This window comes from Sphingomonas sp. GW821-FHT09B04 (genome assembly GCF_059418285.1).
The window spans coordinates 222,930-267,243 of record NZ_JBWKPO010000006.1 but is presented as its reverse complement, the minus strand read 5'-3'; the positions used below and the strand labels follow the sequence as shown (position 1 = coordinate 267,243).

At 64.3% G+C, this 44,314-nt stretch carries 43 protein-coding genes and 1 tRNA gene (1 of these 44 running past the window's edge); 16 read left to right on the top strand and 28 right to left on the bottom strand.

All coding sequences use genetic code 11. From position 1 onward, the window contains the following. From AC07NK_RS19310 to AC07NK_RS19300, 3 genes are all read right to left on the bottom strand, one after another. Nucleotides 1-254: acetyl-coenzyme A synthetase N-terminal domain-containing protein (locus AC07NK_RS19310; RefSeq protein ID WP_495172244.1), on the bottom strand; the 254-nt coding region annotated here is incomplete at its 3' end. Between the two features lie 44 nt (nt 255-298). Beyond that, entirely contained in the window at nt 299-1,588 is a 1,290-nt protein-coding gene (locus AC07NK_RS19305) for an alkaline phosphatase family protein (protein ID WP_495172243.1), read from the bottom strand. Between the two features lie 37 nt (nt 1,589-1,625). Next, nucleotides 1,626-4,853, bottom strand: a complete 3,228-nt coding sequence (locus tag AC07NK_RS19300; RefSeq protein WP_495172242.1) for a TonB-dependent receptor plug domain-containing protein — start codon at nt 4,851-4,853, stop codon at nt 1,626-1,628. 191 nt (nt 4,854-5,044) lie between these two features. On the opposite strand from AC07NK_RS19300, the gene AC07NK_RS19295 reads away from it, so the two are divergent. Then, a complete protein-coding gene (locus AC07NK_RS19295) occupies nt 5,045-5,929 on the top strand; it encodes a LysR substrate-binding domain-containing protein (RefSeq protein WP_495172241.1) in 885 nt (294 codons plus the stop codon). A 39-nt stretch (nt 5,930-5,968) separates the two neighbouring features. Here the strand turns inward: AC07NK_RS19295 and AC07NK_RS19290 are convergent, their stop codons facing one another. From AC07NK_RS19290 to AC07NK_RS19275, 4 genes are all read right to left on the bottom strand, one after another. Further along, nucleotides 5,969-7,273 (bottom strand): MFS transporter, encoded by a 1,305-nt coding sequence (locus AC07NK_RS19290; RefSeq protein ID WP_495172240.1) that lies wholly within the window; start codon nt 7,271-7,273, stop codon nt 5,969-5,971. 71 nt (nt 7,274-7,344) lie between these two features. Continuing rightward, nucleotides 7,345-8,799: a phosphonoacetaldehyde dehydrogenase gene (gene phnY / locus AC07NK_RS19285; RefSeq protein WP_495172239.1), complete on the bottom strand. Its 1,455-nt coding sequence runs from the start codon at nt 8,797-8,799 to the stop codon at nt 7,345-7,347. A 1-nt stretch (nt 8,800) separates the two neighbouring features. Beyond that, the gene (gene phnA / locus AC07NK_RS19280) at nt 8,801-10,045 is read right to left on the bottom strand and encodes a phosphonoacetate hydrolase (RefSeq protein WP_495172238.1); all 1,245 of its coding nucleotides are present in this window, start codon (nt 10,043-10,045) and stop codon (nt 8,801-8,803) included. A gap of 17 nt (nt 10,046-10,062) precedes the next feature. Continuing rightward, a complete protein-coding gene (locus AC07NK_RS19275) occupies nt 10,063-11,181 on the bottom strand; it encodes a phosphonoacetaldehyde reductase (RefSeq protein ID WP_495172237.1) in 1,119 nt (372 codons plus the stop codon). 90 nt (nt 11,182-11,271) lie between these two features. On the opposite strand from AC07NK_RS19275, the gene AC07NK_RS19270 reads away from it, so the two are divergent. Beyond that, the gene (locus AC07NK_RS19270) at nt 11,272-12,147 is read left to right on the top strand and encodes a LysR substrate-binding domain-containing protein (protein ID WP_495172236.1); all 876 of its coding nucleotides are present in this window, start codon (nt 11,272-11,274) and stop codon (nt 12,145-12,147) included. Nucleotides 12,148-12,610: 463 nt separating this feature from the next. Here the strand turns inward: AC07NK_RS19270 and AC07NK_RS19265 are convergent, their stop codons facing one another. From AC07NK_RS19265 to AC07NK_RS19255, 3 genes are all read right to left on the bottom strand, one after another. Continuing rightward, complete coding sequence (locus AC07NK_RS19265; protein ID WP_495172235.1) at nt 12,611-14,779, bottom strand: TonB-dependent receptor; 2,169 nt, start codon at nt 14,777-14,779, stop codon at nt 12,611-12,613. 189 nt (nt 14,780-14,968) lie between these two features. Then, complete coding sequence (locus tag AC07NK_RS19260) at nt 14,969-16,354, bottom strand: sensor histidine kinase (RefSeq protein ID WP_495172234.1); 1,386 nt, start codon at nt 16,352-16,354, stop codon at nt 14,969-14,971. Then, nucleotides 16,344-17,024, bottom strand: a complete 681-nt coding sequence (locus AC07NK_RS19255) for a response regulator transcription factor (protein WP_495172233.1) — start codon at nt 17,022-17,024, stop codon at nt 16,344-16,346. The genes AC07NK_RS19260 and AC07NK_RS19255 overlap by 11 nt, the downstream gene beginning before the upstream one ends. Before the next feature lie 248 nt (nt 17,025-17,272). On the opposite strand from AC07NK_RS19255, the gene AC07NK_RS19250 reads away from it, so the two are divergent. Then, the gene (locus AC07NK_RS19250; protein ID WP_495172232.1) at nt 17,273-19,441 is read left to right on the top strand and encodes a TonB-dependent receptor; all 2,169 of its coding nucleotides are present in this window, start codon (nt 17,273-17,275) and stop codon (nt 19,439-19,441) included. Between the two features lie 105 nt (nt 19,442-19,546). Here the strand turns inward: AC07NK_RS19250 and AC07NK_RS19245 are convergent, their stop codons facing one another. The 4 genes from AC07NK_RS19245 to AC07NK_RS19230 all read right to left on the bottom strand — a co-directional run bounded on the left by AC07NK_RS19245 (nt 19,547) and on the right by AC07NK_RS19230 (nt 23,977). After that, entirely contained in the window at nt 19,547-21,916 is a 2,370-nt protein-coding gene (locus AC07NK_RS19245; RefSeq protein WP_495172231.1) for a TonB-dependent siderophore receptor, read from the bottom strand. A 156-nt stretch (nt 21,917-22,072) separates the two neighbouring features. Further along, nucleotides 22,073-23,026 carry a FecR family protein gene (locus AC07NK_RS19240; RefSeq protein WP_495172230.1) on the bottom strand — a complete coding sequence of 318 codons (954 nt, stop codon included), beginning with the start codon at nt 23,024-23,026 and terminating at the stop codon, nt 22,073-22,075. Beyond that, nucleotides 23,019-23,507, bottom strand: coding sequence for a sigma-70 family RNA polymerase sigma factor (locus tag AC07NK_RS19235; RefSeq protein WP_495172254.1), 489 nt, complete (start codon nt 23,505-23,507; stop codon nt 23,019-23,021). The genes AC07NK_RS19240 and AC07NK_RS19235 overlap by 8 nt, the downstream gene beginning before the upstream one ends. A 393-nt stretch (nt 23,508-23,900) precedes the next feature. Then, nucleotides 23,901-23,977: transfer RNA gene (locus tag AC07NK_RS19230), tRNA-Arg, on the bottom strand. Nucleotides 23,978-24,054: 77 nt separating this feature from the next. Here AC07NK_RS19230 and AC07NK_RS19225 point away from each other — a divergent pair. Together AC07NK_RS19225 and AC07NK_RS19220 are read left to right on the top strand one after the other, a co-directional pair. Further along, nucleotides 24,055-24,822 carry a queuosine precursor transporter gene (locus AC07NK_RS19225; RefSeq protein WP_495172229.1) on the top strand — a complete coding sequence of 256 codons (768 nt, stop codon included), beginning with the start codon at nt 24,055-24,057 and terminating at the stop codon, nt 24,820-24,822. Next, nucleotides 24,823-25,152 (top strand): hypothetical protein, encoded by a 330-nt coding sequence (locus AC07NK_RS19220; RefSeq protein ID WP_495172228.1) that lies wholly within the window; start codon nt 24,823-24,825, stop codon nt 25,150-25,152. 192 nt (nt 25,153-25,344) lie between these two features. Here the strand turns inward: AC07NK_RS19220 and purQ are convergent, their stop codons facing one another. Together purQ and purS are read right to left on the bottom strand one after the other, a co-directional pair. Beyond that, nucleotides 25,345-26,010 carry a phosphoribosylformylglycinamidine synthase subunit PurQ gene (gene purQ, locus AC07NK_RS19215; protein WP_495172227.1) on the bottom strand — a complete coding sequence of 222 codons (666 nt, stop codon included), beginning with the start codon at nt 26,008-26,010 and terminating at the stop codon, nt 25,345-25,347. After that, complete coding sequence (purS, locus tag AC07NK_RS19210) at nt 26,007-26,252, bottom strand: phosphoribosylformylglycinamidine synthase subunit PurS (protein ID WP_495172226.1); 246 nt, start codon at nt 26,250-26,252, stop codon at nt 26,007-26,009. The genes purQ and purS overlap by 4 nt, the downstream gene beginning before the upstream one ends. 184 nt (nt 26,253-26,436) lie before the next feature. On the opposite strand from purS, the gene AC07NK_RS19205 reads away from it, so the two are divergent. Beyond that, a complete protein-coding gene (locus tag AC07NK_RS19205; protein ID WP_495172225.1) occupies nt 26,437-26,586 on the top strand; it encodes a hypothetical protein in 150 nt (49 codons plus the stop codon). A 25-nt stretch (nt 26,587-26,611) separates the two neighbouring features. On the opposite strand, the gene purC is transcribed toward AC07NK_RS19205, so the two are convergent. From purC to AC07NK_RS19190, 3 genes are all read right to left on the bottom strand, one after another. Next, nucleotides 26,612-27,391, bottom strand: coding sequence for a phosphoribosylaminoimidazolesuccinocarboxamide synthase (gene purC / locus AC07NK_RS19200; protein ID WP_495163673.1), 780 nt, complete (start codon nt 27,389-27,391; stop codon nt 26,612-26,614). A 107-nt stretch (nt 27,392-27,498) separates the two neighbouring features. Continuing rightward, the gene (locus tag AC07NK_RS19195; RefSeq protein WP_495172224.1) at nt 27,499-28,392 is read right to left on the bottom strand and encodes a hypothetical protein; all 894 of its coding nucleotides are present in this window, start codon (nt 28,390-28,392) and stop codon (nt 27,499-27,501) included. Between the two features lie 138 nt (nt 28,393-28,530). Beyond that, nucleotides 28,531-28,713, bottom strand: a complete 183-nt coding sequence (locus tag AC07NK_RS19190; RefSeq protein WP_495172223.1) for a hypothetical protein — start codon at nt 28,711-28,713, stop codon at nt 28,531-28,533. A gap of 113 nt (nt 28,714-28,826) precedes the next feature. On the opposite strand from AC07NK_RS19190, the gene AC07NK_RS19185 reads away from it, so the two are divergent. The 3 genes from AC07NK_RS19185 to AC07NK_RS19175 all read left to right on the top strand — a co-directional run bounded on the left by AC07NK_RS19185 (nt 28,827) and on the right by AC07NK_RS19175 (nt 33,848). Next, the gene (locus tag AC07NK_RS19185; protein ID WP_495172222.1) at nt 28,827-29,756 is read left to right on the top strand and encodes a LysR substrate-binding domain-containing protein; all 930 of its coding nucleotides are present in this window, start codon (nt 28,827-28,829) and stop codon (nt 29,754-29,756) included. Between the two features lie 41 nt (nt 29,757-29,797). Beyond that, entirely contained in the window at nt 29,798-32,044 is a 2,247-nt protein-coding gene (gene parC / locus AC07NK_RS19180; protein ID WP_495172221.1) for a DNA topoisomerase IV subunit A, read from the top strand. Between the two features lie 109 nt (nt 32,045-32,153). Continuing rightward, nucleotides 32,154-33,848: a putative bifunctional diguanylate cyclase/phosphodiesterase gene (locus AC07NK_RS19175; RefSeq protein WP_495172253.1), complete on the top strand. Its 1,695-nt coding sequence runs from the start codon at nt 32,154-32,156 to the stop codon at nt 33,846-33,848. Here AC07NK_RS19175 and AC07NK_RS19170 read toward each other — a convergent pair. Genes AC07NK_RS19170 through AC07NK_RS19155 form a run of 4 tightly spaced genes read right to left on the bottom strand, consistent with a single transcriptional unit; the run spans nt 33,794 to nt 36,684 of the window. Beyond that, nucleotides 33,794-34,996, bottom strand: coding sequence for a CCA tRNA nucleotidyltransferase (locus AC07NK_RS19170; RefSeq protein ID WP_495172220.1), 1,203 nt, complete (start codon nt 34,994-34,996; stop codon nt 33,794-33,796). The genes AC07NK_RS19175 and AC07NK_RS19170 overlap by 55 nt on opposite strands. Further along, nucleotides 34,996-35,598 carry a CoA pyrophosphatase gene (locus AC07NK_RS19165; protein ID WP_495172219.1) on the bottom strand — a complete coding sequence of 201 codons (603 nt, stop codon included), beginning with the start codon at nt 35,596-35,598 and terminating at the stop codon, nt 34,996-34,998. The genes AC07NK_RS19170 and AC07NK_RS19165 overlap by 1 nt, the downstream gene beginning before the upstream one ends. Then, a complete protein-coding gene (locus tag AC07NK_RS19160) occupies nt 35,595-36,158 on the bottom strand; it encodes a DUF1285 domain-containing protein (RefSeq protein ID WP_495172218.1) in 564 nt (187 codons plus the stop codon). Before AC07NK_RS19160 ends, AC07NK_RS19165 begins: the two co-directional genes overlap by 4 nt. 40 nt (nt 36,159-36,198) lie before the next feature. Beyond that, a complete protein-coding gene (locus AC07NK_RS19155) occupies nt 36,199-36,684 on the bottom strand; it encodes a GNAT family N-acetyltransferase (RefSeq protein WP_495172217.1) in 486 nt (161 codons plus the stop codon). A gap of 95 nt (nt 36,685-36,779) precedes the next feature. Here AC07NK_RS19155 and AC07NK_RS19150 point away from each other — a divergent pair, with 95 nt between their 5' ends. Continuing rightward, nucleotides 36,780-37,412: a glutathione S-transferase family protein gene (locus AC07NK_RS19150; RefSeq protein ID WP_495172216.1), complete on the top strand. Its 633-nt coding sequence runs from the start codon at nt 36,780-36,782 to the stop codon at nt 37,410-37,412. Between the two features lie 61 nt (nt 37,413-37,473). After that, nucleotides 37,474-37,845 carry a dihydroneopterin aldolase gene (locus AC07NK_RS19145; RefSeq protein ID WP_495172215.1) on the top strand — a complete coding sequence of 124 codons (372 nt, stop codon included), beginning with the start codon at nt 37,474-37,476 and terminating at the stop codon, nt 37,843-37,845. 127 nt (nt 37,846-37,972) lie between these two features. Here AC07NK_RS19145 and AC07NK_RS19140 read toward each other — a convergent pair whose 3' ends face one another. Then, nucleotides 37,973-38,371 (bottom strand): YbaY family lipoprotein, encoded by a 399-nt coding sequence (locus tag AC07NK_RS19140; protein ID WP_495172214.1) that lies wholly within the window; start codon nt 38,369-38,371, stop codon nt 37,973-37,975. A gap of 23 nt (nt 38,372-38,394) precedes the next feature. Beyond that, on the bottom strand, nt 38,395-39,186 hold the full coding sequence (locus AC07NK_RS19135) for a hypothetical protein (RefSeq protein ID WP_495172213.1): 792 nt from the start codon (nt 39,184-39,186) through the stop codon (nt 38,395-38,397). A gap of 281 nt (nt 39,187-39,467) precedes the next feature. On the opposite strand from AC07NK_RS19135, the gene AC07NK_RS19130 reads away from it, so the two are divergent. The 5 genes from AC07NK_RS19130 to AC07NK_RS19110 all read left to right on the top strand — a co-directional run bounded on the left by AC07NK_RS19130 (nt 39,468) and on the right by AC07NK_RS19110 (nt 42,574). Next, entirely contained in the window at nt 39,468-40,145 is a 678-nt protein-coding gene (locus AC07NK_RS19130) for a TonB family protein (RefSeq protein WP_495172212.1), read from the top strand. Between the two features lie 65 nt (nt 40,146-40,210). Beyond that, entirely contained in the window at nt 40,211-40,993 is a 783-nt protein-coding gene (locus AC07NK_RS19125; RefSeq protein ID WP_495172211.1) for a MotA/TolQ/ExbB proton channel family protein, read from the top strand. A gap of 91 nt (nt 40,994-41,084) precedes the next feature. Beyond that, nucleotides 41,085-41,561 carry an ExbD/TolR family protein gene (locus tag AC07NK_RS19120; RefSeq protein WP_495172210.1) on the top strand — a complete coding sequence of 159 codons (477 nt, stop codon included), beginning with the start codon at nt 41,085-41,087 and terminating at the stop codon, nt 41,559-41,561. Between the two features lie 18 nt (nt 41,562-41,579). Next, nucleotides 41,580-42,008, top strand: coding sequence for an ExbD/TolR family protein (locus AC07NK_RS19115; RefSeq protein WP_495172209.1), 429 nt, complete (start codon nt 41,580-41,582; stop codon nt 42,006-42,008). Nucleotides 42,009-42,208: 200 nt separating this feature from the next. Further along, a complete protein-coding gene (locus AC07NK_RS19110) occupies nt 42,209-42,574 on the top strand; it encodes a tetratricopeptide repeat protein (RefSeq protein WP_495172208.1) in 366 nt (121 codons plus the stop codon). Nucleotides 42,575-42,652: 78 nt separating this feature from the next. Here AC07NK_RS19110 and dcd read toward each other — a convergent pair whose 3' ends face one another. The 3 genes in view from dcd to AC07NK_RS19095 are tightly spaced (at most 38 nt apart) and all read right to left on the bottom strand, a layout consistent with a single transcriptional unit that may run on beyond the window. Further along, nucleotides 42,653-43,207, bottom strand: a complete 555-nt coding sequence (gene dcd / locus AC07NK_RS19105) for a dCTP deaminase (RefSeq protein WP_495172207.1) — start codon at nt 43,205-43,207, stop codon at nt 42,653-42,655. A gap of 38 nt (nt 43,208-43,245) precedes the next feature. Continuing rightward, nucleotides 43,246-43,698 carry a cytidine deaminase gene (locus tag AC07NK_RS19100; protein ID WP_495172206.1) on the bottom strand — a complete coding sequence of 151 codons (453 nt, stop codon included), beginning with the start codon at nt 43,696-43,698 and terminating at the stop codon, nt 43,246-43,248. After that, a protein-coding gene (locus AC07NK_RS19095) for a GH25 family lysozyme (protein WP_495172205.1) crosses the window boundary here: on the bottom strand, nt 43,695-44,314 show its 3' portion. Its footprint extends 22 nt past the window's final position; only the last 620 of its 642 coding nucleotides appear in the window; the start codon falls outside the window, past its right edge; the stop codon is at nt 43,695-43,697. Before AC07NK_RS19095 ends, AC07NK_RS19100 begins: the two co-directional genes overlap by 4 nt.

Here is a 44,314-nt window from a genome sequence, read left to right as displayed (position 1 = left end):
GCCAAATGCCGGTCGATGCAGTTGGCCGCGACATTGAGCTTGCCGTCCGCGAACCATTCGATCCGGAAATTCGCCTCATCGAACGACCAGTTCCCCGCCAGCTCCGGACGCTTCACCCACTCCAGGCGCTTCGCCTGATCCAGCCAGAAGGCATCAGATTGCGATAGCGATGCCGCGTAGATTTCGGTGCGGGCTGCTTCCCCGATGGACGCGGCTGCTTTCCACTCCGCCGCGACCGGATAGACTTCGGACACACATTTCTCCCCGCATCTTACCGCCAAGACTATGCTTGTCGTTCTCAGCGCACCGGCAGCGGCGGTGCCTTTGCCGCGGAGAGCGAAACCTTGAGTTCCCGCGCCAGCGTGGGCGCGATCTGGCGCATGTCGATCGTGCCGAGATTCTTGCCGGCCGCGACCCCGGGTCCGGTGATGAAGAAGGACGAGTGCATGTCGGGGCGCAGATCCCGCGTCGAGAAGGCACCGTGCGAGCCGCCCTTGGATTTCTTCACCAGCACGCCGGACATCGAATTGCCCATGCGGTAGCCGGGCTTGAACCCGACGATATAGGCGACGCCGGGCGGCAGGCCGCGGTTCGCATAATCCTCCCGCGCATAGATCCTCTCGATGCCGTTCGACGGATCGCCGGCGAGCTTCTGAAGATAGGCGAGGGCTTCGGCGCGGACCTGCCGGTCCTTCGGATTCTCGAACACGATCATCGCCGAACTGCCGACATACCAGGCAAAGGCCTTCCACGAGGTGACGCCGCGGTCCTCGCCTTCGCCGCTGAGCTTGATGAAGCCGGCATCGACCAGCCCGGCGTTGAGATTCACCTGATGCGTCACCGCGTCGAAGCCGTGATCGGAGACAATCGCGACGACGGAGCCGGGAAATGCCTTGCGATGCGCGGCCACGACGCGGCCGATCTGGGCATCGATCCGCTCGAGCGCAGCATTCCCCTCGGCACTGAACGGGCCATGTTCATGCTGGGCGTGGTCGCCCGCCACGAAATGGACCGTGAGGAGGTCGGGACGTTTCTGCTCAATCAGCGCGATCGCATCGTCGGCGATCTTCATGTCGTCCTCGTCATTGCCCTCGACCAGGTTGAAGTCGATGTCGTGCGCCTTCTTGGTCACAGGCCAGAAGATGCTGGCAGTCCGGAGCTTCGCCTTCTTCGCCGCGCCCCACAGCGTCGGCGCCTTGATCTCCGCATAGGCGCTATAGCCCTTGGGCAGCTTCGCCGTCGCCGCGAAGGGGCGGTTATTGTAGATGCCATGCTCGAGCGGCAGCACCCCCGTCACCAGCGTGGTGTGGTTGGGATTGGTGACGGTGGGATTCACGTTGATCACCTGCTGCGCATAGCTGCCGTCCTTGAGGAAGCCGCGCAGCACGGGGATGGCGAGTTGGTGCTTGTCCGCCTCCAGCACCGCGTCAGGGCGCATCCCGTCGATTGAGATCAGCAGCACCGGATGGCGTGCCTGCACCTCGGCGGCCTTTTGCGGCGCACCGGGACGCGCCGCCGCCGATCCGGCGGGGAGGGTGACGATCGCGGCGATCGCGATCGTAGCCTGCAGAATGCGCCGTCGCTTCATCACTGACTCCATTTGCTCTTCCGGATTGGGTGGCGGCCTAGAAGCGATGCTCGAGCTTAACCTTGAACTGGCGCCCGCGCGGGTTGACCGTGCCGGTGAAATAGCCCTCGTCCTCGTCCGCCACCGGGGGCCAGGTGTTGAAGACATTGTTGATGCCAAAGGTGAAGCGCGTTTTGCTGTCGGGCCCAAGTGCTGTGGTGACACGCAGATTATGCAGCACCGCCGGCTTCACGCGCATGTAATAGCGGTTGATGCCATTGTCGTTGAACACGGTGATGGTCTTGGGCTTGCCCAGCGCCTCGTAGATCGCCTGGGTGGTCGAGGCCGAGCTGTCGGCATAGGCGCCGAAATAGCTGGTGAACCAGTTGACCGACCAGCGGCCGCTGCGCCAGCCGAGCGACAAATTGCCCTTCCATTTCGGGCGGCGGTTCTTGCCGAGCTCGTCGGTGACGATACCGTCGTCGGCGAGTTCTTCGTCGCGCTTGAGATAGTTGGTCGCTTCGGCCTTGAGCGTGAACTGGCCGAGACCGAAATCGGGCAGGCGCCAGTTTAGCGCGAAGTCGATGCCGGCGAGCTTGCGCGAACCGAGGTTGATATAGTCGTTGATCAGGCTGGTGATCTCACCGACTGTCGCGCGCTTGGTGGCGTTGGTCGGCTGGGCGGCATTATAGGCGGCGAAGGCGGCGATATCGGCGGGGGTCGGCGCGCGGCGCGTGACGCGGCTGTTGCCGGCATAGGTCGCGGTGCCCGAACCGAGGTTGATCTGACCGATCGGCGTGCCCGAGGCGAGCGCCGCCTGGGTCGCAAGGTCGAGCAGCAGCTCGTCCGTCGCCAGCACTTCGGCATTGCCGAGCGCGGTGATCGCATCGCGCTGATAGAGGTTCCAGTAATCGACGGTCAGCGACAGGCCACGCACCCCCGGCACGTCGAAGACCAGCCCCGCGCCGAAATTCTTGGCCCGCTCCGGGTTGAGCCGGTCATTGCCCTGACGGAAGGTACGCCGCGGGGCGTTGTCGTCGGCCGCCGAGTTGGTGACGTCGAAGCGGTAGGGATCCTGCGTATAGTTCACGCGCAGCAGCGGGGTGGTGTTGGTCTGCGCGAGGTTCGGCGCGCGGAACGATTCATTGTACGACGCACGCAGCTTGAGCCATGGCGTGGGTCCCCACAGCACGCTGAACTTGGGCGTGGTGCTCGACCCGTGGATCGAGAACCGCTCGTGCCGGATCGCGGCGCTGAGTTCGAGCACCTTGAACAGGAAGAAGGAATTGTCGCGCGTAACCAGCGGCAGCGCGATTTCGGCATAGCCGGCCTGGATATTCTGCTTGGCGTGGATGTCCGAATTCGGGCTCATCGCGATGAAGTCGTTGTCGTTCTCACGCAGATACGGGAACTGGCTGCCCGAGCCCGGCGGGTTGAGGCCAGCATAGGGCGCCTTCCACGCATCATAGCGTTCCCAGCGTGCCTCGGCGCCCGCCGCTACCTGGATATTGCCGCCGCCGAAGGGGAGCTTCCACAGCTCGCCCGCGATCTTGGCGTCCCACACGATCAGCTGGGTCTTACCGTAGCGATTGTCGGTATCGTACATCGGATCGGTGACCGATGCGGGATTGAGATAGGGCTGGTCCGCGACGACGCGGTTGTTCACCACCTTGAAGGTTACGGGGAACGGGTTGTACGCGCTCGCGTCGGTGCGGTTGAGCGCCATGCGTAACAGCGATTCGCGATAGATGTTCGATTCGGTCTCGTGGCTATAGGCGCCCGAGATGAGCACGCCGCTTTCCCATGACCAGTTGCGGCCGAAATTGCCGCGTGCACCCGCGAGCGCGCGGTAGAAGCTCGAATTCACCTGGATGTAGCGCTGGCGGGTGCCCGGCGGGATCAGGCCCGAGACGATGGTGACATCGGCTGGCGTACCCACGATGCGCGATGTGCCGTCGGCGTTGGGTGCGCCCGTGGGATGATAGAAGCGCACGCCGAACGGGTTGTAGGGGTTCGAGGCGGGAACATAGAGTCCCGGCTCGTTAACGTTCTGCATGTTCGCTTCTTCGCGCTGGCTCTTCGCGCGCGAGCCCGAATAGATCACGTCGCCGAAGACGGTCAGGCTGTCGCTGAACTCATGCTCGATGAACCCGGCGAGGTTGAGGCGTTTGAGCGCGGGCACCAGGGTGCGATGCGGCAGGCGGTTGTCGTAATATTCGTCCTCGGCGCCGCCCAGCGTCCGCGATGGCGCGGTCTGCTTGAAGTTCACGGCGCCGTCGGCCCCGGGATAGAGGAAGAAGGTACCATCGGTCGCCACCGTCGCGACGCCGCCGGTCGGGGAGGTCGAGGTGGAGATGCCACGATTGCCGTCGGGACGGCCGCCGTTGAAGGTCAGGAAGTCCGACTGGATGAAGCCGCGGCGATACTGGCCGTAATGGGTGATCGTGCTGCCGTTATCGAGATCGTTGTCGCGCGAGAAATTGGCACCGGTCGCGGGATCGACGATCGCCTCGCCGTTCCACGGCGCGGGCAGATCGCGCGTGCGCCGCAGGTCGGATTGCGAGCCCCATTTACGGTCACCGAACAACAGCTTGTTGCGATCGAAATAGTCGGCGGAGACGCCGATCGAGGTATGGCCGAACTGGAAGGTCTTGGCCGCGGTGATGCGGAACTCGTCCGCCCCGCCATCGTCGGTGATCGCGCTTTCGATCGAAATCCGGCCGCGATCCTTGCCCGGATCGATGATGTTGTTGATCACGCCCGCGGCAGCATCGGAACCGTAGATCGCGGAGGCACCGTCGCGCAGCACCTCGACCCGCGAAATCAGCGAGGTGGGAACGACATTCGCGTTGGCCGAGAGTGAGGGAACACCCTGATCGGTCCCGGTGATCGGGTGCGGCGCCAGGCGGCGGCCGTTGATGAGCAGCAACGTGCTGCCCGCGCCGATGCCGCGAAGATCGGGGGAGGAAACGTCGCCGCGTGCGCCCTGGGATGCGATCGTGCCCTCGTTGATCTCGGGCGGGGCGGCGGACGGCAGGGTTTCGTAGAGATCGGCGCCGGTCGAGCCGCCGCGCAGGTCGATCTCCGACTGGTCGATGACGGTGACGGGCAGCGCGCCTTCCTGCGCCTGGCGCAGGTTAGAGCCGGTGACGATGACTTCCTTGGTATCCTCGTCCTGCGCAGGCGTCTCCGCGGGCTGCTCGACGGTCTGCGCACGTGCGCCAGCGGTCAGCGCCAGCACGGCCAGAATTGCGGTGCCGCAACGAATCGAATGACGAATAGCCATTTGTCCCCTCCTGTAATCTCGACAAATCCAGCCCGATAGGAACGTCGTTTCCCCGTCGCCCCGACGTGGGAAATGGCGGGCTCCAGCGTCCTGCTTCGTCGATGTTTCTAGGAAGCTAGCATGGCTCATTTATGTCGAAATAGACGTGCATTACCGATACATTGCACGAGAATTTCGATGGATAAGAGCCCATGACACTGACCCAGCTTCGCAGTTTCGTCGCCGTCGCCCGCTACAACGGTTTCACCGCCGCGGCGCGCGCGCTCAATATGAGCCAGACCACGATCACCTCGCAGATTCAGGCGCTGGAAGAGGAGCATGGCGTGCGCCTGTTCGAACGGCGCGGCCGTCGCATCGAGCTCACCGAAATCGGGCGCGAATTCCTCGACCTTGCTCGCCGCATGACGGGGCTGGAGGACGATGCGGCGATGATGCTGAAGGACAGCGTGCAGATGCGCAGCGGGTCGCTCAAGATCGGCGCGGTCAGCCCGTTCCACGTCATCGAGATGATCGAGACGTTCAACGCCAGCTATCCCGATGTGTTTCTGTCGATGGCGCTCGGCAACTCGGAGTCGGTGCTGCGCGAGCTCGCCGGCTATGGCTGCGATGTCGGGATCATGGCGCGCGATACCGATGACGACCGCTACCATGTCCAGCATTATGCGAGCTATCCCGTGATCGCCTTTGTCCGCCGCGACCATCGGCTGGCCGCGCTCAGGACGATCGAACTGACCAGGCTTGCCGAAGAGAAGCTGCTGCTGCGCGAGCGCGGGTCGACGACGCGCCGCGCGCTGGAGGACGGGTTCGCTACGATCGGCGCGGTGCCGCAGGTGGCGATGGAGATCGGCAGTCGCGAGGCGATCCGCGAGGCGGTGATCCGGGGGCTTGGCATCGGGACGGTGTCGGAGTCGGAGTATATTCCCGACGAGCAGCTCCACCCGCTGCCGATCGCGGGGTCGCCCGTGCTGACCCATATCTATGTCTGCTGCCTGCGCGAACGGCGGCGCAGCCGGATCATCGCGTCGTTCTTCGAGACGCTGCGCGCGACCAAGGCCGGGCGAGCGCCGCGGGCCTGAGCGGGCGAACCGGGCCGTGAGAACCCGGTCCGCCCTGGTTTACCGGCGAATGAACATCGCCACCGTCGCGCTGGCGGCGCTGGCCGCAGCGACGATCAGGAACACCAGCGACGTATCGTGGTGGGTATCCATGAACCCGCCGATCAGCGGCTCGCCCAGACCTGCGAAGAGATAGGCGAAGAAGTTCATGATCCCGACCGCGGTGCCCGAACGCTTGTTCCCGACCAGATCGGGGCAGAGCGCCCAGAAGGACGATTGCGGGCCATAGACGAAGAAGCCGCACAGGAAGAGCGTGGCGAGGCCGAGATACACCTGGCTCGTCGGGATGGTGTACATGAACAGCGACGTGATCGTCGCGAGCACCATGTAGAGAACGATCGCGAGATAGCGCTTCGACCCGAAGACATTGTCGGAGACCCAGCCATTGGTGGCCGCGCCGATCGCCATGCCAACGGGCAGCGCGACCGCGATCCATTGCGGATCGATGAAGCTGTTCGCGGGCGCGGCGTCGCCGCTGCCGCCGAGGAAATGCACGGGCACCCAGACAATCAGGCCATAGCGTGCAGCGTTCTGGAAGCCGATGGCGAGTCCGCCGAGCAGCAGCCGCCAGTTGGAGAGCACCGCCTTGTAGCGTTGCCATGAGCTCTCGTCGTCGGCGACGGCGGCGTCGGCCGCACTCTCGTCGCCATCGTCATGCGGCGAGCGGAAGCCGAGATCCTCGGGTCGCTCGCGCGCGATGAAGTAGAAGGAGATGCCGCCGACCAGCATCAGCAACACGGGCAGGCGGAAGATCCAGCGCCAGTCCAGCGCGAGCGTGTGGACGACGATGATCGAGGTGACGAACGACAGCACCGACGCCATGCCCGCGGCGAAGACGTAGAAGCCGAAGATCTTGCCGCGTTCATGTTTGCCGAACCAGTTGGACAGCAACCGGCTGCCCGGCGCCCAGCCCAAGGCCTGAAAATAGCCGTTGAGCCCCCACAGCGCGCCAAGGCTGACGACACCGGTGGCGAAGCTCGCCGCCCAATTGGCGATGCACGAGAGGATGGCACCGGCGCTCATCACACGGCGGCCGCCGAACTTGTCGCCGATATTGCCGTTGATCGCCTGTCCGATCGCATAGCACCACAGCAGCGCGGCGCTCACCCAGCCCAGCGTCTCCTTGGAAACGCCGAACTCGGCCTGGATGCCCGGGATGGCGAAGCCGAAGGTTTGCCGGCCGGTGTAGAAGAACAGGTAGCAGAACATCGCGGCAAGCAGCATCCGCCGCTGTGCGCTGCGGAAACCCGGCTGTTCACCGGACGAAACCTGGCCGGTCATGCCGCCCTGTTGAACATAGTTCATACGCATCCCTCCGGTGACATCGCCACGCCCGCACCAATATTATTATTTCATTACAATTATTTGGCTCCGGATCAGACGCTCCACGGCATCGACCAGGTGCGTACGTTGGTGAAGCCCTTCATGGCTTCGACCACGCCTTCCTTGTCGCCGAGCCCGGAGTCCTTGATCCCGCCGAACGGCGACATCTCGATGCGGTAACCGGGGACTTCCCAGATATTGACCGTGCCGACCTCAAGCTCCGCGACGAAGCGTTCGACATAGTCGAGACGGTTGGTGCAGACGCCCGATGACAGGCCATAGGCGGTCGAGTTCGAGATGCGGATGACTTCGGAGATGTCGTTCGGGCAGCGGATGATCGGGATCACCGGCCCGAACGTTTCCTCGAACACCAGTTCGCAATCCGCAGGCACATGATCGACCACGGTAGGGGCGAACAGCGCGCCCTTCCGCGCTTCGCCGTGCAGGACATCCGCCCCGCGCGCGACCGCATCGTTCACGCGGCTTTCGAACAGGATCGCCGAGCGTTCGTTGATGACGGTGCCGACATCGGTGGACGGGTCCATCGGATCGCCGCTCCGCAGCTTCTTCGCTTTCTCGACGACCAGCTTCGAGAAGTCGTCGGCGATCGCCTCGACCGCAAGGATGCGCTTGACCGCGGTGCAGCGCTGGCCGGAGTTCTTGGTGGCGCCGGCGACCGCCAGTTCGGCCGCCTTGTCGAGATCGGCGTCCTCCATCACGATCAGCGGATCGTTGCCGCCCAGCTCAAGCACCTTGCGCTTATAGCCTGCGGTGTGGGCGATGTGCTTGCCGACGCGGACCGATCCGGTGAAGGTTACCAGATCGGCATCGGGATCGGTGATCATCGCGTCGCCCATCGTCGACGGGTTGCCGGTGACGACCGACAGCATCTCGGGCGGGAGCCCCGCTTCGTACAGCACGTCCGCGAGCGCGAGCGCGGTGAGCGGGGTCAACTCGGTCGGCTTGAGCACGATGCGGTTGTTGGTCGCGATCGCCGGAGCGAGCTTGTGGCTGACCATGTTGAGCGGGTGGTTGAACGGTGTGATCGCCGACACCACGCCGAGCAGCGGCACGCGGGTGGTGAAGATCTTGCGCGCCTTGCCCATCGGCGAAATGTCGCAGGCATAGATCTCGCCATCGTCCTTGATCGTCAGCTGGGCCGCGAACGACCACACGTCATAGGCACGGCTCGCCTCGTACAGCCCGTCCTTCCAGCACAGGCCGGTTTCCGCGACGATCAGCCGGGCGAACTTCTCGCGCCGCTCACGCAGCAGTTCGGCGGTGCGCTGCAGGATCTGCTGGCGCTCATAGCGGGTGAGTGCGGGCTTGAACGCCCTGGCGGCCTGGAACGCCCCTCGGACATGCTCCGCGCGCGCCGCCGGAACGGTGCCGACCAGCGATCCGTCATAGGGATTGCGGACCTCGATCACCTCGTCGGTCTGGACGAGCTTGCCGGCAATGCGCATCGATTCGAGGCGGACCGGCTGGATATTCGCGTTGGCGTTCATGTCAGCGCACCAGATTGAGGGCGACGTCGAAGGCGTCGAAGTTGCGCAGGACGCGGCCGGGCTCGATGTCGGTCATGCGGTTCGAGATCAGCGGAACACACTGTTCGGTCAGGCCGCCATGGCTGCGCAGCGGCTCTGTCAGCCCTGAGAAATCGTGCCGCGCGGCGGTGGTGCCGAGCACCTTGTTCTTGCCGCAGAGGATGACGACGTCGCCGATCCGGTCGATCGGCAGCTCAAAGCGTTCGCTCGCTTCCGCGGCGTCGATCGCGACGGTGATGCCGTCGATCGCGTTCGCGGCGCCAATGACCGGCTGGACCTTGTCGGCATCGACATAGACCGTGGCGAACGAGCCGAGCGCGCCATGATGCGCGACATAGGGATCGGTGATCGGCAGGATCACGCGGGCGACCCCGGCGCCGAGCGCGGCATCCAGCACGTCCTGCAGATAGATCACATCGGGCTGCTGGTTGCTGTCGTGCTTGTCGTTCATGCCGTGATCCGCAGTGATCACGATGGTGCAGCCGCGCGCGTCGAGCTCACCGATATAGCGGTCGAACATCGCGTAGAAGGCATTCGCCGCGCTCGCCCCCGGTGCCGACTTGTGCTGCACATAGTCGGTGGTCGAAAGGTACATGAGGTCGGGACGGAAGGTGTCGACCAGCTTCACGCCCGCTGCGAAGATGAATTCGGACAGATCGGCGGAATAGACGCTGGGCAAGGGCAGGCCGACAAAGTCGAGCACGTCCTCGATCCCGTTATCGGCCTTGGTCGCCTGATCCGCCTTTTCCGAGGAGAAGGCGATCGCGGTGCCGCTGGCAAAGTCCAGCCCCTTGCCGAGCAGGGTGCGCAGCTTGTCCTTGGCGGTGACCACGGCGATCTTGAGGCCCGCCTGCTGGGCCGTGGCGAAGATGGTGGGGACGCGCAGGAACTTGGCGTCGTTCATCATTACTTCGACGCCCGCCTCGCGGTCGTAGAAGAAATTGCCCGAGATGCCGTGGACGGCGGGCGGCCGGCCGGTGACGATCGACAGATTGTTGGGGTTGGTGAAGGTCGGGACAACCGACAGCGCAGTCTTGTTGGTCCCGGTCTTGAGCACGCGCTCCAGGTTCGGGGCGAGGCCCGCCTCGATCGCACGCTCGATATAGCCCGGCTCCGAACCGTCGAGGCAGACGACGACAACGGGGCGATCGGGGCGCTTGTACGAACGGCCGTTGACCACGAGTTCGGTTGCAATGGGGGTGGACATGTTCACTTGGTTTCTCCTCAGGCCGCGCTGGTCAGAAAGGCATCGCGGGTGCCGATAAAATTGCGTCCTCGCTCGCCCGCGAGCGCATCGTCGATTGCGGCAAGCCAGTTTTCGCGGGTGACGCCGTAGTCGGTCGCGTCGGTCGAGATTCCGAGGCGGTTGAGCAGCGCTTCGAGCCGATCCGCCCCGGCAGCGAGATCGGCGCCGAAGATGCGCTTGAGCGCCCGGTCGCAGTCCTCGTTCTGGCCGATCACGGCGCGCATCACTGCCGGCAGGCTGAACGAGCAGGCGATGCCGTGGACGGTGCCGTGGTGCAGCGTGAGATAATAGGAGAGCGAGTGCGCGAGCGCGGTCTTGGTGTTCGAAAATGCGAGCCCTGCGAACAGGCTGGCCCGCGCCACCCGCGTGCGCAGCTCGAGATTGCCGAGGTCATCGAGCAGGCGCGGCAATGTGTCGAGCAACTCAGTCGCGGCGAACACGGCATGGTTGGCCGAGATCGGATTGGCGTTGACGTTCCAGATGCTTTCGAGCGCGTGCGACAGCGTGTCGAGGCCGGTCGCCAGCGTCAGGCCATGCGGGACGCCGAGCGAGGTCGCAGGATCAAGGATCGCGTGCTCGGGATAGAGGTCAGGGCGATTGAGCGAGTATTTCTTGCGCGCATCGGTGTCCCAGATCGTCGCCCAGCTCGTCACTTCACTGCCGGTGCCGAACGTGGTCGGCACTGCGATGATCGGCATCGCCTTCACCGCATCGGCGCCGGCGCGGCCTTCAAGGAAGTCCTGAACATTCGCGAAGTCGCCGTTTGAAACGGCCAGCGCCTTGGCCGAATCGATCACCGATCCGCCGCCGAACGCGACGATGACCTCGGGCGGCACGACCGCAGCGCCGAAGGTGCGGCAAGCGACGCGCAGGCCGTTGAAGCTGGGATTAGCCTCGACGTCGCGCACCACGACTGCGGGCTCGCCGACCTCGGCGGAGATCCGGGCGGTCATTTCGTCGAAATACGGATGGTCGTTGTAGGTGACGAGGCAATAGGCACGACCGGCGACCCTTTTGCGGATCGCTGACACCGCTTCCTCGCCCAGCGTTACCTCGACCGGATTCGCGTACTTCCACGATGTGGCCATCTCAGCCATCCCTCCCACTATTCTTGCGTGGGCGGATAGGAGAGCAAGACCATGACATTATCAAATTGATAGTTTGTTCAGTATCTATATAAAAAACCTATGAGGTATACCCAGCTCCGGTCCTTCCATGCCGTCGCCGAAGCCGAAAGCGTCACCGCCGCTGCGAGCCAGCTCAATGTCAGCCAGCCGACCCTGACCACGCAGATCCGGCAGCTCGAGGAAGAATATTCGATCGAACTGTTCGTGCGGACTGGCGGGCGGTTGCGCCTGACCGACGCGGGCCGCCAGCTCCAGCAGATCACGCGCCGGATGCTCGCAGACGAAGCCGATGCCCGGCACTTCCTGACGGAGAGCCGCGAGCTGCGCACCGGCCAGCTTCGGGTCGGCGCCGTCGGTCCGTTCCACGCGACTGAAATGCTCGTCGCCTTCCATGCGCGCTACCCGAAGATCGATATCGCGGTGTCGGTCGGCAACTCCAATGCCGTGCTGCGTAACCTGCTCGAGTTCCAGTCCGACGTCGCGGTGCTGGCCTTTGTCGAGAATGACGAGCGGCTATGGTTCTCGCAGTACAGCCAGGACGCGATCGTCGCATTCGGGCGGCGCGATCATCCGCTGTTCGAACCCAGCCGCACCAGCATCCGCATCGCCGAGCTACACGAACAGCCAATGGTGGCGCGCGAGCATGGCTCGAACACGCGCCGCGCCAGCGATGCCGCCATGGCGCAGGCAAATGTCCAGCCCAGGATCGTGATGGAGATCGGGAGCCGTGAGGCGGTGCGCGAGGCGGTTGCGAGCGGCGTGGGCTTCGGCTTCGTCTCAAGCGCCGAGTATATTGCGGATGAGCGCATTCGGAGCCTGCCCATCGTGGACGCGGAGATCTTCAACTATGCGCACATCGTATGCCGCCGCGATCGGCTGCAGTCCCGGCTGATCTCTGCGTTTCTCGACGTCACGCGTACGCTGCGCAGTGCGTGATCTGTTCACCGCAACGCCAGCTTCTCGCCGGGTGGCCCGTACATCGAAGGGGTGGCCGTGGTGCCAGGCGCGAAACATCAGCTCAAACCACCGGTGGAGTCGCGGGGTCAGCGAGGCGCTAGACCTGACCCAGCCTGGCCGTGGATGATCCACATCACCGATAGCGCGGCGATGATTGCGAGAACGGCTCTCATCACGGCGCCATGACGAGGCGAGAGCGGACGCGCTATCTCGGCGTCGCTCAAGTTATTGCCGAGGCCAGCGACGGCGTCGGCCAAAGCACAAGCCGAGTTTAAGGCACGCGCGGTGCGTGCCGCTGCGGATCGCGACCCCGTGATCGGGGATCCACATGGAGTTGAGTGCCGGATCGATCGACGCCCCTGGCAAACTAACTACCTGTCCATTGGCGGTTTACCCGCCGCCGGCTGACTGGACGGAGATTTTCGACGCGCGGCGGTAAGCGCTACCAGGCCCGTTTGTAACCGATGGTCAGCGTGGCGCCGTTGGCGGGGACGCGGCTCGTGTTGGTGCTGCTGCGCAGCAGCTGGCTGTAGACCGGCAGATACTGAGTGTTGAGGAGGTTCTCGACGCCCAGCGTAAACTGGTCCTTTCCGGTGACGTCGTAGCGCGCGATCAGATCCACGACCGTGTAGCTCTCGACCTTGCGCCGGCCAAAGCTCGCGACCCGGTTGAGGCGATAGTCGCGATCCCCGGAGAACAGACCCTGAAGGCGGATGTTCAACCGGTCGGTCGGCGCCACTTCCGCATAAGCGGTGACCTTGAGTGGCGGGATGCGATAGCCGGTCATATTCTGCCACCGGGTCGCGGCCGCCGCCTTCTCGCGGCCACGTAGATAGGTCACGCTGCCGCCGAACCGGACTGGGTCCTTCGCATTCCCGACATCGAGGGAGGCCTCGACGCCCGTGATACGCTCTGCCGTGCGGACCAGGATCAGCCCGTTGTTGAAGCTCTGCACGTCCCCCAGATCGGAGGTGCTGCGGAACAGCGCCACGGTGCCCTTTACCGTCCCGAAACTGCCGCGCCAGCCGATCTCATAGCTGTCGATCTTTACGGGCTGGAGGTCGGAATTGCCGATGTTGAATCCCGCGTTGGCGCCGCGCAGCTGCAGGCCGATGTCCGGAAGCTGGAAGCCTTGTGAGAAGGAGGCGTAGAAGGTCTGGCGATCGATCGGGGTCAGCGTCGCGCCCGCATTGAAGGTCCAGCCGTCGTAGCGGATCGTGCCGCCCTGAATCGCGATCGGGTTAGGCGCACGATATTGCGATAGCGGGGTAAAGGTATCGAACGATGCCTCGGCGCGGTCGTAGCGGACGCCGGCTTCGATCGTGAAGAGGGGCGAGAAGCGATGTTGCAGCTGGACGAACCCGCCCTGCGTGTCGGTGGTGAGTTCGGGCATGAAGATGAGCGTGCCGGTGCGCTTGAAGACGAGCCCGCCGCTCGCGTCATAGGCCGCGGGATCGAAGACATCGAGCGGCATGTCGCTGACTTCCCGGCCAAGGTCGCCGCCCCAGGTGATCGCGGTCCGTTCGCCGATCGGCGTTTCGATCGTCAGGCGCGCGCCATAGGTCCGGGTGTTCTGGAATACCTGATCGACGTTGCGACCGCGGTTGGCGATGCCGCGCGCGTCGAATGGCGTGAAGCGGACGAACAGGTCGCGATAATAGCCGAGCAGATCGACCTTGCTGCCGAACAGGTCGCTGTTGCGGTAGCCGAAGGTGGCGACAAGGCTGTGCACCTGATTCTGGTCGGCGAGTTCGAGTCCCTTGATCGGGCGCGCAAGCACGGTTCCCGCCGGCGCGCGGCCGGTCGCGGGATCGGCGGCATAGTCGCTGTTCTGGTCGGCGCGATAGTAGTTGACCGATCCGTGGACATAGCCATCGGACCCGAGCCGATGGCCCAGCTTGCCGCCGACATTCCAGACATTGCTGTCGATCAGGTCGCCCTGGCTCGGCTCGGGCGCACGGCGGTTGCCGCGACCGTCGAAGCCGGCCCCGATGCGCTCATAGCCGCCGCTCAGGGCAAAATCGAGCGAGCCGGCCGAACCCGACATGAACTGCTGCGCCCGCGCGCCCAAGCTCTGGTCGGTGAGGTTCGACAGCGACGTGACGGCCGACAGCGTCGTTTCGATCTTCAGCGGTCCGCCCGCGGGCCGGGTGTTGATCGAGATGAGGCCGCCGGTCGCGCCGCTGCCATAGATCGCGGTGCCGCCGCGCAGAACATCGACCCGCTCGATCATGTTCGGATTGACGCTGATGAGGTTGCGCGAGCTGTCGCGATTGGTGTTGTAGGGCACCCCGTCGACGAGGATGAGCGAACCGCGTCCCCGCAGCGTCTGCCCATAGTCGGTCATGGTGCGGCTGGAGTCGGCAAGGCCGGGAACGGCCTTGGCCAGGATCGTCGACAGCGTGTCCGATGCGGCGCGCGCCATTTCCAGTTCCTCACGATCGATCGTCGTGATCTGGTGGGTCGGCGGCGTGATGTCCGGGTTGGTGCGCTGCGCCGTCACGATGATCTCGCTGCTTTCCGCGTCCTGCGCCAGAGCGGGCGTTGCGAACGCGGCGGTAGCGGCCGACAGCGCCAGAAACGAAAGCGAGCGGCGGCGTGCGATGATCATCTAACTACCTTGAATCGGAACAAAGAGCGGGCGCCATAATCGTAACTGCGAGTGAATTGCAAGAAATGCGAGGCGCGCCTGTCGCACGGGCTTATCCTTGAGGACGGCACTTGAAGCTGCCCCTGTGCGAGTGGCCGAGGTGTCGTCTTGGGCCAAGGACAGGGCGGCTGTGCCGTTGCGCCAGGGTGCCTACACCGCGATGCGGAGCAGGCGGATATGGATGGCCATTCCCCGCGTCGAATCCATGATTTCGACGGTCCCCTGATGCGCAGCAACAATTGCGGCGACCATGCTGAGTCCCAGGCCGTGTCCCGGGGTCGAACGGCTCCGGTCGAGGCGCGCCAGAGGCTCGAAAACCCTCAGCCGCTCCGCAACGGGGATTCCGGGTCCGTTGTCGGTCAGATGGATATCCACCGTATCGCCACTGGACCTGACCGCGATATGGGCCTGCGTGCCCGCAGGCGTGTGAAAGCTCAGATTGTCGAGAAGATTTGCAACGACCCGTTGCAATAGCCGCTTTTCTCCAAGAACCGATGCCGCGTCATAGTCGGCGGTCAGCGAGATCCCGCGATCTTCGAGCGGTGGCTGATAGGTGGTCACCATTTCCTGCACCGCAGCCGCGAGATCGACCGCGGTAAAGCGCTTGCGCACGGCGCCACCACCGACTTCGGAAATCGCGAGCAGCCCGGTCAGCAGCTCGAGCAGTTCGTCGGATTCCTCCAGCGCGGCGCCCAGCAGTCGCTGCATGTTCGGGTCCGCCTCTCGCTGCGCCTCTTCGAGCCGTTGGCGCAGACGGTTGATCGGCGTGCGCAGGTCGTGCGCGATCCCCACCGACATGTGACGGAGATTATCGACAAGCCCGCTGATCCGGTCGAGCATGGCGTTGAGCGACATTGCGAGACGATCGAGTTCGCCGCGTCCCGTCTCCACCGGCATGCGATTAGACAGGTCTTCGGCCATGATCGTTTCCGCCGACATCCTGATGGCAGCCAGACGGCGCTGGATGATGCGTCCGAAGCCGAGTGCTACCGCGCCGACGACAAGGATGATCAGCCCGAAGTTGAGCAGGAACAGCTTGAGGATCTTCAAATCCATCTTGTCGACGATCGCGCGATCGGCGGCGACCACCAGTCGCCCGCCGCCCGGCACCGCACTGTTCATCGCCTGTGCGATGCCGGTGCTTCCATCGGGCTTTCGGAAATGCAGGAACTCGCTCCAGCCCGGCGGAGGGATGTCCGCCCGAAGCGCTCCGGCGCGACGCCGCCCCGAGGTGTCGGTCAGGATATAGCCCATCGACCGGTCGTCGCCGTCGATGCTGGCCAGATAGCCGATGTCGAACGCAACGCCGTCATCACGGGCGTTGATGGTGTGAACAAGCGCATCAAAGCCATGCGCGCGATTCTGCTCAAGCAAAGCGTGGGTTTCGACTTCGATCCGGTGATCGATCTGGCGCTCGATCTCGTGATGGACCACGCCATAGGTGGCAAGGCCAAGCAGCGCGGTGACGAAACCCGCACCGGCGGCGATCGAGAACGCGATGCCGCGAATCGAGCCCGGTATCCATTTAGCCGGCATTGCCGCCGATCATGTATCCCGAACCCCTGACCGTATGGATCGCGTCCCGATCGAACCCCTCGTTCAACTTCGTGCGCAGCCGGCTGATATGCGTCTCGACGATGTTGGTCTTGGGATCGAAGCCCAGATCCCATACGCGGTCGAGCAGCATCGTCCGGGTGACGACCCGATCGGCGTTGCGCAGCAGTTGTTCGAGAATGAGGAATTCGCGCGGCTGCAGATCGATGATGCGACCCGCGCGCCTGACGGTGCGTCGTAACAAATCCATTTCGATATCGCCGGCGCGCAACTGTGTGCCGGCTTCGCCAAGTGCGGGCCGGCGCGACAGCGCATTGATCCGCGCGATCAGTTCGACAAAGGCAAACGGTTTGACCAGATAATCGTCGGCGCCCGCCTCAAGGCCGACAACGCGGTCCTCGATCCCCGACATGGCGGTGAGGAGGATTGCCGGCGTCTGGCAATGGTCGCGCCGCGCCTGTTTCAGCACCGAGACGCCGTCGATCCCGGGAACCATGCGATCGAGGATCAGCACGTCGTAGCTGCTCGTGGCGATTTTCCCGATCGCATGCTCGCCGCAATCGACGGTCGTGACCTGGTGGCCGAGTTCCCGAAGTCCGCGTTCGATAAACGCGGCCGAGCTCGCGTCATCTTCAAGAAGCAGCAGCTTCACCGGCAGACGATCGCGCAGTGGAAAGGGCAACCGGCTCCGCAGACGCGGCTTCGGCGAAGATTGCAGCTTCTATACATTTTCCCAATGTTCCAGATACTGCGTGGACACCATCCGGCCTCCGACTATTTGCGGCGCTTATGCGAGCCATTATCATTCGCACCTAGCCGAGTTTTCAGGGGTTTTCCATGTCTATTGCCGTTCATCGCCGTGCGCTGCGCATTGCCGTCCTTTCATCGGTTGCGACAATGATGGTTTCTCCCGCAGTCGCATCCGCGGAAGACGCCGCCAACGGACAGGAGACGAGCGCCGCGGACCGTCGGGAGATCGTCGTCACCGGCGTGCGCGAAGCCGAGACCGGCTACAAGGTCAGCAACAGCAGCTCGGGGATGCGCACCGACACACCGCTGGTCGACACGCCCCAGTCGGTCAGCGTCATCACGGCCAAGCAGATCGAGGATCAGGCCGCCAACAGCATCGGCGATGCGGTGCGCTACACGCCGGGCATCTACTCGGCGCAGGGCGAGGGTAATCGCGAGACGCTGGTGATCCGCGGCATGACGACGACCGGCGACTTCTTCGTCGACGGCATTCGCGACGACGTCCAGACCTATCGCGATCTCTACAACATCCAGCGCCTTGAGGTGTTTCGCGGCCCCAACGCGATGGCGTTCGGCCGCGGCGGCACCGGTGGCCTGATCAACCGCGTCACCAAGGTCGCCGACTGGACGCCGGTACGCGAGGTGCGGCTCGAGGCCGGGATGTACGATCATTATCGCGGCCAGATCGATCTCGGCGGAGCGCTGAACGATGCGGTCGCGCTGCGTCTGACCGGCGTCTACCAGAATAGCGGCAGCTATCGCGATGGGGTCGAGTATGAGCGCTGGGGTATCAACCCGACCGTGTCGTTCCGCATCGGCGCGAACACCGTGATCCAGGCCGGGTACGAGCATTTTCAGGACGACCGCATCGCCGATCGCGGCGTGACGTCGCGGGTGCGCCCGGCCGGCTTCACCGGCGCCGTCGAGTTTGTCGATACGCCGCGCAGCCGCTTCTTCGGCGATCCCGAGAACAGCCCCACCTGGACCAACACCGACGCCGCCAATCTCTACATCACGCATGATTTCGGCGGTGGCGTGACGCTGCGCAACCGCACGCGCTATGCCGATTATGACAAATTCTACCAGAACGTCTTCCCGGGCGCCCTGAATGCCTCCCCGTCGGTCAATCCCGCCGGGCTTCCGGCCGGCACCTATGCCGCCGGCACGATCGTCCAGATCTCCGCCTACAACCAGGCGACGAAGCGCGAGAATTTCGTCAACCAGACCGATCTCAACGCCGAGTTCAGCACCGGCGGGATCGGCCATACGCTGCTGATCGGCGCGGAATTCGGACGCCAGAACACCGACAATGTTCGCCTGGAAGGCTTCTTCCCGGTGGCGGGCAATGCGAACGGCGTCAGCGCGATCTTCGCGCCGCTGTCGAACCCGCGCATCAGCCGCAACGACATCCGCTGGGCACCGAACGCGACCAGCGCCAGCAACACCAGCTCGCTCGATATCGCCGCCGGCTATATCCAGGACCAGATCGAGCTGTCGCCGGCGTTCCAGGTCGTGCTTGGCCTGCGTTTCGAGAATCTGGTGACCAACGTCACCAATCGGCGCACCGGGGCCAAATTCCGCACGGTCGACAATCTGTGGTCGCCGCGCGCCGGCCTCATCTACAAGCCTGTCGAGAATGCCAGCATCTATGCCAGCTTCTCGCGCTCCTATCTGCCGCGCGGTGGCGATCAGCTGGCGGGCCTGACGATCGACAACCAGTCGCTCGATCCCGAGCGCTACCAGAATTACGAGCTGGGTGTGAAATGGGACATCAATCCCAATTTCAGCATCGGCGCGGCGATCTATCAGCTCGACCGTGACAATGTGATCGTCCTGATCAATCCCAATGACCTCGCTGCGGGCACCGAACTGGGCGGCGGCCAGCGCTCGCGCGGCTTCGAGCTTCAGGCGATGGGCAACATTACCCCGCAGCTCAGCGTCGTCGGTTCCTACACCTATCAGGAAGCGGAATTCACGCGCGCGATCTCGGCGACCGTCAAGGACGGCGCCCGGATTCCCAATGCACCACGGCACAGTGCCTCGCTGTGGACGCGCTACGACGTCACGCCGCAACTGGGTCTTGCGCTGGGCGGCGTCTATCAGGGCCGGCGCTTCGCTGCGCAGGACAATCTGGTCGCGATGCCAAGCTATTTCCGTGCCGATGCGGCGGCCTATTACCGGATCAGCGAGACCATCGACCTTCAGGTGAATATCGAGAATCTGACCAACGAGAAGTATTTCGTCTTCGCGCACAGCAATACCAACGGCACGCCCAGCGCGCCGACCACGGTGCGCGGTGCGGTCAGCTTCCGGTTCTGAAACCTGCGCGAGTAATTTCCAAAAGCCCCGCCAGGCCATCCGACTTAACGGGCGGCCTGGCGACCTTTGCGGGTCGATTGGCTGATCGCCACGCCTCCCGACTATTCAGAACTTCGCCTCGAGGGACAGTCGCGCCGTCCGCGGGCTGCCGCGGGTCAGGAAGCCGCGTGACGTTGATTGCCAGTAGGAGTTGGCCGTCACATTCTCCACATTCGCACGCAGGATGTAGCGGTTTCCGCCAAGGTTGAGGCCATAGCGCAAGCCAAGATCGAAGCGATTCCAACCATCGATCGGCCGCAAATTCTCGGCATCGTAGAACTGCTTGCTCGTATGGATGAAGGTCGCGTTCAGCGCGAACCCCGGAAGCATTGCGGGCTCGTATTCGCCGAACAGGTTGACCTGCCATTCCGGGATGCCGATCGGGCGCTTGCCGTCGGTCAGGCCACCGGCAGTGCCCTGCTGTTCCGCCGCGGAGTACAGGATGCCGCCGAGCAGGCTCAGCCCGGCAAGCGGCTTGCCGGACATGTTTAACTCGATGCCCTTGTTGATGGCATCGCCGTTGAGAACATAGAGGTTGGTCGAGGGCTGGACATAGCCGAACGGCTGATTGATCCGGAAGAAGGCTAGGCTGGCGCTCATCGAATTCGCCAGCTCGACCTTGGAACCGAACTCATATTGCGTGCTGACGAAGGGCGCGAACACCGTGCCCGTGTTGGCCGATCCGGGCGGTGCGAACAATCCGGGTGTCAGGCCCTGCGAGAAGCTTCCGTAGAGCGACCAGAATGATTTCGGCTTCACCACGAGCCCGGCGGCATAGGTGGTCTTCGATTCATCATAGTCGGTCAGCGGCTTGCCGGTGGCCCGATCGAAGTTGGTCATTTTGACATTCTGGTGCCGGACACCAAGCGTGAGCCGGACGTGATCGTCGAGCGCCGAGATCGTGTCCGCGATGGCAATGCCGCGCAGTTTTCGATCGTTCGAATGGCGCAAGTCATCGAATTGCGCCGCCACCGCGTCGGTGAACATTGCGGCCGGCCGGGGGATATGGACGGGTTTGTAGATATTGTTCGCAAGCGTCGGTGGCGTCTGGAACGGAAGATTGCCGAACGTCTTGATGTACAGGGTCGTGGCCGCCGCCACGAAGCTGTGGCTGAAAGGCCCCGTCTGGAACTTGGATCGCAGTGCGATCTCTCCGGTCTCATCGATCGAGCGACTTCCGAACAGGCTGAACCGCGACGTGAAATTCCCCGTCGCGGACGTCAGTGTGCCGAGCGTGTAGCGATAATATTCGTCAAAATCGAGATAGCCGTAGCGCGCCGACACGGTGGTTCCGGGCAGGAACTCATAGCTTGCACCGAGAATGAAGCTCTTGGTTTGCGAGTTCGTCCGCGTCCAGGGCTGGCCATAGTTGACCGTCGATTTGGGAGCGTCCGGGATCTGGAATCCGGCGGCGGCCGTCAGGTGATGGTCCTGCCCCTTGATCAATTCGGACGTGTAGAGGAAGTCGGCGGTCAGGCGGACGCCGCCTGCTTTATAGTCCAGAGCCAGGCTCGCGACGTCCGCGCGCCGGTTGGTGAAATTTAGCGCAAGATCGCCGGCATAATGCGCGGCGTTCAGGCGGGCACCGACCTGTTGTTCGTCGCCGAACCGGGCCCCCAGATCGACATTCCCGCCGACATGCCCCTCGGACATATAGAGCGCGGTCGCATCGAGGGTTCGCCGGGCCTGGGCGCGCTTGGGAATGAGGTTGATCATGCCGCCGATATTGCCGAACGGCGCCACGCCGTTGATCAGCGCGTTCGGGCCTCTGAAGACCTCGACCTTGGCATAGGGTTCGATCGGATTTCGCCGACCCGGTACCATGCCATAGAGGCCGTCGACCGCGACCTCCGAGGCAAAGAGGGGGAAGCCGCGAAGTACATATTGTTCGCTTTCGCTGCTCGCCGACAAATTGCTTCTGATCGAAGGGTCGAGTGCGAACACGTCGGTCACCGTGCGCGCCTGAAGCGCATCGAACGCGTCTTCGGTATAGGAGGTCATCGAGAACGGCGTGTCGAGAACCGCCTGCTCGCCGAACAATCCGCTCTTGGCATAGGGAGAGGTGAAGCCGGTGACGACGACGTCTTCGACGACCGGATCGCTATCCGGGCGAGGAGCCGGGCTGATCGTGGAAACGGTGGGCGGCACGTCGCGGCGGGCCATGCGCTTGCGTTCCACCGGTTTGGCCTTCGACACGCGTACGATGAAGCCGCCCGCGCCATCGGGATGGGCCTCCAGGCCGGTGTTTCTCAGCAATCGCGACAAGGCTTGTGAGACGTTGCGCGCATCGCGCACGCCGGACGTCATTTTGCCTCGAACCGACGCCGGGTCGTAGGAGATCGTCAAACGAGCGGCGCGACCAAGCTGGTTGAGCGCGGACCCGAGCGGCCCGGCCGGAATGTCATAGGATCGTGCCGGGCTGCTTGCCTGCGCCATGGCTGGAGACGGCATCGCTGTGCAGAGCGTCAGGGCAAACGCCGCTCCGACCTTGCCAGCCACTATTCTGTTACGCACGGAAAACCCCCTTCTGAAACTGCCTTCATTGAGGGGACGAGCGAGATCGCGATCGGGACAGTGCCCGTGCCGAAATAATCAGCGGCGGCGCATAACCGGTGCTGTAGGGTTGCTGTTGTCGAGGACCAGCGGCAACAGCGCAGTCAGATTGACTGTGGCCTTATCGGGATCGCGCAACGGAAAGATCCCTGACACGCGCAGATCGGCAAGGGTCCGACGATCGAAGACGACCGGTGTCGTTCGCCAGCGGTTCAGTTCGTCCAGCACTTCGACAAGCGGACGATCGTCGGCCGACAACCAGCCGTCCGCCCAGACACCTATATCTGCAATGGGAATGTCGGAAAGCCGCTCCACACCATGTGCTGTCAGACGGGCACTCTGTCCTGGCGAGAGCGTCATGCACGTTGCGGCCTCGCCGTCCTCCGGGCAGATGCGCACACGGGATTCGGAAACTGCAACAAGGGTCGAGGCGGTTTCCCTGCGCACGGTGAATGCCGTCCCGAGTGCGGTTATGGTGCCATCGCGGGTTCGCACGGTGAAGCCCGGGTTCGTCCGTTTGGCAACCGTGGCGAGAACCTCCCCCTTCAGAAGCGTGACCAGGCGGCGGTCGGCATCGATGTTCACCGCGCTGTCCGTCGAGAGCGTCAATCGGCTGCCGTCGGCAAGCTCCACCGCACGCGCTTCTCCAGGCGCGGTGGCTTGATCGGCAAGCATGAGTTGCACGGCCGGCAGACGCGATCCCGCCCACCCGGCGCCCAGCAGCGCCAGTACCATCAGGAACGGCGCGCCGGATCGCCTGCGTCGAAGCAAAAACCGTCGCAACGTTTCGCGCTCGACCTCGGGAGCGCTCTCCAGTCGCTCCCGGACACCGCCCATTCGATCCAGTGCCAAAGCATGCGCCGGATCCGCCGAACGCCAGACCTCAAAGTCGGCACGGTCCTGATCGGAAGCGTCCCCCGACTCCAGGTGCGCGAGCCACTCCGCTGCCTCCTGGACCACCAAAGCGCCAGGCTCGTTCTTGGCGCTATGCAATGTTCGGCCGGGCTCCATAGGCCGCGGCGTAGCAACGGGCATAGCCCTTCGCGATATACTGCTTGACCATACTCTTCGACACGCCGAGTCGGGCCGCGATCTGGGCATGCGATACGCCTTCCAGGCGGGCGAGCAGAAAGGCACGCCGAGCGCGTTCGGGAAGGGTGTCCAGCTCCCGCATCACGATATCCAGTTCGCCGATCGCTGCCGCGATGCGTTCCGGGCAGGGCATCGAGGCACCAGCCATCAGTGCCGCATGGGCTTCGAGGAACGTCCGCTCGACCTCCAGCCGCCGTGCCTGATCGATCAGTAATCTGCGAGCAACCGCGGCGAGGTAGGGCCGTACATTGCGTGGCGCTGCAGTGTCGCGTTTCTCGACCAGGCGACAGAACGTATCCTGCGCGATGTCCGCCGCCCTTTCGGAGCAGCGGGTGTATCTTCGCAACCATCGTTGCAGCCAATCACTGTGCCCGCTGTACAGGCGATCAAGCTCGAGGGCGGAGGAGCCAGATATGGTCGGAACTCCCCACTGAAAGGCCAGGATCGAAGAACCGCCTATTAGCTGCCGGGAGGCCTAATGCAAATCATTTGCAACATTGCCGCTGGCGGCGAAAGATCACCACCGCCCGAAGGCCAAGAATCTGCCCGGCGAGGCCATCGGAACTGGGCCGCGCGCGTGTGCGCCGATCGCGCAGCTCGCCCTCGACAGCTGGAGCAAGGCGGGCGACGCCACGAACCTGCGCGTGGCCGACGGAGCGCAGATGGCATCCGCTTTCCTGCGCGAACCCTTTGCTTGCTTGCATGGAGCCTGCCGTCCGCGCGTTGGAAATATCTACATATTTCCAATTTATTTCAATGCGCTAGGTGAATTTCATGGCGCGCCCGGCAGGATTCGAACCTGCGGCCCCAAGCTTAGAAGGCTCGTGCTCTATCCAACTGAGCTACGGGCGCGCGCTGGCTACGCGTTAGCGCGGATTGCGCGGGCGGGGAACCGCCATATAGTCCTGCGTACAGCAAAGGGGCGGGCGATGAGCGACGAGGTGGCACCGGTACGGATCAACGCGGGCCAGGTCGCGGGCGGGCATTTCCGCTATTATGATTATGTCATGGCGGCGTTCGTCGCGATCCTGCTCCTCTCCAACGTTCTGGGTGCGGGGAAAGTCGCGCAGGTCTGGCTGCCGGCCATCGGGATCTACCCGTTTGTGGAAGCGGGATGGTGGCCGTTCGGCGCCGGCATCCTGTTCTTCCCGCTCTCCTATGTCATCGGCGATGTGCTGACCGAGGTCTATGGCTACGCCCGCGCACGGCGTGTGATCTGGGCGGGGTTCGTCGCGACTGCCTTCATGGCGTTCATGGCCTGGGTGGTGGTCGCGTTGCCGCCGGCGCCCGACTGGACCAACCAGCCGGCGTACGACACGATCTTCGGTCAGGTGCCGCGCATCGTCCTCGCATCGATGATCGCTTTCTGGGCGGGCGAGTTCGTCAATTCCTTCGTCCTCGCCAAGATGAAGCTGTGGACCCGGGGCAAGCATCTCTGGTCGCGCACGATCGGCTCGACCTTTGCGGGGCAGGGGGTGGACAGCCTGATTTTCTACCCGCTCGCCTTTTGGGGCGCTGAAGGCTGGACCAACGATCTTGTGCTTCAGGTGCTCGTGACTCAATGGGTGCTCAAGGTGAGCTGGGAAGTGTTGCTCACGCCGGTCACCTATGCCGTGGTCGGCTTTCTCAAACGGCGCGAGGGCGTGGACGTCTATGACGAAGGTACCGATTTCACGCCGTTCCGTGCCCGCGTCTGAATGAAGGACAGCGTCTTTCAGGCGGCCAAGCTGTGGCTGATCGATTTCACGGGCCTCGCCAAGGATGCGCTCCACATCCATGTCGGGCTGATCGTCTTCTTTGCCGTGGCGCTCGTTTTGCGCTGGCCGCTGCGCAGCTGGAAGCCCTGGGCTGCAGCGCTTATCGCGGCGCTGGCGGGGGAAGCGTGGGACCTGTGGGACACGCTCGCTGAGGGGCGCCACATCGTTCTTTCCGCCAACTGGCAGGATCTGTGGAACACGATGCTGTGGCCGACCGCGATCCTCCTGCTTGCACGCACGACGCGGCTGTTCGGCGGCGGACGGCGCTAGGCTCTGCCTTGTCCGGGAACGCAGCCACGGGCGGTTGCAATGTTGGAATTCGTCTGCTGCTGTTCCGCTGCCGGAACACCGGCCGCTCCTTGAACCCGTAGATCAAGCCGTCGCGCGCGTAGCAGTGTGACTTTCGGGACTTTCCGTCGTCCTCGCGCACGCGTGGCAGTGTGACCTTTGGGACTTTCGGGGTCAGGCGACCGCTTCGAGCAGTCCCTCGAACAGCCGCCGTCCGTCGATGCCGCCATGCGCGGCTTCGATCTTGCGCTCGGGGTGCGGCATCATGCCCAGCACGTTGCCGCCCGCATTGACGACGCCCGCGATCTGGCGCGCGCTGCCGTTGACGTCGCCGGCATAGCGGAACGCGACGCGCCCCTCGCCCTCAAGCCGGTCGAGCGTCTCGCTGTCGGCGAAGTAGTTGCCGTCGTGATGCGCAACAGGGATCGAGAGCGTTTCGCCCGCGGCATAGCGGCTGGTGAAGATCGTCTGGCTGTTGTCCACGGTCAGGTCGACGTCGCGGCACACGAAGTTGAGGCCTTCGTTGCGCATCAGCGCGCCGGGCAGCAGCCCGGTCTCGGTCAGCACCTGAAAGCCGTTGCAGACCCCGATCACCGGCATGCCGCGCTCGGCCGCCGCGACCACTGCGCGCACCACCGGCGACCGCGCCGCAATCGCGCCGCAGCGCAGATAGTCGCCGTACGAGAAGCCGCCGGGCAGCGCGATCAGGCCAAGGCCATCGGGCAGTTCGCTCTCGCCATGCCACACCATGTGCGGCTTGGTTCCGGTCACGCTCTCCAGCGCCACCGCGAGGTCGCGGTCGCAGTTGGAGCCCGGAAAGACGATGACCGCGGTCTTCATTGCCCAGAAACTCCAGGGCGCTCGACCCGGTAGTTTTCGATCACGGTGTTGGCGAGCAGCTTGGTGCACATCGCGTCGATGTCCGCGTCGCTGGTGCTGTCCGCGACCTCGATCTCGATCAGCTTGCCGACGCGGACTTCGCCCACGCCCGAAAAGCCGAGCGAGCCGAGCGCGTGCTCGATCGCCTTGCCCTGCGGGTCCAGCACGCCGTTCTTGAGGGTGACGACGATGCGCAGCTTCATGGATTTTGCCTCCGGGGATTTGCCGCGCCCTATGGGCCGGGTGGCGCGCAGGTTCAAGCCCGGTGTTCGGCCGGTGCCGCAATCCGGCAGAAGCGCAAGGCTTCATCGGTCATTTACCCGGACGTGGAACACTCGGCATTGCCGAGTCGCCGCCGCGGGGCCGTGACCGGGGGGAGTGCGTGTGATGGGGTTTCTTTCGATCGCCCTGTTCGTGGTGCTGATGGCCTTCGGCCGCGACTATTTCGGCTGGACCGATCCCCACGGGATGACGACGATGGCACTGATTTGTGCCTTCGTCTTTGGAGTCATCGCGGGGTTGAAGGCGAGGGGCTGACGCTCTGGCCGCTAGCGGCCAGAGCTTACTTCCCCCGCTTCTTGCGGTGGCTTTCGAGGTCCAGCACCGCCGAATCGGCGCCTTCGGGCAGCAGACCCAGCCGACGCGCCACTTCCTGATAGGCTTCGACTTCCCCGCCCAGATCACGCCGGAACCGGTCCTTGTCGAGCTTCTCGCCGCTGGCCATGTCCCACAGACGGCAGCCATCGGGGCTGATCTCGTCGGCCAGGATGATTCGGCTGTAGTCGTTGTCGAAGATCCGGCCGAATTCGAGCTTGAAGTCGACCAGACGGATGCCGATCCCGGCGAACAGGCCCGACATGAAGTCGTTCACCCGGATCGCCATGTCGGCCATGTCGTGCAGCTCTTCCTGGCTCGCCCAGCCAAAGCACAGGATGTGCTCGTCGGTGACCATCGGGTCGCCCAGCGCGTCGTCCTTGAAATAATATTCGACGATGGTCCGCGGAAGCTGCGTGCCTTCCTCGATCCCCAGCTTCTTCGACAGCGATCCGGCAACGACGTTGCGCACCACGACCTCGATCGGGACGATCTCGACCTGACGGATCAGCTGCTCGCGCATGTTGAGGCGGCGAATGAAGTGAGTCGGGATGCCGATATTGCCGAGCAGCGTGAAGATATGCTCGCTGATACGGTTGTTCAGCACGCCCTTGCCGCTGATCGTGCCCTTTTTCTGGGCGTTGAACGCGGTGGCGTCATCCTTGAAATACTGGATCAGCGTGCCGGGTTCGGGGCCCTCATAGAGGATCTTGGCCTTGCCCTCGTAGATCTGGCGGCGGCGTGCCATCGGTGCTGCGGTCCTTCAGAAACACGGTGCCCCGGCGGCGCTTGGGTTCGCGCGGACGCCGGGGCTGGAAGCGCCGAGCCTATATCGAAACCCGGCTCGGCGCGCAATCAATCGCTCGCTGCGGTTTCGGCAGGCTTCAGACGACGCAGCCGGGGCCGGAGCCGCCGCCAGAGCAGCAGCCCGATCAGGAGCACCAGAGCGGGTGGTCCCAGCACCGCGATCGCGCCGAGAACGAAGGCCAGTGTCGCCTGCGCGGAAGCGGCGAGCAGGTCGAGTGAACTGGTGAGCGGTGCGCCCGCGTCAAAGCCGCGAACGGCTCTGCCTGAGCGGTAGGCGAAGGTCATCGGCGTGTTGGCGAGCGATTCGCGTTGCTCGCTGCTGCTGGTCTGCACCGCCTCGATCCGCTGGGCGATCTCGGCGCGCTGACGTTGCAGCTCGGCGCGTTCGCTGGCGGGCAGATTCGTGCGCGCCAGTTCACGATCGAGTCGGGCAAGCTCCTCCTGCGCTCGGGCGCGGTCTGCAGCGAGTCGGGTGGTCTCGGCCCCGGCATCGGTGCCGGTGATCTCAGCGTCGATCAGCGTGCCTTCGGCCTTTTGGATTGCCGCGATGCCTTCCTTCCCGAATGCACGGGCCAGGGTGGGGTCGAGCTTGAAGGTCAGCATCGCCTCGACCCGGCTTTCACCGAGCAGCTGGTAGCGCAGGCCGGTGATGCGGCAGCGCGCGATGCCCAGCTTCTCACACGCGGCAGCATGTTCCTCTTGCGCTGCGGAAATCCGCGCTGCCGGGAGCGAGAAGGCGTAGTGGTAGTTGAACGCGACGCCGGGTGCCGCGGTGACGGCGACTCCGGCCGGTGCTTCAAGGAGGGCGTCGGCCGCCGTTTCCTGCGCCGGCTCGCCCCGCGTCTGTTGCGCCGTCGATCCGCGGTCACCCTGCGGCGCCGGACCGCAGCCCGAAATCGCGAGTGCCAGAACCAGTAATGCCGAACCCGATGTCCATCGCATGCCGTTGCTCCTCTCCGGTGATGCTCAATTCATCGCTCACAGTGCACGACTCATCGCGCAGTGATAGAACATCACATTAGAGGGTGTTCGGCAATGCCTCTTTTTCGCCACATTTGATCGATGATCAAGGCCTATGGATTAGCCGATGCAATAGGTTCGCTTGCGCGCCTCTTCGCTCTGGTCGGGCGGTACGGCCCGGCTCGCCGCCCGGTGAAGTACACGCGCCAATGCCTTGCCGATGCGGCGGAAGCCACGGTCAATCCCGTCGCTCACCACCTGATGGTTCTCCGCCCAGAAGCGGTCGTTATAGGGTTCGTGCATTGTCTTGCTCCCAATGTTCGATAGCTCGCTGTTGCAGTTGAAATGGCGAATTCCGTTCCGGAGGACCAACAAAAGGATCGACGCAATACATCATCAAGGATTATAGATTGGCGATGCGCCAGCTTCCGCCACTCGCCGCTGTCCGTGTTTTTGAGGCTGCCGCCCGGCGCGGCAATTTCACCCGCGCCGCTGAGGAATTGGGGATGACCCAGGCCGCAGTGAGTAACCAGGTGAAACTGCTGGAGCAGCGGCTTGGGATCGCGCTGTTTCGCAAGAATGGCCGCGGCGTTGTCCTGACCCCAATGGGGGAGCGCATCGCGCCCCAGGTAAGTACGGCGTTGGACGGTCTGGCCGAAGCGTTCGCGGTGGCACGTGCCGAGGACGAGGCGGTGATGACGATTTCTGCGCCGGGTACCTTCTCGACCAATTGGCTGGCGAGGCGGTTGGGCAGCTTTCAGGTCGCGCGGCCCGAGCTCGCCGTGCGCGTGCTCGTCACCGATGCGATCATCGATCTCGCCACCAGCGATGCCGATGTCGCGATCCGCGGTGCGCACGGACCCTGGCCGGGGCTGGTCTCACATTTCCTGATGCGCATGCCATTCACGGTGATGGCGAGCCCGGACTTTCTCGCGGCGCATCCGCCGATCCGCACGCCTGCTGATCTGCTCGGCCTGCCGCGTGTGTCGCCCGACGACAATTGGTGGGAGCTGTGGTTCGAATCGGTGTTCGGCGATGCGGTGGTCGCGTCGCAGCCGGGTATCGACTTCCAGTCGCAGGTGCATATCGGCAACGCCGCCGTTGCCGGGCATGGCCTTGCGATGCTTTCCCCGCCGATGTGGTTGTCGACGATCGCCGAGGGGCGGCTGGTGCAGGTGCTCCCGCAAATGGTCTATTACAGGAACAGCTTCTGGCTGGTCTATCCTGAGGCCAAGCGCAACCTTCCCAAGATTCGAGCTTTCCGCGACTGGCTGCTTGCCGACGTACGGGCGTCGCTGGGCGACGACCCGTACGGTGCGTTGGTGCCGCCGCCCGGGGATATGTGACGCCCCTCGCAAGGGCGGAATAGCCCTGCTATCGCCCCTTGATGTCTACCGACCTTTCCGACCCGTTTGACCAGATCGTCGATGCCCCGTTCGATAGCGCGCTGAGCGAACGTTACCTCGTCTACGCCATGTCGACGATCACCGCACGCTCGCTCCCCGACGTGCGCGACGGCCTGAAGCCGGTGCACCGTCGCCTGCTCTGGGCGATGCGGCTGCTGCGGCTCGATCCGAGCCAGGGCTACAAGAAATGCGCGCGCGTCGTCGGCGACGTGATCGGCAAATACCATCCACATGGCGACCAGTCGGTCTATGACGCGATGGTCCGCCTCGCACAGACCTTCGCGCTGCGTTACCCGCTGGTCGACGGGCAGGGCAATTTCGGCAACATCGACGGCGATAACGCTGCCGCCTATCGTTACACCGAAGCCCGGCTGACTCAGGTCGCGATCGACCTGATGGACGGGCTCGACGAGGACGCGGTCGAGTTCAAGCCGACCTATAATGGCGAGGAGAATGAGCCCGAGTTGTTCCCGGGCCTGTTCCCCAATCTGCTCGCCAATGGCGCCGCCGGTATCGCGGTGGGCATGGCGACGAGCATCCCGCCGCACAACGCGGCCGAGCTGATCGACGCGGCGATCCTGCTGATCGGCCAACCGGACGCTGAGGATGCACAGATCCTCGAACTGGTGAAGGGACCGGACTTTCCGACTGGCGGTATCGTCATCGACAGCCCGGCGGCGATTGCCGAGGCCTATACAACGGGTCGCGGCGGCTTCCGCGTCCGCGCCAAATGGGCGCTGGAGGATCAGGGCCGTGGTACTTGGCAGATCGTTGTCACTGAGATCCCCTATGGGGTGCAGAAGGGCAAGCTGATCGAGCAGATTGCGAGCCTGATCAACGACAAGAAGCTGCCGATTCTCGCCGATGTTCGCGACGAATCCGATGCGGAGATCCGCATCGTCCTCGAACCGCGCGCACGCACGGTGGATCCCGACACGCTGATCGAGAGCCTGTTCCGCCTCTCCGACCTCGAGACGCGGGTGCCGCTCAACCTCAACGTGCTCGACCATACGCGCACACCACGGGTGATGAGCCTCAAGCAGGCGCTGTCGGCTTGGGTCGATCACCAGTTCATCGTGCTGCGCCGCCGGTCCGAGCATCGGCTCGCAAAGATCGCGGACCGGATGGAGCTGCTCGGCGGCTATATCATCGCTTATCTCAACCTCGACCGGGTGATCCAGATCATCCGCACCGAGGACGAGCCCAAGCCGGTGATGATGGCCGAGTTCGAGCTGACCGACCGTCAGGCCGAGGCGATCCTCAACATGCGCCTGCGCGCGTTGCGCAAGCTTGAGGAAATGGAGCTGCGCAAGGAGCGTGAGGCGCTGGCCAAGGAGCAGGCCGAGCTAGAGGCATTGCTCTCAAGCGACGCGCGCCAACGTACGCGGATGAAGCGCGACCTCGGCAAGATGCGCGACCGCTACGGCCCCGAGACTGCACTCGGCGCTCGCCGCACCCTGGTAGCCGAAGCGGCACCGGCGCGCGAGATCCCGCTCGAGGCGATGATCGAGCGCGAGCCGATCACCGTCATCCTCTCTCAGCGCGGCTGGATCCGGGCGATGAAGGGGCATGCTGAGCTGGTCAGTGCCGACACGGCCAAGTTCAAGGAAGGCGACGGCCCCTTCATCGCCTTCCATGCGCAGACGACGGACAAGCTGCTGCTCGCGGCCGAGAATGGCCGTTTTTACACGCTGGCGGCGGACAAGCTGCCCGGCGGCCGCGGTTTTGGCGAACCGGTGCGGCTGTTGATCGATCTCGACGGCGGAACCGGCATCGTCAGCCTGTCGCCCGCCAGCGCGTCGGCCAGGCTGATGGTTGCGGCGAGCGATGGGCGCGGTTTCCTGGTCAAGGCCGAGGACGTGATCGCCGAAACGCGCAAGGGCAAGCAGGTGGTCACGCCGCGTGCCGGCGCGGTGCTCAAGCTGGTCAAGCCGGTGAAGCCAGAAGACGATTACGTCGCGGCGATCGGTGACAACCGCAAGCTGGTGGTGTTCCCGATGAGCGAGCTGGCCGAACTGGCGCGAGGGCAGGGGGTTCAGCTTCAGCGCTATCGCGACGGCGGGCTGAGTGATGCGATCACTTTCCGTTTTGCAGACGGCTTGAGCTGGCGGATGGGCGGCGAGCAGGGACGCACGCGCAGCGAAACCGACCTTGCGCCCTGGCGGGCTGCACGTGGTGCAGCCGGCCGAATGCCGCCAAACGGCTTTCCGCGCGATAACCGCTTCTGAATCGGTGCTTTTGACCGCGGCCCTTTAGCGGCTCTTAACCAAATTGCGGTAGCGCTGCACAGTGATGCTGCTGTCCCGCCGAAGCAAGGACAAGTCCGTTCGTCCCTCCATGCCGGTTGAGGGTGATGATCTACGCCTGCTCGGCCCAAGCGGTGCGGCGCAGATTCTCAACATGCTCCCCGTTCCAGCCGCGGTGGTTGAATGGAAGGAAGGGAGCTTCGCGTTCGAGACGGTCAACCGTCCCTTCCGCCTCGCAGGCCTCGGTACGATCGCCGATCAATCGCCGCTGATTCAACTGCTGGGCGGTCGCATCGCTGCTTTCATCGATTCGGACGCGACCGAGCTGGAGTTGAACTGGGAACTCGGCGATGCGGTGGATTGTCGCCGCTTTCGGGTAAAGCTCGCGCGGCGCGCTTCGCAAAAGTCCGGCGGGCGCTGTCTGGTGACGCTGATCGACCAGACCTCCGAACTGCGTACCGAACGCAGCCTTCGCCGGGAGATGCTGAGCGACAGCCTGACCGGCCTGCCCAACCGCGCCGGCTTTGCCGAGCGGCTCGAGGAGGATATCGAGCGCGGCGGCATGAGCGAATTTGCGGTGCTGATCATCAACCTCGACCGGTTCAGTCGCGTCAACGCCTGCATGGGTGGGCTATCGGGCGATGAATTGCTGATTTCGGTCGCGCGGCGGGTGAAAGGCGCCTTGCGCGCGCATGACGTGCTGGCGCGCACCGGTGGCGATGAGTTCGCGATCCAGCTCGCGCTGGACGAGGGAACGAGCGATGCATTCCATGTCGCCAAGCGCATCCAGAATGCGCTCACCACGCCATTCCGCCTCTCCGATTTCGAGATCCGCGTCGATTGTTCGATCGGTATCGCAGTGGGTGACGAAACCGTTGTCGATGCCGAAGAACTGATCCGCCACGCCCAGTTCGCGATGAAGCGCGCGAAGAAGAGCGGTCGCACCGAAATCTATCAGACGCTCGCTCTTGACCTTGCGCGGCAGCAGTTCAGCATCGAGACCGAGCTTCGCCGCGCGATCGACAATGGCGGCCTGTCGCTGAGCTTTCAGCCGATCTGTGATCTCGCCACCGGGCGCATCACCTCATTCGAGGCGCTGGCGCGCTGGACCACCGAGAGCGGCAAGGTAATACCGCCTAACGACTTCATCCCGGTCGCCGAGGAATCGGGCCTGATCGTCCCGCTCGGCCGTTGGGCGATGCATGAGGCTGCGCGAACCGTCGCGCAATGGGATGCCACGGCGGGCTGCGATTGCGGAGTCAATGTCGCGGTCAACCTGTCGGCGATCCAGCTCCAGCGCGACCAGATCGCGCCAATGGTCGAGGCCGCGCTTGCCGCCAACGGTGTAGATGGCCGCCGGATCACACTCGAACTGACCGAGAGCGCGCTGGTCACCGACCCCGACCATATCGCCCGCACTATGCATGCGCTAAAGGCGCTCGGCACGACGCTGGCGATGGACGATTTCGGCACCGGCTATTCGAACCTCGCCTATCTCCAGAAACTGCCGATCGACGTGCTCAAGATCGACCGTAGTTTCGTAACCGGGATGCTTGCCGACCGCGACAAGATCGCGATCGTGCGCGCCATTCTCAGCCTCGCACAGGCGCTGGGGATGCGTACCACGGCTGAGGGCGTAGAGACGAACGAACTTGCCCAGACGCTTGCGGCGCTCGGCTGTACCTATGGCCAGGGTTATCTCTATGCACGCCCGCTGGTGGCCGCGGATGCCTATGCGTTGCTGTCGCGCGATAGCAGTTCCGCGACCACCGAATCGGCGATCTGACCGGCTCGGCTGTCGTCGGGGAACCCCTCGGCGATCCAGCGATCTTCGATCCGGCGGAGTGCTTTCGCTACATCCGGACCCTTCGACAATCCGCGCCCGATCAGCGATCCGCCGCTGAGCGGCAGGCGCGGCGGCGTCCATGCCATTGCAGCCATTGCACCCGCCACATCGCCTGCCACCAACAGCCTGTCGAGCGCGCGTTCGGGTCCGATCCGGTAGGCAAGCGCAAGCGGCCCTTCCACGAAGTCCGGCCGGATTGCACTGGTCAGGGCCTGACGCTCCGCTTTGGAGAGCTTGAGCCGCGCGCCTACAGCTTCATTGGCTGCGACGTCGGTCGGGAGTATTGCAGCGAGGCGGCGGATTGGATCGGCTGCAAGACCTGCCGCGGCCTCATTCCCGGCGAGCGCCGTCAACCGCTCGACACCGGCCATATCGATCTCAGGTACCACCGGGATCAGAATGCCGCGCTCGATCATCAGTTGCAGCACGCGTACCGCGTCCGGCGCGACGATCAGCTTGAGCAGTTCGTCGCGGATCCGCTCGCGCGACAACGCCATCATGTCGTTGGCGCGCGCGGTGCAGGCGTCGAGCGCCGCTTCGTCGGGCGTATCCCCGAACCGGGCGAGGAAGCGGAAGAAGCGCAGGATGCGCAGATGATCCTCCGCGATGCGCTGGAGCGGGTCGCCGATGAAGCGGATCTGCCGCGCCTCCAAATCGGCGAGGCCCCCGAAATAGTCGAAAATCTGACCGCTTTGCGGGTCGGCGTAGAGTGCGTTGATCGTAAAATCGCGCCGCGCGGCATCCTCGCGCCAGTCGTCCGTAAAGGCGACAGTCGCCCGGCGGCCGTCGGTGGAGACGTCGCGGCGCAACGTCGTTACCTCGATCACGGCGCCGCTGCTCACCGCGGTGATCGTGCCGTGCGCGATGCCGGTCGGGACTGCCTTGATCCCCGCATCCTCGAGCAGCGCGACGACCTGCTCGGGTGCATGCGGTGTGGCAACGTCCACGTCGGTGACGGGCAAGCCAAGCAGCGTGTCGCGCACCGCACCGCCAACGAAACGCGCGTTTCCGGAACCAAGCGCCGCCGCGAGTCGATCGACGCCCGGCTGGCGGCGCCACGCCGCATCGGGAAGAGTCATCTTGTCCATCACCTTGCCCATCTCAGGCGCCGCGACAGATTGACGAGCATCGCCGCGGTCGCCCCCCAGATGCGATAACCCTGCCATGCGATCTCATAATAATGCCGGTCCCGCCCCTGCCATTCGACGCTCGTCTCGACATGGTTCGCAGGGTCGAGAACGAAGTCCAGCGGAACCTCGAACACCGCGGCGACCTCGGCGGGCTGGAGCGTGAAGACGAGATCCGGCGTGATCACCCCGACCACCGGCTGTACCTCGAACCCTGTAATGGTGCGATAGCGATCCGCTTCGCCGACCAGCTCGACCACATCCGGGGAAAGCCCGATCTCCTCGTGCGCCTCGCGCAGCGCTGCGGCGATGGCATTGGCGTCGCTGGGGTCGATGCGTCCGCCGGGAAATGCGATCTGCCCGGCATGGCGGCGCAGCGAATCGGTGCGTTGGGTCAGGATCACACCTGGCGAGGGCCGGTCAGTGACGGCGACGAGCACTGCGGCAGGGGTCGGCACGCCGTCGCTATCGGCGGTTACGTCGCGCAGATCGCCTGAGAGCAGCACCGGGGCGTGTTCATGCTCGGCGGCGAGCGCGGCACGCAGGCGGTCGGCGAGCGTCATCTCGGCTCAATCGGGAAAAACACGTCGCGGCTCCAGATGCCGGGGGGGCTGGAGCCATTGTCGAGCGCAAGTGCGGCGATCTCGTAGTAGAGCGAGCGAGCGATCAGCGCCTCCAGTCCCGCGCGGACATGGAGGTAGGGGTGAGGGCCGTCCTCCTGCTCTTCGAACCTGATCGCATGATCGGGACCCGCGGGGATCAGGTCGCCGGTATTGAGCCGGAACGCGATCTCGGCTTCTGGCCCTTCGCCTTCGACCTTCATCTCGACCGCGACGAAGGGCGCGTCCTCGACATCGATGTCGAGCTTCTCGACCGGGGTAACCAGCACGTGCCGTCCGTCCGGCTCGCGGCGCAGGATGGACGAGAACAGACGCACCATCGCTGCCCGACCGATCGGCGACCCCTGATGGAACCAGGTGCCGTCGCGCGCGATCCGCATATCGCTATGTCCGCAATGGTCGGGATTCCAGCTCGCGACCGGCGGAAGCTTCTGTTCATCCGCCAGCCGGGCGATCTCCGCGAGGGAGAGGCTGGCGAGATCGGGTTGGGCGGGCATCGGCATTGCCTAGCCGTTAGGCGCTTTTGCGTGTGGGGGTAAAGGGTCAGCGCGGTCCGACGATCCCGGCGCGGTCGGGCGCGCGGTCCCGCGCGAGCAGGCGGCGCTGCTCGAACGGGCCGGGAAGGCGCCACTGGCCGGTCGCGGCCGCGTCAAACCCGAACTGGGCATAATATTCTGGGTCGCCGATCAGCATCAGCGGTTCGCCGGCTGCCTGAGCGACCTCGATCGCCCGCCACATCAGCGCGCGGCCGATGCCGATATTCTGGCGCGCGGGCGAGACTGCGACCGGGCCGACCATCACCATCGGCACGCGGGTGCCGTCGTCGCAGGCGAGCGCAACCGGCCAGCACTGGATGCTGCCGACCAGCGTGCCGTCCTCGACCGCGGCGAAGCTGAGGCCGGGAATCACGCCCATGCCTTCACGCACACGATACGCGGTACGGCCATGTCGATCCGTGCCGAACGCCGCATCGAGCAGCAGTTCGACTCCCGGTGCGGGGACATCGGCAAGCGGTACCAGGTTGAACAATCGCGTCTCCAGCCCGTCGGGGGTGGACGCCGCGGGCGGGCGCCTTTAGCCGCCATTGCCGAAGGACTCAAAGCGATTCCGGAGGGAGGTCCGCGATGAAGCTCTATGACGCGCCCTGGGCGCCCAGCCCGCGCCGCGTGCGCATCTTTCTGGCCGAGAAGGGGATCGACGTCCCGCGCGAGGCGATCGACCTGCGCAGCGGCGAGCATCTGGCCGACGCCTATCTCCGCATCAACGCGCGTGGGGCAGTCCCGGCGCTCGAACTCGACGATGGCGAAGTGCTGTGCGAATCGGCGGCGATCTGCCGCTATTTCGAAGCGCTGCACCCGCAGCCGCCACTGTTCGGCACCACCCCGATCGAGATCGGCCGCATTGAAAGCTGGACCCGGCGGATCGAGGGGGACGGCTATGCCGCCTGCGTCTACGTGCTACGCAACACCGCGCCGGCGTTCAAGGATCGCGCGATCCCCGATGCGGGCCTGAGCGTGGCGCAGATCCCCGAGCTTGCCGCGCGTGGCGCGCAGATGTGGGAGGGCTTCACCGAGGCGCTCGACCAGCGGCTGGGTGCGAGCGCATGGATCGCGGGCCCGAACTACAGCTTTGCCGACATCACCGCGCTGGTGACAATCGATTTCGCGCGGGTGGCGAAGCTGGCCGTACCCGAACGGCTGGTGCATCTCGGCCGCTGGCATGCGGAGGCGTCGGCGCGGCCGAGCGCGTCGGCCTAGAGGCTTTTCGCAGCCGCGGGTTCTGCTATGGGCGCGGCATCCTTCCGGAAGGCATGGTTTCTTGCACGATCTTCTTCAGCTTCAGGTCCGCGACTTCGAGGTTCAGGTTCTCACCGGCATCTACTCCGAGGAGACTCACCTGCCGCAGCCGCTGCGCATCTCGATCACCGTCGATATGGTGCCGCCCGCGCATTTCGCGTCCGATACGCCGCTCAGCGCGTCGAAAAGCTATATCGACCTCAAGCACGCCGCGTCGGCAGCCTTGCCGGAAGGTGTGCATTTCACGCTGATCGAAGGCGTGGCCGATCACATCGCCGACACGCTGTTCACCGGCGACGAGCGCATCCGGCGCGTTCAGGTCGAGATCGTCAAGCTCGCCATCGCCGAGGCGGACGAGAAGATCGGAATCACACTGGTCCGCCACCGGCGCTGACATTTTTGTTTAGGGCGGTACCGGCCCGCTCCGCCACCCGGTCACCCACGCCAGTATATCTTGATGGGTGGCCGGGTGGGGGAGCGGGCCGGCACCGCAGCGTCGTCAGGCGCTCAACAACCTCAGCTCAGCGGCGGGCCTGCACCAGCCACAGTTCGATGTTCTGCCCCGGAGGCGGCAGCTGGTTGCGCGTGTCGGTGATCCAGACGAGCTGGCCACGTTTGTCGAGGATGCGCGCCGAAACCGCATAAGTCCGTCCCGGCTGAATCCGCGCGCGATCATAGCTCACCGCAAAGGAGATCGGTACCTGCTGGCCCGCGGTATTGATCTGGTTCTGCGCGATCGTGACCGAAGGGGCGTCCATAAGCGACACGTCGCTGATCGTCACGATCAGCCGCGAATCGGGCGGCAGCGCTATCCGTTCACGATAGGTCGCGGTGCCGGTCAGCATCGTTTCGTTGGAATCCGACATCGGGACGCAGGCCGCCAGACCGGCCATCAGGGGGATGATCGACAATGCTCGCATGGCGCTTCTCCTTTCCGCCTGCCTCAGCGGCGACAGGCGCCGAGTTGCTGTAGCACGAATGCGTAGTCCTCGCGCGCGGTTGCGGCATTCGCCGGCTCCTCGCTTTCAGTACTCGCCCGGGGCAATGCGCGCGGCAGTCCGCAGGCGAGGCGATACCACAGCAACGTGTCGCGTGGCGGCGGCGCTGCGGCGTCATCGACCACCTCGCCCAGCGCGACGGCCCAGCGGCGCTGCTCGCCCGGACGGCGCAGGATCGATAGCGAGATCGGTGCACCGGTGGCAGTCTGGACGAAAATCTGAGTCTCGCCCTCGCCCGGCAGCGTGCCGGGAACGTGGAAGGCATTGCCAAGGCCGCTGATCGCGGGTGGCGCGTCGGGCGCCACGACCTCCTGGACGACGCGGCGCACTAACGCGTCGAGGTCCGGCGACCAGTCGCGTTGTGAATCGAGCGTGGTGAGCTGAACCATTGCCGCCTGCCCCGTAACGGGACGTGCGAACAGCAGGACACGCCGTTTGTTGAGTTTAGGTGCCTTTCCACGCGCGTCGAGCGGGACGTCGACGACATAGCCGACCCGCAGTGGCATCGCGCCGGGCGCGCGAATCAGTGCCAGCACATCGGCCTCGACATAGTAGCGCATCCGCCCCGGAGCGACGTTCGCGGCTTCCGGTCCCTTGATTCGCGCCGCGCTGCGCACCTGTGCATCGAGCAGGACAGGCGAGTCCAGGGTGAGGTCGGCGACCTCTGCATAGGACGGGAGGACCGTTGCGGGCTGCGCAACGCTCCGTGTCGTCTGTGCTTCAGCAGACGTTAACAATTGCGGCGAAGCCGCGGCAATTGCGGCGGAAAGCGAAATTAAGCAGGTTCGAAACATGGCAGGGAGGGTAGGCGATTGTGGTAGCGCCATACAGAAATATTTCTGCCACGTGCGGATTATACGTTTATTGCGTCCGACAAAGCGTTTGCGTCACGCAAATCGCCGCGATAGGACTCGCGCCTCTGCCAGTGGTCATACAACGACCGCGGGTCGAGCCACGCCGATAAAGATGCCAAAGTGCCGGGCAACGGCGCGGCCGAATGAAGGAGTTAAGTTGCTGAATGGCCTACGCAGATCGTGATGTAGGAGGCAGCCGTGTCGTCGCGAGCGTGATCGTGGCGATCATTCTGGCGGCATTGGGTTACGTGTTCGTAACCGGCCTCGCTTACAAATATATCAAGGAAAAAGCGGAGAAGATGGACGTCTTCGACATCGAAGAGCCACCGCCCCCGCCCGAGGAGGTTCCGCCTCCGCCTCCGCCGCCAGACACACCGGTTCCGCCGCCGCCGACTACGGTCGTCGTGCCGCCTGCCGTGGTTGCGGTGCCCAGCGTGGCGCCGAATATCACGACGACTACGGTGATCCCGCCCAGCCAGCCGCCGACGCCGCCTGCGCCTCCCGCGCCGCCTGCGCCGCCTGCGCCGCCTCCCCCGCCGGTGATCAGCAAAGCTGCTGCCGCCAAGGGCGATCCGTCGCGCTGGGTCACCAACGACGATTACCCGCCGTCCGCGCTGCGCGCAGGTGAACAGGGATCGGTCGGCATCTCGTTCAACGTGAACGCACAGGGCCGAATCGAGGGCTGTTCGGTCAGCTCGTCGTCGGGCTCGTCCACACTGGATCAGGCGACCTGTCGTCTGGTTGAGCGACGCGGCCGTTATTCGCCCGCGCTTGACGCGGCCGGAAACGCCATTGGCGGTGGGCGCAAGTCGCTTCGCTTCCGGTGGCAGATCCAAGAGTAGTTGAACGTGAATCCGGTCGGCCGCCCCCGCGCTGACCATACTTCTTGCAAGGGAAAGAACTGAACATGCTGACCACCATCCTCGCCGCTGGAGCCGCCGCCGGAGCCGCCGCTGCTCCGCCGCCCACCAACTTCGACATCCTGCACGCGATGAACGAAGGCGGCGTGATCGCCTGGGGCACCGCCACCATTCTGACCGTGATGCTCTTCTTCTCGCTCTACATCTTGTTCACCAAGGTGTTCGAGCAGCAGAAGATCCTCAACCAGTACAAGCGCGTCCGCGCCGGCTTCTGGAACAGCAACAGCCTGCGCGAAGGCGCGGCGAAGCTGGAGAAGGACTCGGCCTATCGCCAGCTGGTCGATGACGCACTGACCGCGCAGGACCAGTATAAGGAACTGACCGACCCGATCGAAGCGCATGACTGGCTGCACGGCTCGCTCAAGCGTTCGGAAGACTCGATCAACTCGCAGCTCGCCGGCGGCCTCGCGTTCCTCGCGACCGTGGGTTCGACCGCGCCGTTCATCGGTCTGTTCGGTACCGTCGTCGGCATCTTCCGCGCGCTGATCAAGATCGGTGCGGCGGGTGACGCGTCGATCGGCACCGTCGCCGGCCCGGTCGGTGAAGCGCTCATCATGACCGCGCTCGGCCTCGTCGTCGCCGTTCCGGCCGTGCTTGCCTACAACTGGCTGCAGCGCCGCAACAAGGCGATCCAGGAGCAGATGAGCGGGTTCGCAAACGACGTGCTCGGCTACCTGGCTTCGGACGGTCGCGTGCGCCCGTCGTCGAAGAAGGCTCCGACCGCAGCGCCGAAGGCGCCCCCGGTCGCGACCACCACTGCCAAGGCCTGACATTCGACTTGACGGCCGCGCGGCGCGAGCCGCGCGGCCGCCTTCCGGACCCTAGGTCCGGGGACAGGATGCGAAAGATAGGATTGCGCCAATGGCGATGAGTGTAGGCGGAGAATCCGCCGAAGAAAAACCGATGTCGGACATCAACACGACTCCCCTGGTGGACGTCATGCTCGTGCTCCTTATCATCTTCCTGATCGCCATCCCGGTGGCGATTCAGTCGATTGGCCTGGAACTGCCCAAGGTGGTGTACCAGCCGACCGAGACCAAGCCTGAGAACGTGCTGCTTCAGGTGCGCGGCGGCCCCGACGGCAAGTGCGAAGTCTATTGGGGCATGGCGCCGATCAACAGCGCTGACCTGCTCAAGAAGAGTTCGGACAAGCTGAAGGCTGTTGTCGATCGGCTCGGCGCCAATATCACGCCGGATGACATTCCGGAGGTGCATATCCGTGGTGACGTGAACACGCCCTACCGTTGCATCGGTGGCGTGATCTACACGATGCAGACGGCGGGCTTCGTCAAGGTCGGCTTCGTTTCCCAGCCGCCCCCCGGCGCCGTGGCGCAATAAGGTTCAGGAGTACACATCATGGCAATGAGCGCCGGCAAAGACGATGGCCAGCCGATGATGGAAATGAACACGACGCCGTTGATCGACGTCATGCTCGTGCTCCTCATCATGCTGATCGTCACCATCCCCGCACAGACCCACGCGGTGAAGGTCGATCTGCCTCAGAATAACCAGCCTTCGACTCCGCCGCCGGTTGAGCCGCAGAAGAACAAGATCACGATCGATCCGCAGGGCAATTTGTTCTGGAACGGCAGCCAGATCGATCTGCTTACGCTGCGTCAGTATCTGGACCAGAGCGTCCAGATGAAGCCGGAGCCCGAGCTGCACTTCCAGCCCGACCCGCAGGCGCGGTACGAGACGGTTGATGAAGTGCTCGCGGTGATCAAGCGGTCGGCCGTTACGAAGCTGGGCTTCGTTGGCAACGAGCAGTATCGCAACGACTTCTGATTTCGACCTTCCGGATCAGGACAAACGAAGGGGCGGCTTTTGCCGCCCCTTTTTTGTGCCCATCGCTGTGTTTCGCATGCACTCTCCGCAATCGCGTCGGGCCGGATTGACGTCATAAAAGTGCAACATACGCACTTGCCGATTTGAAACATCAATGACACTTTTGTGTCATTGAATTGTAACAAATAGGAGAAGATGTCGTGCGTGTTGTTCTTGCCTCAATTGTTCTTGCGGCGCCGCTGGCGCTGATCCCGGCGGCGCAGGCGCAGGTTCGCGCCGATCCCTATGCAAAGATCGCGATCCAGAACGGCGACTACGCCACCGCCGAGCATCAGCTGCTGGCTGAGCGCAAGATCTTCCCGGCCAAGCCCGAAGTGCTGCTCAATCTGGCTGCGGTCTATTCGAAGACCGGCCGCAACGGCGAGGCCCGGGCGATCTACGACCGTGTGCTGGCACTCGATCCGGTGGCGATGGACGTTGCCGATGGTGAAGTCGCGCCTTCGCACCTGGTCGCGCATCGCGGCTTGCGGCTGCTCGACAACGCTGCGCGTCAAGCGTCGCGCTGATACGGCAATGTAGAAGTCGGGGCGGGCGCGAACCCGCCCGTCAGGTCCCGCAGGGCGGGTGTAAACCCGCCCGCCAAGTCAAAGCCGGGGCAGGGTGACGCCACGCTGCCCCATATATTTGCCGGCACGGTCGGCATAACTCGTTTCGCACGCCTCATTCCCCTTCAGGAACAGGAACTGGCACGCGCCTTCGTTCGCATAGATCTTTGCGGGCAGTGGCGTGGTGTTCGAGAATTCCAGCGTCACATGCCCCTCCCATTCGGGTTCGAGCGGAGTGACGTTCACGATAATTCCGCAGCGTGCATATGTTGATTTGCCAAGGCAGATCACGAGCACGTCGCGCGGAACGCGGAAATACTCGACGGTGCGCGCCAGTGCGAAGCTGTTGGGCGGGATGATACAGACATCGGTCTGGCGGTCGACGAAGCTGTTGGACGAAAAGTCCTTCGGGTCAACTACCGCGCTGTCGATGTTGGTGAAGATCTTGAACTCGTCGGCGACGCGAGCGTCATAGCCGTAGGAGGAGAGGCCGTAGCTGATGCAGCCCTCACGTCGCTGCGCCTCTACGAACGGCTCGATCATGCCGTGTTGCGTGGCCTGTTCGCGAATCCAGCGGTCGGAGAGAATGCTCATCGCCAAGCTCTAGGCGAGGCATTGGGCGGGCGGCAAGATCAACCGCCGATCCCGAGGTCCGCGGGCCCGAACGCATGTGGCAGCAGATCCGACAGGCGATGGGTCTCATAGGCATCCCCCTCGGCCCCGGCGCAATAGACCGCGAGGTCGCGGCCGCCCATTTGTGCGGCCTCATTGAGAATCTGGCGGCAACGGCCGCAGGGGCGGATCGGGTCGGTGCCGTGGGCGATCCCGCCGCGCATCATCCCGCCGATGATCCCCACCGCGACGATTTCGCGCAGCTTGCCTTCCGCATTGGCGCGGGCGGTCGCGACGGTTTCGGCGCAAAGCGACAGGCCGTAGCTCGCATTCTCGAAATTGGTGCCGGTGACGATGCTGCCGTCAGTCATCAGTAACGCGGCGCCGACGGCGAAGTTGGAATAGGGCGCGTGGGCGTTGCGAGCTGCCTCGCGCGCCGCGGTGATCAGGGTGTTCGCAATCTCGTCGCTCATGGTGCCACCACATTCCAGTTCACGGGCCGTTCGATCCCATCGATACGGCGGATCGTGCTGCTCTGCCACATTGCCCAGGGTCGCGCGAAATAATCGGGGGGGCGGTAGAAGCCTGTGCTCCACAGCGATCGCGGGATCGCACCGCTGACTTGGTATTGCCTCTCGAACTCGGGCGCGATGCGCAGGATCGCTGGCTTGCCGCTATGTGTCTCGATCACCGCGGCGAGGCGGCGGATTTCGGTCAGTACGACTTCGCGCGCCGGGCGGGCGGGGCAGTCTTCATGGAAAGCGAGGTCGATCGCCACGGGCAGCGCTTCGGGATTGCGCGGGACGGTCGCAACGAACGCGCCCGCCTGCTCCTCGGCCGCGCTGCAAAGCGAAAAAACATGCATCGCGCCCCGGCGAAGCCCGGCGCCTTCGATCCCGGCCCAGTTCTGGGCAAAGCTGGCGTCGCGTGTCGCGCTCCCCTCGGTCGCGCGGGCATAGGCGAAATCAACGTCCATCGCCTTGACCATCGCCCAGTCGATCGCGCCGTTTCTCTCAGACACGTCGATTCCCTGCACTGCATATTGCGCACGCGCGGGCGCCCAGTTCACCGCAAACCGCCAGCCGAATA

Excerpts from the sequence above, each read along its gene's own strand:
- AC07NK_RS19305 (WP_495172243.1), bottom strand. The coding sequence starts at position 1,588 with ATGAAGCGACGGCGCATTCTGCAGGCTACGATCGCGATCGCCGCGATC.
- AC07NK_RS19300 (WP_495172242.1), bottom strand. The coding sequence starts at position 4,853 with ATGGCTATTCGTCATTCGATTCGTTGCGGCACCGCAATTCTGGCCGTG.
- AC07NK_RS19295 (WP_495172241.1), top strand. The coding sequence starts at position 5,045 with ATGACACTGACCCAGCTTCGCAGTTTCGTCGCCGTCGCCCGCTACAAC.
- AC07NK_RS19290 (WP_495172240.1), bottom strand. The coding sequence starts at position 7,273 with ATGAACTATGTTCAACAGGGCGGCATGACCGGCCAGGTTTCGTCCGGT.
- phnY (WP_495172239.1), bottom strand. The coding sequence starts at position 8,799 with ATGAACGCCAACGCGAATATCCAGCCGGTCCGCCTCGAATCGATGCGC.
- phnA (WP_495172238.1), bottom strand. The coding sequence starts at position 10,045 with ATGTCCACCCCCATTGCAACCGAACTCGTGGTCAACGGCCGTTCGTAC.
- AC07NK_RS19275 (WP_495172237.1), bottom strand. The coding sequence starts at position 11,181 with ATGGCTGAGATGGCCACATCGTGGAAGTACGCGAATCCGGTCGAGGTA.
- AC07NK_RS19270 (WP_495172236.1), top strand. The coding sequence starts at position 11,272 with ATGAGGTATACCCAGCTCCGGTCCTTCCATGCCGTCGCCGAAGCCGAA.
- AC07NK_RS19265 (WP_495172235.1), bottom strand. The coding sequence starts at position 14,779 with ATGATCATCGCACGCCGCCGCTCGCTTTCGTTTCTGGCGCTGTCGGCC.
- AC07NK_RS19260 (WP_495172234.1), bottom strand. The coding sequence starts at position 16,354 with ATGCCGGCTAAATGGATACCGGGCTCGATTCGCGGCATCGCGTTCTCG.
- AC07NK_RS19250 (WP_495172232.1), top strand. The coding sequence starts at position 17,273 with ATGGTTTCTCCCGCAGTCGCATCCGCGGAAGACGCCGCCAACGGACAG.
- AC07NK_RS19245 (WP_495172231.1), bottom strand. The coding sequence starts at position 21,916 with ATGGCGCAGGCAAGCAGCCCGGCACGATCCTATGACATTCCGGCCGGG.
- AC07NK_RS19225 (WP_495172229.1), top strand. The coding sequence starts at position 24,055 with ATGAGCGACGAGGTGGCACCGGTACGGATCAACGCGGGCCAGGTCGCG.
- AC07NK_RS19220 (WP_495172228.1), top strand. The coding sequence starts at position 24,823 with ATGAAGGACAGCGTCTTTCAGGCGGCCAAGCTGTGGCTGATCGATTTC.
- purQ (WP_495172227.1), bottom strand. The coding sequence starts at position 26,010 with ATGAAGACCGCGGTCATCGTCTTTCCGGGCTCCAACTGCGACCGCGAC.
- purS (WP_495172226.1), bottom strand. The coding sequence starts at position 26,252 with ATGAAGCTGCGCATCGTCGTCACCCTCAAGAACGGCGTGCTGGACCCG.
- AC07NK_RS19205 (WP_495172225.1), top strand. The coding sequence starts at position 26,437 with ATGGGGTTTCTTTCGATCGCCCTGTTCGTGGTGCTGATGGCCTTCGGC.
- purC (WP_495163673.1), bottom strand. The coding sequence starts at position 27,391 with ATGGCACGCCGCCGCCAGATCTACGAGGGCAAGGCCAAGATCCTCTAT.
- AC07NK_RS19195 (WP_495172224.1), bottom strand. The coding sequence starts at position 28,392 with ATGCGATGGACATCGGGTTCGGCATTACTGGTTCTGGCACTCGCGATT.
- AC07NK_RS19190 (WP_495172223.1), bottom strand. The coding sequence starts at position 28,713 with ATGCACGAACCCTATAACGACCGCTTCTGGGCGGAGAACCATCAGGTG.
- AC07NK_RS19185 (WP_495172222.1), top strand. The coding sequence starts at position 28,827 with ATGCGCCAGCTTCCGCCACTCGCCGCTGTCCGTGTTTTTGAGGCTGCC.
- parC (WP_495172221.1), top strand. The coding sequence starts at position 29,798 with ATGTCTACCGACCTTTCCGACCCGTTTGACCAGATCGTCGATGCCCCG.
- AC07NK_RS19175 (WP_495172253.1), top strand. The coding sequence starts at position 32,154 with ATGCCGGTTGAGGGTGATGATCTACGCCTGCTCGGCCCAAGCGGTGCG.
- AC07NK_RS19170 (WP_495172220.1), bottom strand. The coding sequence starts at position 34,996 with ATGGACAAGATGACTCTTCCCGATGCGGCGTGGCGCCGCCAGCCGGGC.
- AC07NK_RS19165 (WP_495172219.1), bottom strand. The coding sequence starts at position 35,598 with ATGACGCTCGCCGACCGCCTGCGTGCCGCGCTCGCCGCCGAGCATGAA.
- AC07NK_RS19160 (WP_495172218.1), bottom strand. The coding sequence starts at position 36,158 with ATGCCGATGCCCGCCCAACCCGATCTCGCCAGCCTCTCCCTCGCGGAG.
- AC07NK_RS19150 (WP_495172216.1), top strand. The coding sequence starts at position 36,780 with ATGAAGCTCTATGACGCGCCCTGGGCGCCCAGCCCGCGCCGCGTGCGC.
- AC07NK_RS19140 (WP_495172214.1), bottom strand. The coding sequence starts at position 38,371 with ATGCGAGCATTGTCGATCATCCCCCTGATGGCCGGTCTGGCGGCCTGC.
- AC07NK_RS19130 (WP_495172212.1), top strand. The coding sequence starts at position 39,468 with ATGGCCTACGCAGATCGTGATGTAGGAGGCAGCCGTGTCGTCGCGAGC.
- AC07NK_RS19125 (WP_495172211.1), top strand. The coding sequence starts at position 40,211 with ATGCTGACCACCATCCTCGCCGCTGGAGCCGCCGCCGGAGCCGCCGCT.
- AC07NK_RS19120 (WP_495172210.1), top strand. The coding sequence starts at position 41,085 with ATGGCGATGAGTGTAGGCGGAGAATCCGCCGAAGAAAAACCGATGTCG.
- AC07NK_RS19115 (WP_495172209.1), top strand. The coding sequence starts at position 41,580 with ATGGCAATGAGCGCCGGCAAAGACGATGGCCAGCCGATGATGGAAATG.
- dcd (WP_495172207.1), bottom strand. The coding sequence starts at position 43,207 with ATGAGCATTCTCTCCGACCGCTGGATTCGCGAACAGGCCACGCAACAC.
- AC07NK_RS19100 (WP_495172206.1), bottom strand. The coding sequence starts at position 43,698 with ATGAGCGACGAGATTGCGAACACCCTGATCACCGCGGCGCGCGAGGCA.